This window comes from Neorhizobium petrolearium (assembly GCF_029854435.1).
In the GTDB taxonomy this organism is placed as follows: domain Bacteria; phylum Pseudomonadota; class Alphaproteobacteria; order Rhizobiales; family Rhizobiaceae; genus Neorhizobium; species Neorhizobium petrolearium.
Genome location: NZ_CP123001.1, coordinates 576,572 through 633,645 on the forward strand (window position 1 = coordinate 576,572; position 57,074 = coordinate 633,645).

At 60.9% G+C, this 57,074-nt stretch carries 52 protein-coding genes (2 of these 52 running past the window's edge); 27 read left to right on the forward strand and 25 right to left on the reverse strand.

All coding sequences use genetic code 11. The features are described 5' to 3' along the window. The 10 genes from QEO92_RS29570 to QEO92_RS29615 all read right to left on the reverse strand — a co-directional run. Positions 1–343, reverse strand: the 5' end (the start) of a protein-coding gene (locus tag QEO92_RS29570) for a tetratricopeptide repeat protein (RefSeq protein WP_407722186.1). 1,901 nt of this gene lie to the left of the window's left edge; the window shows 343 of its 2,244 coding nt (coding positions 1–343); its start codon is at positions 341–343; its stop codon lies beyond the left edge, outside the window. Next, a complete protein-coding gene (locus QEO92_RS29575; protein WP_227705662.1) occupies positions 340–1,389 on the reverse strand; it encodes a family 8 glycosyl hydrolase in 1,050 nt (349 codons plus the stop codon). The genes QEO92_RS29570 and QEO92_RS29575 overlap by 4 nt, the downstream gene beginning before the upstream one ends. After that, positions 1,386–3,782 (reverse strand): cellulose biosynthesis cyclic di-GMP-binding regulatory protein BcsB, encoded by a 2,397-nt coding sequence (locus QEO92_RS29580; RefSeq protein WP_227705663.1) that lies wholly within the window; start codon positions 3,780–3,782, stop codon positions 1,386–1,388. The genes QEO92_RS29575 and QEO92_RS29580 overlap by 4 nt, the downstream gene beginning before the upstream one ends. Further along, positions 3,779–5,965: a UDP-forming cellulose synthase catalytic subunit gene (gene bcsA / locus QEO92_RS29585; protein WP_227705664.1), complete on the reverse strand. Its 2,187-nt coding sequence runs from the start codon at positions 5,963–5,965 to the stop codon at positions 3,779–3,781. Before bcsA ends, QEO92_RS29580 begins: the two co-directional genes overlap by 4 nt. Before the next feature lie 49 nt (positions 5,966–6,014). Then, positions 6,015–6,836 carry a cellulose biosynthesis protein BcsN gene (gene bcsN, locus QEO92_RS29590; protein ID WP_227705665.1) on the reverse strand — a complete coding sequence of 274 codons (822 nt, stop codon included), beginning with the start codon at positions 6,834–6,836 and terminating at the stop codon, positions 6,015–6,017. 352 nt (positions 6,837–7,188) lie between these two features. Then, complete coding sequence (locus QEO92_RS29595) at positions 7,189–8,970, reverse strand: diguanylate cyclase (RefSeq protein ID WP_227705666.1); 1,782 nt, start codon at positions 8,968–8,970, stop codon at positions 7,189–7,191. Between the two features lie 549 nt (positions 8,971–9,519). Further along, a complete protein-coding gene (locus tag QEO92_RS29600) occupies positions 9,520–10,347 on the reverse strand; it encodes an ABC transporter ATP-binding protein (RefSeq protein ID WP_227705667.1) in 828 nt (275 codons plus the stop codon). Beyond that, on the reverse strand, positions 10,344–11,384 hold the full coding sequence (locus QEO92_RS29605; RefSeq protein WP_227705668.1) for a FecCD family ABC transporter permease: 1,041 nt from the start codon (positions 11,382–11,384) through the stop codon (positions 10,344–10,346). Before QEO92_RS29605 ends, QEO92_RS29600 begins: the two co-directional genes overlap by 4 nt. Then, positions 11,381–12,421: a FecCD family ABC transporter permease gene (locus QEO92_RS29610; protein WP_227705669.1), complete on the reverse strand. Its 1,041-nt coding sequence runs from the start codon at positions 12,419–12,421 to the stop codon at positions 11,381–11,383. The genes QEO92_RS29605 and QEO92_RS29610 overlap by 4 nt, the downstream gene beginning before the upstream one ends. Then, positions 12,418–13,428: an iron-siderophore ABC transporter substrate-binding protein gene (locus QEO92_RS29615; RefSeq protein ID WP_227705670.1), complete on the reverse strand. Its 1,011-nt coding sequence runs from the start codon at positions 13,426–13,428 to the stop codon at positions 12,418–12,420. The genes QEO92_RS29610 and QEO92_RS29615 overlap by 4 nt, the downstream gene beginning before the upstream one ends. Positions 13,429–13,757: 329 nt before the next feature. On the opposite strand from QEO92_RS29615, the gene QEO92_RS29620 reads away from it, so the two are divergent. Continuing rightward, positions 13,758–15,917, forward strand: coding sequence for a TonB-dependent siderophore receptor (locus tag QEO92_RS29620; RefSeq protein WP_227705671.1), 2,160 nt, complete (start codon positions 13,758–13,760; stop codon positions 15,915–15,917). A 46-nt stretch (positions 15,918–15,963) separates the two neighbouring features. Here the strand turns inward: QEO92_RS29620 and QEO92_RS29625 are convergent, their stop codons facing one another. The 4 genes from QEO92_RS29625 to QEO92_RS29640 form a co-directional block, all read right to left on the reverse strand. Continuing rightward, a complete protein-coding gene (locus QEO92_RS29625) occupies positions 15,964–16,854 on the reverse strand; it encodes a helix-turn-helix domain-containing protein (RefSeq protein WP_227705672.1) in 891 nt (296 codons plus the stop codon). 19 nt (positions 16,855–16,873) lie between these two features. Beyond that, a complete protein-coding gene (locus QEO92_RS29630) occupies positions 16,874–17,200 on the reverse strand; it encodes a hypothetical protein (protein ID WP_227705673.1) in 327 nt (108 codons plus the stop codon). 313 nt (positions 17,201–17,513) lie between these two features. Further along, positions 17,514–17,897 carry a VOC family protein gene (locus QEO92_RS29635; RefSeq protein ID WP_227705674.1) on the reverse strand — a complete coding sequence of 128 codons (384 nt, stop codon included), beginning with the start codon at positions 17,895–17,897 and terminating at the stop codon, positions 17,514–17,516. Positions 17,898–17,992: 95 nt separating this feature from the next. Continuing rightward, positions 17,993–19,501 (reverse strand): S10 family peptidase, encoded by a 1,509-nt coding sequence (locus tag QEO92_RS29640; protein WP_407722196.1) that lies wholly within the window; start codon positions 19,499–19,501, stop codon positions 17,993–17,995. 203 nt (positions 19,502–19,704) lie between these two features. On the opposite strand from QEO92_RS29640, the gene QEO92_RS29645 reads away from it, so the two are divergent. Next, positions 19,705–20,076: an antitoxin Xre/MbcA/ParS toxin-binding domain-containing protein gene (locus QEO92_RS29645; RefSeq protein WP_037145195.1), complete on the forward strand. Its 372-nt coding sequence runs from the start codon at positions 19,705–19,707 to the stop codon at positions 20,074–20,076. Then, positions 20,069–20,584, forward strand: coding sequence for an RES family NAD+ phosphorylase (locus QEO92_RS29650; protein ID WP_037145197.1), 516 nt, complete (start codon positions 20,069–20,071; stop codon positions 20,582–20,584). The genes QEO92_RS29645 and QEO92_RS29650 overlap by 8 nt, the downstream gene beginning before the upstream one ends. Before the next feature lie 224 nt (positions 20,585–20,808). On the opposite strand, the gene QEO92_RS29655 is transcribed toward QEO92_RS29650, so the two are convergent. Both QEO92_RS29655 and QEO92_RS29660 read right to left on the reverse strand, forming a co-directional pair. After that, positions 20,809–21,300 carry a MarR family winged helix-turn-helix transcriptional regulator gene (locus QEO92_RS29655; protein ID WP_227705676.1) on the reverse strand — a complete coding sequence of 164 codons (492 nt, stop codon included), beginning with the start codon at positions 21,298–21,300 and terminating at the stop codon, positions 20,809–20,811. A gap of 89 nt (positions 21,301–21,389) precedes the next feature. Then, a complete protein-coding gene (locus tag QEO92_RS29660; protein WP_227705677.1) occupies positions 21,390–22,181 on the reverse strand; it encodes an IclR family transcriptional regulator in 792 nt (263 codons plus the stop codon). Positions 22,182–22,276: 95 nt separating this feature from the next. On the opposite strand from QEO92_RS29660, the gene QEO92_RS29665 reads away from it, so the two are divergent. Genes QEO92_RS29665 through QEO92_RS29680 form a run of 4 tightly spaced genes read left to right on the forward strand, consistent with a single transcriptional unit; the run spans position 22,277 to position 25,858 of the window. Continuing rightward, complete coding sequence (locus QEO92_RS29665) at positions 22,277–22,639, forward strand: Rieske (2Fe-2S) protein (protein ID WP_037145206.1); 363 nt, start codon at positions 22,277–22,279, stop codon at positions 22,637–22,639. Further along, positions 22,626–22,961 (forward strand): hypothetical protein, encoded by a 336-nt coding sequence (locus tag QEO92_RS29670; protein ID WP_227705678.1) that lies wholly within the window; start codon positions 22,626–22,628, stop codon positions 22,959–22,961. The genes QEO92_RS29665 and QEO92_RS29670 overlap by 14 nt, the downstream gene beginning before the upstream one ends. A gap of 39 nt (positions 22,962–23,000) precedes the next feature. Beyond that, the gene (locus QEO92_RS29675; protein ID WP_037145212.1) at positions 23,001–24,230 is read left to right on the forward strand and encodes an amidohydrolase family protein; all 1,230 of its coding nucleotides are present in this window, start codon (positions 23,001–23,003) and stop codon (positions 24,228–24,230) included. A 29-nt stretch (positions 24,231–24,259) separates the two neighbouring features. Beyond that, positions 24,260–25,858 (forward strand): thiamine pyrophosphate-dependent enzyme, encoded by a 1,599-nt coding sequence (locus QEO92_RS29680; RefSeq protein ID WP_037145214.1) that lies wholly within the window; start codon positions 24,260–24,262, stop codon positions 25,856–25,858. Positions 25,859–26,020: 162 nt separating this feature from the next. Here QEO92_RS29680 and QEO92_RS29685 read toward each other — a convergent pair whose 3' ends face one another. From QEO92_RS29685 to QEO92_RS29705, 5 genes are all read right to left on the reverse strand, one after another. Further along, the gene (locus QEO92_RS29685) at positions 26,021–27,004 is read right to left on the reverse strand and encodes a Bug family tripartite tricarboxylate transporter substrate binding protein (protein ID WP_227705679.1); all 984 of its coding nucleotides are present in this window, start codon (positions 27,002–27,004) and stop codon (positions 26,021–26,023) included. Between the two features lie 83 nt (positions 27,005–27,087). Continuing rightward, positions 27,088–28,068, reverse strand: a complete 981-nt coding sequence (locus tag QEO92_RS29690) for a Bug family tripartite tricarboxylate transporter substrate binding protein (protein ID WP_227705680.1) — start codon at positions 28,066–28,068, stop codon at positions 27,088–27,090. A gap of 85 nt (positions 28,069–28,153) precedes the next feature. Further along, positions 28,154–29,140 (reverse strand): Bug family tripartite tricarboxylate transporter substrate binding protein, encoded by a 987-nt coding sequence (locus tag QEO92_RS29695; RefSeq protein WP_227705681.1) that lies wholly within the window; start codon positions 29,138–29,140, stop codon positions 28,154–28,156. Between the two features lie 32 nt (positions 29,141–29,172). Further along, on the reverse strand, positions 29,173–30,678 hold the full coding sequence (locus tag QEO92_RS29700; RefSeq protein WP_037145226.1) for a tripartite tricarboxylate transporter permease: 1,506 nt from the start codon (positions 30,676–30,678) through the stop codon (positions 29,173–29,175). Positions 30,679–30,681: 3 nt separating this feature from the next. Beyond that, positions 30,682–31,128 carry a tripartite tricarboxylate transporter TctB family protein gene (locus QEO92_RS29705; protein WP_037145228.1) on the reverse strand — a complete coding sequence of 149 codons (447 nt, stop codon included), beginning with the start codon at positions 31,126–31,128 and terminating at the stop codon, positions 30,682–30,684. 456 nt (positions 31,129–31,584) lie between these two features. On the opposite strand from QEO92_RS29705, the gene QEO92_RS29710 reads away from it, so the two are divergent. Both QEO92_RS29710 and QEO92_RS29715 read left to right on the forward strand, forming a co-directional pair. After that, positions 31,585–32,805, forward strand: a complete 1,221-nt coding sequence (locus QEO92_RS29710; RefSeq protein WP_227705682.1) for an FAD-dependent monooxygenase — start codon at positions 31,585–31,587, stop codon at positions 32,803–32,805. Between the two features lie 84 nt (positions 32,806–32,889). Next, entirely contained in the window at positions 32,890–34,068 is a 1,179-nt protein-coding gene (locus QEO92_RS29715) for an alpha/beta hydrolase (RefSeq protein ID WP_227705683.1), read from the forward strand. 372 nt (positions 34,069–34,440) lie between these two features. On the opposite strand, the gene QEO92_RS29720 is transcribed toward QEO92_RS29715, so the two are convergent. Further along, a complete protein-coding gene (locus QEO92_RS29720) occupies positions 34,441–34,974 on the reverse strand; it encodes a VOC family protein (protein ID WP_210054856.1) in 534 nt (177 codons plus the stop codon). 139 nt (positions 34,975–35,113) lie between these two features. Here QEO92_RS29720 and QEO92_RS29725 point away from each other — a divergent pair, with 139 nt between their 5' ends. The 8 genes from QEO92_RS29725 to QEO92_RS29760 all read left to right on the forward strand — a co-directional run bounded on the left by QEO92_RS29725 (position 35,114) and on the right by QEO92_RS29760 (position 44,828). After that, positions 35,114–35,905, forward strand: a complete 792-nt coding sequence (locus QEO92_RS29725) for a helix-turn-helix transcriptional regulator (protein ID WP_227705684.1) — start codon at positions 35,114–35,116, stop codon at positions 35,903–35,905. 29 nt (positions 35,906–35,934) lie between these two features. Beyond that, the gene (locus QEO92_RS29730; RefSeq protein ID WP_227705685.1) at positions 35,935–36,663 is read left to right on the forward strand and encodes an SDR family oxidoreductase; all 729 of its coding nucleotides are present in this window, start codon (positions 35,935–35,937) and stop codon (positions 36,661–36,663) included. 114 nt (positions 36,664–36,777) lie between these two features. Then, positions 36,778–37,641, forward strand: a complete 864-nt coding sequence (locus QEO92_RS29735; RefSeq protein ID WP_081952632.1) for a p-hydroxycinnamoyl CoA hydratase/lyase — start codon at positions 36,778–36,780, stop codon at positions 37,639–37,641. A gap of 10 nt (positions 37,642–37,651) precedes the next feature. Then, positions 37,652–39,772 (forward strand): acetate--CoA ligase family protein, encoded by a 2,121-nt coding sequence (locus QEO92_RS29740; protein WP_227705686.1) that lies wholly within the window; start codon positions 37,652–37,654, stop codon positions 39,770–39,772. A gap of 217 nt (positions 39,773–39,989) precedes the next feature. Beyond that, positions 39,990–41,432, forward strand: a complete 1,443-nt coding sequence (locus QEO92_RS29745) for an NAD-dependent succinate-semialdehyde dehydrogenase (protein WP_227705687.1) — start codon at positions 39,990–39,992, stop codon at positions 41,430–41,432. A gap of 29 nt (positions 41,433–41,461) precedes the next feature. Next, a complete protein-coding gene (locus QEO92_RS29750) occupies positions 41,462–42,304 on the forward strand; it encodes a p-hydroxycinnamoyl CoA hydratase/lyase (RefSeq protein ID WP_227705688.1) in 843 nt (280 codons plus the stop codon). 156 nt (positions 42,305–42,460) lie between these two features. Further along, complete coding sequence (locus QEO92_RS29755) at positions 42,461–43,615, forward strand: acyl-CoA dehydrogenase family protein (protein ID WP_227705689.1); 1,155 nt, start codon at positions 42,461–42,463, stop codon at positions 43,613–43,615. 10 nt (positions 43,616–43,625) lie between these two features. Beyond that, complete coding sequence (locus QEO92_RS29760) at positions 43,626–44,828, forward strand: acyl-CoA dehydrogenase family protein (RefSeq protein ID WP_227705690.1); 1,203 nt, start codon at positions 43,626–43,628, stop codon at positions 44,826–44,828. Here the strand turns inward: QEO92_RS29760 and QEO92_RS29765 are convergent. After that, the gene (locus QEO92_RS29765) at positions 44,821–45,927 is read right to left on the reverse strand and encodes a GlxA family transcriptional regulator (RefSeq protein ID WP_227705691.1); all 1,107 of its coding nucleotides are present in this window, start codon (positions 45,925–45,927) and stop codon (positions 44,821–44,823) included. The genes QEO92_RS29760 and QEO92_RS29765 overlap by 8 nt on opposite strands. On the opposite strand from QEO92_RS29765, the gene bcoG reads away from it, so the two are divergent. Genes bcoG through QEO92_RS29790 form a run of 5 tightly spaced genes read left to right on the forward strand, consistent with a single transcriptional unit; the run spans position 45,896 to position 52,345 of the window. Continuing rightward, positions 45,896–46,798, forward strand: coding sequence for a 3-dehydrocarnitine:acetyl-CoA trimethylamine transferase BcoG (bcoG, locus tag QEO92_RS29770; protein WP_227705692.1), 903 nt, complete (start codon positions 45,896–45,898; stop codon positions 46,796–46,798). The two genes, QEO92_RS29765 and bcoG, sit on opposite strands and share 32 nt — an antisense overlap. A 4-nt stretch (positions 46,799–46,802) precedes the next feature. Further along, the gene (locus tag QEO92_RS29775; RefSeq protein WP_227705693.1) at positions 46,803–48,293 is read left to right on the forward strand and encodes a carnitine 3-dehydrogenase; all 1,491 of its coding nucleotides are present in this window, start codon (positions 46,803–46,805) and stop codon (positions 48,291–48,293) included. Between the two features lie 49 nt (positions 48,294–48,342). Beyond that, positions 48,343–49,503 carry an acyl-CoA dehydrogenase family protein gene (locus QEO92_RS29780; RefSeq protein ID WP_227705694.1) on the forward strand — a complete coding sequence of 387 codons (1,161 nt, stop codon included), beginning with the start codon at positions 48,343–48,345 and terminating at the stop codon, positions 49,501–49,503. Between the two features lie 2 nt (positions 49,504–49,505). Then, the gene (locus QEO92_RS29785) at positions 49,506–51,563 is read left to right on the forward strand and encodes an acetate--CoA ligase family protein (RefSeq protein WP_227705695.1); all 2,058 of its coding nucleotides are present in this window, start codon (positions 49,506–49,508) and stop codon (positions 51,561–51,563) included. Continuing rightward, positions 51,560–52,345 carry a carnitinyl-CoA dehydratase gene (locus tag QEO92_RS29790; protein WP_227705696.1) on the forward strand — a complete coding sequence of 262 codons (786 nt, stop codon included), beginning with the start codon at positions 51,560–51,562 and terminating at the stop codon, positions 52,343–52,345. The genes QEO92_RS29785 and QEO92_RS29790 overlap by 4 nt, the downstream gene beginning before the upstream one ends. 3 nt (positions 52,346–52,348) lie before the next feature. Here QEO92_RS29790 and QEO92_RS29795 read toward each other — a convergent pair whose 3' ends face one another. Next, on the reverse strand, positions 52,349–52,747 hold the full coding sequence (locus tag QEO92_RS29795; protein ID WP_152600999.1) for a GFA family protein: 399 nt from the start codon (positions 52,745–52,747) through the stop codon (positions 52,349–52,351). Positions 52,748–53,087: 340 nt separating this feature from the next. Between QEO92_RS29795 and QEO92_RS29800 the strand changes: the two genes are divergently transcribed. From QEO92_RS29800 to QEO92_RS29815, 4 genes are all read left to right on the forward strand, one after another. Then, complete coding sequence (locus tag QEO92_RS29800) at positions 53,088–53,321, forward strand: hypothetical protein (protein ID WP_407722187.1); 234 nt, start codon at positions 53,088–53,090, stop codon at positions 53,319–53,321. Between the two features lie 102 nt (positions 53,322–53,423). Then, entirely contained in the window at positions 53,424–54,206 is a 783-nt protein-coding gene (locus QEO92_RS29805; RefSeq protein ID WP_037145264.1) for a DUF1194 domain-containing protein, read from the forward strand. A gap of 126 nt (positions 54,207–54,332) precedes the next feature. Beyond that, on the forward strand, positions 54,333–55,244 hold the full coding sequence (locus QEO92_RS29810) for a TIGR02587 family membrane protein (protein ID WP_227705697.1): 912 nt from the start codon (positions 54,333–54,335) through the stop codon (positions 55,242–55,244). 11 nt (positions 55,245–55,255) lie between these two features. After that, positions 55,256–55,666, forward strand: a complete 411-nt coding sequence (locus QEO92_RS29815; protein WP_037145266.1) for a TIGR02588 family protein — start codon at positions 55,256–55,258, stop codon at positions 55,664–55,666. Positions 55,667–55,706: 40 nt separating this feature from the next. Here QEO92_RS29815 and pobA read toward each other — a convergent pair whose 3' ends face one another. Continuing rightward, positions 55,707–56,876, reverse strand: coding sequence for a 4-hydroxybenzoate 3-monooxygenase (gene pobA / locus QEO92_RS29820; protein WP_227705698.1), 1,170 nt, complete (start codon positions 56,874–56,876; stop codon positions 55,707–55,709). A gap of 111 nt (positions 56,877–56,987) precedes the next feature. On the opposite strand from pobA, the gene QEO92_RS29825 reads away from it, so the two are divergent. Then, positions 56,988–57,074: the start of a helix-turn-helix domain-containing protein gene (locus QEO92_RS29825; RefSeq protein WP_227705699.1), read on the forward strand. It continues 813 nt past the right edge of the window; only the first 87 of its 900 coding nucleotides appear in the window; its start codon is at positions 56,988–56,990; the stop codon falls past the right edge of the window.

The window sequence follows — 57,074 nt, forward strand, 5'->3', positions numbered from 1 at the left end:
CGTCGACCTCCGGTTCGATTGGCTGCTCTGGGGCGGACTGGCCAGTTCCGTCTTCTCCGGTCGGGGGCGGCTGAACTTGAGAGACAATCGGGGCAGGGAAGGAATCGGTGCCCTGTTGGCTTGATCGCGGAGGCCGTTGCGTCGCGCGAATCTGCTCTGCAATCGTCCCGGCATCGGGATTTTGCTCGTTTTGGGCCAGGCGGTTTCCCCTGGGCGCTCCGGAAGCGCCAAGCGCGGTCTGAGACTGGGTGAAGATGTCATCAACGGAAGCGTCGCCGGCGATCGACGTCAGGAGGCCCCCCGATATCGCCGCAGTCAAGAAAAGAATCCATGACAGCTTCAAAGACACTCCGGATGCCTTTCCCTGACGAATGCAAGTGCCAACAGCTGCAGCGTGGACGGATAATACAGGATTGGCTCGAACTGTTGGACCGAGGCTGGCAACTTTGTCCCGTTAAGTACACAGCCTATAACATGGTTAATAATTTGATAACCTGGGTCGCTCAGCGGTTCCTTGGTCCGGCCTGTTTCCAGATCGATCGTCGATAAGGTTCCTCCTTCGTTGGTCATGCCTTGAGAGAGGCGAGTGAGCAGGTCCCTGTCATATATGTTCGCCCTCATGAGATAGAGCGGTATCCTCACGGCGTTATAGCCGAATTCCTGCGGAAAACCGGCGGCGGGCTTTGGCTTTTGGGCAAGGCTCTCCCATTCTGCCGGAAGCCTTCGTGGACCAAACTGCGAGACACGCAGCAATGCCAGCCCATCCTCGGACAGCTTGGCCCAATCGTCGGAAGGCGCGAGCAACGCCATCACCGGCAGGGCTTCGAAAATCCAATAGGAAGGATTTATGACCGGAGCATCTTCTCGCTCACCTGCGCCGAACCCTGCTGTGGCCGGTAAGAGAACGGTTTGCCCTTTGACTCCCACGACAGTGTGCGACAGCAGACTGTTTGCGATCCTTACCGCCTGTTCCACATAGTCGAGCCGATGCCATGAAGAGCCCGCGAGCGCCAAGGCATAAGCGATCAGAATGTCACCATCGGTCGCGTTGTTGCTGTCAGTAACATGAGGGGTCGCGGCAGGATCCCATTTCCAGGCCGCCAGACCGTCATCGCGAATAAGAAGCTCGGTGCGGGTGAACGACCAGATCTGCTCGAAATCGGCAGGATTGTCGGCGAGGAAGGAAAGAAGCAGACCGTATCCCTGTCCTTCGCTATGGCTGATGTCGCCATTGGCATTGTCGACAATCCGGCCGCTCCCGTTCAGAAACCTGGCTTTATAAAGAGACCAGAATTCCTTTGAGACATGCGGCTGTTGCGCCGCCGCCGAACTGACCGAAACTGCAAGGGCGAACATGCCTATGATGATCCATCGGGGCCGGTCCTTCATCTGCTCCTCCCAAAGGAGGAAAGCAGAGCCGCCGTCGATAGCCCCAGGAAGACAGCCAGAGCCACGAGCGCCAATGAATAGAAGAGTATATTGTTCGAAAGCCAGTTGGCTGCGATCAGGCGGTAGTTTCCGAGCGATGGGCTGACGGTCTGCACAAAGGTGAAGCGTGAGGCAGACAGAGACGCAACTTTCTGTATTTTGCCTTCATAAGTCGTAATTCGCCCTGTAACCTGTTGCCAGTTCTGCTGACGCGTGAGCGCCTCTGCGCCCTGTCGAAGTTCCTCCGGGGTTCGGGCGCTGATCACGGTCCAGGAGCCGTTTCCGTTGGTGCTTTGGCCCTGCGCGAGAATAAAGGTATCGTTGCTTGAAGGATGAAATATCTGCTCTGGCTGTGGCAAAAGCTGGAACGAACTCAACGATATGTTGAAATTACGATTCAGCCATTCCTGAAATCGAGCAATCTGGTCGCGCCAGATGCTTCCCCGGACTTGCGTGCGCCACTTTTCAAATGTCGCCATCGTGTCCTCGTTCTGGACAGGCGCTCCGGCGGCACGCCACGTGGCAACGCTTTCCGGCGCGATATTGACTTGAGATAGCACCGTCGAGGGTATTTGCGAGATCGATCCTGCAAAAAGAGCATCGCGGTTGCCAATGGCACCCGGGGAGGCAACGGGTTCGACGGTAATCGGGTGTCCCCCTACGAATGCAAGACGTGATAGAAATGTCGAGGTGGCCGTCAGCGTGTTGGCGTCGAAGCGATCCATCCAGAGCATGATTGGGTCCGTCCTGCGGCTGTAGGGAAAAGCCGTCCCTGAAAGCGCCTCCAGGCTGGGATTCCGGCCGATCCGCGCATATTGCGGCATGTTGAATTCGGAACTGTCGAAAAGCGCGAAGCGAGGTTCAGTGGAAGCCGTGCTGCCGGGAATGCAGACATCATCTTCGTCGGTAAGGAGAATGGCCTCAAGCGAGACGGAGTTGAGGCCAGGCTTGAAGTGGCGGAGCGTCATACGGATGGGGAGATGCCGAAAAAGGCCGCCGTTATCGGATGTGATCGGCAAGTTCGTGGCGACGTTTCCGTTCACATATACGTCGAGATGACTGCCGGGCCGGACATTCGCTGCAAACGCTGCATCGATCAGCAAGTTTGCTTCGCCGTAGGCGCTTGCATAGAAATCAGACGGAACCGCTATGTTGAAGCTGGTGCGGAACCGGCGGCCCGAAAATTCCGTGGTCCTTAACCCCAATTGAGAGAAGGAGAGTCTCTCTCCGCCGAAGAGAAGCGGCGCATCGGGTGCTGCCCAGCGCTGCGTGGCCATGACATCGCGCCGAATTTCGGGGGGGCGATCCGTGGGCGCAACTATGGTCTCGACAGCTGCATCGATCGCATTCCAGGAAGGCCCCGTAAGCAGAAGCACCTGTTCATCGCTGTTGGGATCCTTAACCAGGGCTGCTGTCGCCGCGGATCCTGCTGACGGAGGGAGTGCGGGGAAAACGGGCTGCAGCTCAGCGACAGTACCAATGATTACACCGAACTTGCCAGGGCCAAGTGCTCCGAGACGGTCGGAGTTGAAAGAAAAGAGCTGGTTTGGCATTCCGGACAGAAGCGACAAGCCTTGTGCGAGCCGAAGCAATGATTTGGTGCGGCCCGCTTGCCCCGCAGCCGGTACGAGAAACTGGAATTCAGTATTGCCGTTTGCATCACCGCCCACGGCCCGGACTGCCTCGGTCACCGACGGCGCGGGAGCGGGGATACCGGTAAATTCAAGATAGGTTTGCGAAGGGTCGACATTGGTCCAGAGGTCATAGGTAGATCGTATATCGCAATCCGTCCGATGACGTTGAGTCGCGCGAAACTCGACAAGATTTCCGCCGGGATGAAGGACGTTGGGCGGGACGTCAAACGCAAGCCTATTTGGACCGTTTGGTGAGCTGATTCGTTGCCGTACGATCTCGTGTTCGTTGATCGACACCGTCAGCAACGAGGCTTCCGGAGCAACGACGATTGCGTTCTGATATTGGAGATTGAGCTTTGCCGGCGATGCGGCCTGTTCTTCCGTCAGGTAGATCGACCAGGAGCGGCGGTCGTACTCTCCTGCCAGGGCGAGATCGGACGCTGGGACAAGATACCGGCGGCTTCTGTCCTGTTCCCGTGCATCTGCGGCGGGTCGAGGTGCGGCGTCGGAAGGCGCTGGCGCATGTCTCTGAGGAGCGGATGTCCGATCCTGGGGGACGGGAGGGCGGGAAAGATCGGGAAATACCAAGCGGGGTGGGGCAGGCGGCTCTGGCGGTCGTTCGCCCGACATGTCGAAGGGCGCGGGCTGGGCGTCCGAAATCCGCACGACAGCGAGAAGAGCTGTCAGAGCGAGTGTCAGGCATGCAAGGGAGCGGTTCATTGGCTGTTGCTCCCGCCGGGTTTATTATCGCGCCTCCGCGTTATCCCAAGGAGGAAATATAGCAATCCCCGATGGGTCTGGTAGATGGATAACCCAAGAAACCAGATCGTTCCGCGCAGAAGCCCGGGATTGCGACGTCGGCTCTGTTGAAACTCAGCCCATTGGGCGGAGTTGGCAAAAATCAGATCGGCAATCCAACGATGGTCCAGCGGCCCCTTCGGCTGATACTGGCAGCCGAGCATCGTCGCATCCCCTGAAGGCTCGACCCGTCTGATAACGAGGGGAAGCATGACAGGTTCTCCTCCGCCATGGGGTTGAAATCTGATTGCGGCTTCTGCGGAAAGATCTGACTGGGACAGGGCACGGCTAAAGACCTGGAGGCGGGTGCCGCCGACGGAAACATCTTCGATGGACGCGGGATGCCAGGTCCCACCCATGCCGAATTCGCAGCGGCGGCGGACTTTTACTCGCCTGGATGACGAAGGTTCTCCGCGTTCGGAGACCACCCCCAGCGCGCAGCCGGCAAGAATGAGATTGAGCAGATTCCAGCCGCCGACAACCAACGTGACATCCGCCTTGTAAGGCTCGGTGTAGACACGATAGACAGCAATTCCCAGAGCAATGGCCAAGGCGGCAAAGATGACGAAGAAGGGCCGGCTGATTTCCGAGAGCCGGCTGACCGCAACCGACTCGTCCTTGGCGGTGACCTTGAAGGTTGGTTTGCGCGGATTGACCATGACCGAAATAACGGCGGGCAACAGATGCACGGTCTGGACATATTCGTAGAGCTCCGAAATCCACGGCCAGCGGAATGATCCGTAAAGGTAATTCTGCATCATCAGATTCACGAGCATATAGGCGAGCGTATAGGCCAGAAACTCGCCTCCGGAAGCCGTAAATATCTGCAGATCCAACAGAAGGTAGAAAAGCGGCGCGAAGAGAAAGATCGTGCGTGGAAAGGGGAACAGCCAGAACAATGTCGACGACATGTAACAGAGCCGCTGAGGAAAGGATAAGCCGCGCTTCAAAAGCGGGAAGCGGAAGCGCAGAATTTGCATCATTCCCTGCGCCCAGCGGCTTCGCTGGCCGATAAAGCTTGCAAATGTGGCCGGCTGCAGACCGGCAATCAACGGTTTGTCGACATAGACACTATTCCATCCGGCACTGTGAAGCGCCAGCGCTGTCTCGCAGTCTTCCGTGATGCTGATCCCGCTGAACCCTTCTGTGGTTTCCAGCGCACGGCGACTGAGTACAGCGGCCGAACCGCAGAAGAAGGCGGCGTTCCACTTATCAAGCCCCCTCTGGATGATGCCGTAGAACATCTCGTTTTCGCTCGGCATCCGGTCGAATGTGCGGAGATTTCGCTCCAGAGGATCCGGGTTGATGAAAAAGTGCGGCGTCTGAACCAGGAAAAGCTTCGGGTCATCCGCAAAATAACCCACCGTCTCCAGTAGAAAATCGCGCGCGGGAGCGTGATCTGCATCGAAAACGGCAACCAGTTCTCCCTTCGAATGTTTCAGGCCGTTATTGAGATTGCCCGCTTTGGCGTGCTGGTTGTGGGTGCGGGTGAGGTAGTTGACCCCGAGTTCGTCGCAGAGACTGTTCAGGATCTGATTTCGGGCTATTGCCGCTTCGGCTTCGCGCACATCCGGCGAGTTCTGCTTTTGCAGGGTCCCTCCGTCGTCCAATAGCCAGACCGTCAGCTTGTCAGCCGGATAATCCATGGCTTTTGCCGCGGCGAGCGTATTGGTCAACAGTGTGACTTCCTCGTTATAGGATGGAACGAAGACATCGACGGACGGATAGAGTTTCTTTTCCGTGACGCGGGACGGGCGGGACGCCATGGGCATAGCGACGATGAAAAGGCTCAGCCCCAGCATCATGACGCTGTACATCTCGGCGAGGTAGAGAAGCAGGCCGGGGATGAAGTTCTCGGGCTGGTTCACGGGAGGAAGCGTTTCGGTCGTGCGCCAGTAGACATACCGCAGGACGATGGCAGTGCCGAACGCGAGGGCTATCAGACGCCAGACCCCGCCGGCCTTCAGAATCTTGATGATGGCCATGAGCGAAACGACAGTGGTGCTGGCGATGAGCTGGGTCTGAAGATTGACCGGAAGCGTGATCAATCCGATTACGCAAACCGTAATGACTGCCCACAAAATGATGCTTTGCACCTTACGCATTGGCATTCCTCTGGCAGAAAGTCGGCACGAAAACGTGCCGGATGCGCCATTATTTCCGGCACGCCGCTGTCATGGCTGCGGTGCCTATGCAATCAGGTGAAGGAACAGTGGTTCCCGTCGCCTCGGTTGAACTGGAGCTGCCGGATACGCCCGCTCCCGGATCCGGCAGTGGAACACGCGGCCCGGCTGGAGCTGCCGCTTCGGTCTCCGGCTGACAAACCTGCTCCACCGCCTTGGGACGAGCAGGAAGGGGTTGGGGGGCGCCCGTTGACATGCCGTAGCCGAGGGAGACGGATCGCCGGGAAAACGCGCCTTCCGGATAAATCGGTTCTCCGGTGCGGCCTAGTCTTTCGTCCGCCTCGGCTACGTCGCCGTAAGGATTCCACATTCTACCCTTGAACGTTCCGACGATGGTAAAGCCGTACATTGCATTCAGCATCTGCCGCGCAGTTGCCTGATTGTCGCAGAGCCTGAGCCTTACCTGGATCATGCCGAACCCGCGGCCTATGCCAGAGGATGTGCTGGGGGAGCGAATCTGCTGCCAGGCAAACAGGCATGTATCGCCGCCTTGGCCTCGTCCGGACGCATAGCCGAATGGGCCGTAGGTATTCTGGAGAAAGGTCGCCGCACGGACCATTGGGACGCCTGGCGCGGCGCGGGCAATCTCGCGCCGGAGGTCGTTTTCGTTGATGGTCCTGAACGTCGCGCCGGGGACGTCCGGCGCAGATCCTTGAGCACCGAAGAAATGAATTCTGAGATAGTTCTGTCCCGGGATTTTCGAGGAGGTCGAAAGCGCCACGTTCTGCTCGATGCCGTTACCCCGGATGCGCTCCACCACTCCCACGATTGCCGGCCCGCCCGGAGGCGGCATTATGAGGGCTTTCTCACTGGGTACAAGCTGCGGTCCCGACGGGTGTCCGACATTTCCGGTCGTGCTGCATGCTGAAAGTGTAACCGTGGCGCCCAGCCCGGTAACAATCCACAGGATGCGCGCAATTGAAATCGGCAATGTCGTTTTCCCTGGATGACCTCGGCAATTCGGGCGGGGAATTTTGCATTCAACGACGCAGGACTATTAGAATTCAATAAACAACAAATATGCTTAACGGGTTGTTAACATTCCCGAACGGGCCATTTTGGATAAATTCTCCACAGATTGTTGCCGGCTTTTGAGGCCACGGACCGGAAACTCCGTTCGGTTTTCCGCGCCGTGTCGAAGCCCGTTACCGACCACCCCGGCTTGCCGCGACAGTCTGATTGCGACCTTGTGACTTGGCTTTCAGCAACGCGGCATCAGCGCGTGCCACCAGCGTCTCCACCGACCCCTCCATCGGAGAGGCTGCTACTCCCAAGGAGATCGAGACACTCCCGATGATCCGGCCTGAATGCGAGAGCACGCCGCTGCTGACCTTTTCCCGCAACTCCTCGGCCAACTGAAACCCCTCCGCTTCGCTAAGGCCGGGAAGCAGGATGGTGAACTCTTCGCCGCCAAAGCGGAACGCATGGCCGGATTGTCCGACCACGTCGCGCAGCACCCGCCCAACATATCGCATCACCATGTCACCCGCGTCATGGCCGAACTCGTCGTTGAAGCGTTTGAAATGATCGATATCAATCATCAGGCATGCAAGCGGTTGATCCGCCAGATCTCGGCTGTACCTCTCCAATGTCTCGTCCAGGAAACGGCGGTTGAACAGACCCGTAAGCGGGTCACGTGCGGCGAGAGCAGTAAGTTTCTCACGGAGTTGAAGATTGGCGATTGCAAGACCGACATTCTCGGCAATCAGCTCCAGATAAAGACGGCTGCTTTCCAGACGAAGCGCCTTACCCCCACGCTCTTCAAGATAGAGAAGGCCAATCGTATCGCCCTGAGCCGTCAATGGGACACAAAGGGCAGTCACTTCCGCTCCGTCGAGATGGAGACAAGAAACGTCAGCGTCGTCTCCGCCGCTTGCATGGGGACGGCCGCGCCGTAGACCCCAGCACGCTGACGCCGGGAAGGTGACCTCGGAATGATGAGGGTCGAGCCATGCGCTCGCACGTGTCAGGGACACCTGGCTTCCATCGAGAACGTAGAGGCCACCGGCGATGTCGGGGAAAATCTGAGGAGCGAAGCGAGCGACGACATCGGCGAGTTCCGCTCCGTTTGCACATGCCTGCAGGCGATGCATCATCTGCAGGATAAGGTCCTTGGTGCGCTGATCCGCTCTCCTTTCGGCGTCGAGCCGCTCCCGTTCGATGCCATTGGCGCGGAATATCTGGATGGCCTGGTTCATCTCGCCGATTTCATCGCGCCGCGGGTCGGCGGGAACATCGACTGTATAGTCCTGTTTCGCCAGCCTGCCGACGATGCCGGTCATGCGCACAAGCGGTACGGCGACCCGTCGTCTTAAGATGAAGTAGAGAACGCCGAGGAAAAGCAGCCCTGTTATCGCGAGCATGATCTTGGCAACAAGGCCCCACCAGTCGCTGCGTGCCTGTGCCGCCTGGAGCTGCATACCCGTGCGTGTCGCGGTCAAATCCCGGAAATGAGTAACGGTGTCGAGAAGCGCGGCTTGCAGTCTTTCGTGTTCTGGCCCGAAGAGCATACCTTGCGCGCCGCTCCTGTCCCCGCGCTGGAAGGCCTCGATTGCCGTGATCTCGATCTTGTCCAGCTCCTCCGCTTCCGTGTCGATCTCCTGCAGCGCCCCGGCCTCCGTCGGTGACAGATCTTGAGAAGCGAGCTTGGCTGCGGCGGCCTCGTGCCGCCGCTCCCCTTCCTCTTCCGCGCGAAACGCTTGCAGATGCCGCTCTTCACCGTGCATGACATAGAGCCTGGCCTCATCGCTTCTGACTTCGGCTCCGAGCGCAAGCTCCTCCGCCAATGTGTCAAAGGTCAGGTGCTCCTCGACGGCAAGCCGTTCCTGGACGGCGCTCCGCGACGACATGATGAAGGCAGCGCCTGAAAGGGCCGTGAGAACGACTGTGATGGCATAGGCCCAGTTGGTGATCGTGCTTATTCTCATGAACGCAGGATATCGGCCGCTCGTTGAAGGAGCATTAAAGAGAACCCTCACATGCAAGCACCAGAAAAGCCGGCAAGAGCTCTCCCGAAGATTTCTTTCAAAGCACGGCCACTCCACGCAGTAAACGTGAAGCTATTCGATCCGGAAGCGTCACTCGAAGAGCACCGCTTCGTGGTCAGACGTTTCGGCGACGAGATTGCCTTCCTCGCGCGGACCTGCTCTGGGAGGATAGAGGACGCATATGCGACGTAACATCCTCGGCTGAAACGACGGTGACGTGATGAAGGTTCTCGATCATCCGCCGGGGTGCCGGCTCGGATCAGATCGGCACGAAAGGATCCTCACCGACGAAATAGAACAGGTGTTCCGCAATGCTGGTGCGGCTCATCTGGAGCGCCTGCTCCGAGAGGCACCTCAATTCGATCAGGAGCCTCCCGTCCTCAATGCGAATGCGTGCAGAGCCTAGCCTGCTGGTCAGCAAGGCTTGTTCGCATAGTGCCGGCATCAATCGGCAGCGCAATGCCCGAGAAGCTGAATTCCTGGATCGCGTCATGCCAGGTTCTCTTTGAGATCTTGCTGTTTTGCCATGCGATGGCGGCCGATCGGGAGCATGATCGGTCGGCCGGATGTGGGGTCTATGATGATGCGGCTTTCAAGGCCGAAAACCTGCCGCACGTTCTCCTCGGTCAACACGTCTTCTGGCAGGCCGGAAACATGTACGCGGCCTTCCCTCATGGCGACGAGATGGTCCGCATACCGGGCCGCGAGGTTAAGGTCGTGGAGAACCATGACGACGGTGGTGCCGCGTGTGTGATTGAGGTCGGTCAGAAGGTCGAGAACCTCCATCTGATGGCTGATATCGAGAAACGTCGTCGGCTCGTCGAGCAGCAGGACGTTTGTCTCCTGCGCCAGCGCCATGGCGATCCAGACCCGCTGACGCTGCCCGCCGGACAGTTCGTCCACCGGCCGTTCGGCAAGCTCGGCTGTCTTGGTCGCGGTCAGCGCGCTATCCACGGCTTCGTCGTCCTTGCGGGTCCAGCGGGAAAAGAGGTTCTGGTGCGGATGCCTGCCGCGGCTGACGAGATCGGCGACGGTGATGCCTTCCGGCGCGATCGGCGATTGGGGAAGCAGGCCGAGGGTTTGCGCCAGTTCCCGCGGCGGTGTTCGATGGATCGACTTGCCATCCAGCAGGACCTGTCCCCGACGCGGCGAAAGCAGCCGGGACATGGTGCGCAGAAGCGTGGACTTGCCGCAGGCATTGGCGCCGACGATGACGGTGATCTTGCCGGGCGGCACCACAAGGTCGAGATCATGCAGGATATCGGCTTCGCCATAGCCGGCGGAAAGTTCGCTGGCGGTGAGGGTATGAACGGTCATAGCGAGCCTCCGGTCCGGTTGACGCGCACGATCAAAAAAATCAGGTAAGGAGCGCCCAGTGCACCGGTGACGACGCCGACCGGATAACGGCCCGGCAAAAGAAACTGCCCGACATAGTCGCCTCCAAGGACGAGCAATGCGCCCACGAGGGCGGATGGGATCAGGAGCGATCCGCTATTGCCGACGATACGGGCGGCGATTGGCCCGGACAGGAAGGCGACGAAGGCGATCGGCCCGGTCACCGCCGTCGCCGATGCGATGATGCCGACTGCGCAGATGATGATCGTCACGCGTGTCGCAGCAACCCGCACGCCGAGTGCGGCGGCCGTATCGTCTCCAAGCCTCAGTGCCTCCAGATCCCTCGAGCGGCTCAGCAGCAATCCGCCGAAGACTGCGAGCGCAAGCAGAAGCGGCAGCGCCTGGCCGATTTGCGCGCCGTTGACGCTCCCGGTCAGCCAGCGCATCGCCTCCTGCAGGCTCCAGGTGGGGGCTTGCGAGAGTATGTAGGTGATCCCGCTTTCCAGCATTGCAGAGACGCCGATCCCGACCAGGATGAGCCGCGTGCCTGCAACACCGTTCCTGGACGAGAGCCCATAGACCAGAACCGCCACGCCGAGGCCGGCAGCCACGGCGAAAATCGAAACCGCCGACCCCTTGATTCCCAGCACGATGATGACGAACACGGCGGCTGCACTCGCGCCGGAACTGATGCCGACGATATCGGGGCTCGCCAGCGGATTGCGAAGCATGATCTGGAAGGCGACGCCCCCGAGACCGAAGCTGAGGCCCGCAAGAACGGCGAGCACGGCGCGCGGCAGCCGCAACTGCCCGACCGTGAAGGCTGCGCCCGGCACGTCCTCGCCGAGCAGGATACGAAGGACGTCTTTCGGCGGCGTGATCGACTGCCCGATCGACAGGGTCAGCGCAAAGGCTACCGCAACCAGAAGGCCGAGCAGGCCAACGATCAGCAGATGCCTGCGTCCACGCCGCCGGCGGCCGTCAACAATGAGATCAAGCGTCGGCGAGATTGTCATCATAGTTCTCGCACCCGCTGGCGCCGGACGATCCAGATGAAGAAGGGCGCGCCGATCAGGGCGGTGACGATGCCGACATCGAGTTCGGCCGGCCGGGCCAAGACGCGCCCGACGACATCGGCGGCCAGCAGCAGGCATGCTCCGGCTATTGCCGAGAAGGGCAGCAGCCAGCGATGATCGACGCCGACCAGCAGCCGGCAGAGATGCGGCACGACCAGGCCCAGAAAGCCGATCGGCCCGCAAATGGCCGTCGTCGCCCCGCACAGCAAGATTGCGCCGAGTGCAGCCACCGCGCGGGCGACGGCAACCCGTTCGCCAAGTCCGGCTGCCATTTCGTCTCCGAGAGCCAGCGAATTCAACTTCCGTGCCGACAGAAGGCTGATCGCGAAGCCGACCGCCAGGAAGGGCAGTACGGGCAGGATACGTTCGAATGTCGCGCCGCCGACGCCACCGATCTGCCAGGAACGGATGCCGCCGGCGATATCGGCCCGTGGCAGAACGACGGCAATTACCATAGAAGAGAATGCGACCGAGGTTGCGGCGCCGGCAAGTGCCAGTTTCAGCGGCGTTGCGCCACCGCGTCCCAGTGAACCGATCGTGTAGACAAAGACGGCAGAACAGCCCGCACCAAGGACGGCGACCCAGATATAGGCCTCGGCCGACGCGATATCGAACCATGCGACGCCGATCACGACAGCGAGTGACGCGCCCATGTTAACCCCGAGGATGCCCGGATCGGCGAGGGGGTTGCGCGTCACGCCCTGCATGATCGCCCCGGCTAGCCCGAGTGCCGCGCCGGCCAGCAGCGCCAGCACGGTCCTCGGAACACGGACCGCGACCGCGGCCTGGCCGATATCGTCGACTTTTCCGAAAAGAGCGGCGGTGATGTCGGCCCACGCCACCTCTCGCGTGCCAACCGTGACGGACAGCATCAGCAACGAGGCCAGCACGGCGACGAGCCCAGCGAGCCAAAGGCTTCTTGCGCCGTTCGACCGCGCCGTTGTGGACGCCGGGACGGCTGATCTTCTCGATGATCTCATTTCGATTTTCTGGTCGACTTCCCGGCAGCCTCGGCGAGCAGTGCGACATAGTCCTTCAGGACCCAGGAAATCGAAAGCGGCGTCGGATTGGCAGCCGTGCCGACTGAATTCGCGCCCAGGATGACGATCGCTCCCTTTTCGACGGCCGGCATTTTCGACATCAGCAGATTTGCCGTCACCGACGACAGGAGCTTCGTGTTGCCGTAGGCGACGACGATGTCCACGTCGTCGAAGAGGTCGATACGCTCCGCGCTGATGGAACCTGAAAACTTGCCGGGCTCGGACACATCCACGACGCTCTTCGGGCTCTCCAGTCCGAGGTCCTTGAAGAATTTTACCCGGGTGTCGTTGGTCGTGTAGAAGTTGATCGTGCTCAGGTCGAGGGGGTTCAGGTGCGTGACGAACATCGCCTTCTTGCCGCGGATTTCTGGATGTGTCGCAATGGCTTCGGAAATCTCGGCCTCGATTTTCCTGATCAGCGTCTCGCCTTCCACCGCCATGCCCATGCCGGTGCTGTTGAGACGGATCATCTGGCGCCAGTCGGTCGACCACGCGGCCTCGGGATAGGCGACGACCGGGGCGATCTGGCTCAACGTATCATAGTCGGACTGGCTTAGACCGGAATAAGAAGCCAGTATCACGTCCGGTCTTGTCGCCGCCACCGCTTCGAAATCGATTCCGTCACCCTCGTCGAAGAGAACCGGCTTGCCGGCATGCAGTTCCTTCAGCCTCTGGGCAATCCAGGGGAGTACCCCGTCACCGTCATCGTCACCGAAATTGGCTTTGGCGAAACCGACCGGTACCACTCCGAGCGCCAGCGGAACTTCATGATTGGCCCACGCGACGGTCGCGATGCGCTCCGGTTTCTTCGGAATGACCGTGGTTCCCAGCGCATGCTTTATGACGATCGGATAGGTCGTGGCGTCATCCGCAGAGGCGCTGCCGGGCGCGGCTATCCAGATGCAGGTGACCGCTACTGCCAGAGCCGAAAGCAAAAACCGAAACATTGTGCAGACTCCGCCAAACGTTTAAGTGGACTTCCAGTTTCAGGTTAAAAAACAGGCGTCAACTTTTATGTCGGCGGCGACCGGTGAGATCGGTGAGATTCCCGTGGGATCATACAAAACTCGGGAAATCTACAATACTGGATAAATTTACTCAAGTTAATAGCCGGTCGGGGACATCGACGAGAGCATGACGGCAGCCGGATCCGGGACATTTCCCGGGCGTCTCGGGTTGCCGGTCGCTGCCGCTTGGACGTTCCCGCTAACCGGCATGCCTCCGTAATCTCCCGCCCGGCGGCAGCCATGGTGAAATCAGTTTCTGGAACGCGAATATGAAAACTGAAATAAGCCGTCGCTCCTACCAGCCCCGCCTTTTCGGGCGGAGCGCCATCCTTTCGGGTTGCACGGCGCTTTGTGCCCTTTCTCCGGCTGTCTCCCTTGGTCAGGAAGCCGACAATTCGAGTTCCGCCACGACGCTGGCGCCGATCGTGCTGCAGGGCAGCGGTTCGGCGAGTGTCCTCGATACGAGCGACGATTCGAAGTCGATCGTCGCCACGCAAACTATCGGCGTCGGCAAGATGCCGAGCGATGTGTTGACGACGCCGGCTTCCGTCTCTGTCATCACCTCCAAGGAAATCGAGGAGCGCGGCGCAAACAGCGTTGAGCAGGTTTTGCAATACACCGCCGGGGTGGTCACCGACTACTACGGTTCGGACGACCGCTATGACTATTTCAAGATCCGCGGTTTCAGCCCCTTCACCTATCGCGACGGCCTGGCCATTGGCAGGAGTTGGGGCGGGCTTCTGGAAGAGCCCTATGCTTATGAGCGCGTCGAGGTGCTGAAGGGCGCCAATTCCACGGGCTTCGGGGTTTCCGATCCAGGCGGCTCGGTAAATTATGTGACGAAGCTGCCGAAAAAGGAGCGCTTCGGCGAGGTCTATGGTACCGGTGGTTCGTTCGACCACAAGGAGGCGGGTTTCGATTTTGGCGACAACGTCACCGATGACGACACGCTTTCCTATCGCCTGACCGGCAAGTTCCAGCGATCGGACGCTGAGTACGATCACTCGCAGGACGACGAAAACTTCATCATGGGCGGCGTTACCTGGCGCCCCACCGATATGACCAGCCTTTCCTTCGTCTTCGATCACCTGGACAGAGACGGCACGCCGAGCAGCGGCGGTCACCCCCGGTTCACGGATTTCGACAGGGAGAAGTTCTTCGGAGAGCCGGATTATAATTACAATACGGCGAACAGGAACACTTACAGTGTCATTTTCGACCATGATTTCGGAAGCGGCCTGACTTTCAATGCCAGCGCTCGCTACAGCAAGACCGACACCGGATTTGGCTATGCTTACATCTACGACGCGCTGGGTGCCAGCGACCCGGCGGACACGATGATCGACCGGTCTTTCTTCGGGAGTGACAAGTCCACCAAACAGTTCATCGTAGACGCGCACCTACTCTACGAGACGAATTTAGAAGATGTCGAAAGCCGCACGCTTCTTGGCGTCGAATACAACAAGTTTGATGCGGATAATGACACTTTCTACGCCGCTGCACCGGCTATCGACTGGCAGAACCCGGTCTATTCCGGCGGGCCAGGAGCGCTAGCGCCTTACAATACCGTGAAAAGCAATCAGAAGACCCAGGCGATCTATTTTCAGGAGGATCTGGCCTTTTTCGACAGGCTGGCGGTCAGTGTTGGCTTGCGCAACGACTGGTTCGATCTCAAGGAAGTCGGCAACAACGCCTTCACCGGGCCGTTCAGCGGTGAATCCGATATCAGCAAATTCAGCAAGCGCCTGGGCGTGAGCTACAAGATCACGGACGAACTTGCGGCCTTTGCAAGCTACGCCGAATCCGTCGCACCCCCGAGCGCGGGAGTCGAGCCCACGGTCGGCACGCAGTATGAAGTGGGTGTCAAATATCGCCCGGATGCGTTCCCGGCCCTGTTCAGCGCGTCCGTCTATGATCTGACGATGGAGAACATCACGACCTACGAGGCTCCCACCTACCTGCCGGCGACGATCGACAAGGTCCGGCATCGTGGCGTCGATCTCGAGGCAAAGGTCGAGGTGACGAGCAATGTCAGCCTGATCGCTGCCTATGCCTATATCGACTCCAAGATCGAAGAACCCGGTAATATCAATGGTTACAACGGAAAAGCTTTCGCGCAGGTCCCGGAACATATGGCCTCGGTGTGGGGCAGCTATACCCTGGAAGGCGACGGTAACCGCGGCGACATGACCTTCGGGCTTGGCGCTCGCTATATCGGTTCCTACTACTTCGACAACGCCAATAGCCGGAAGTCGGATGGAGCCATCGTCTTCGATGCTGCCTTCACCTACAAGATCCAGGAAAACACCGCATTCCAGGTTAACGCCACCAACCTGTTCGACGAAAAGCATATCGCCAACGATGATGGCGGCGCCTACTACTACAATCCCGGCCGGGCGATCATGGCGACGCTACGCCAGACCTGGTGACGAAACATGTCCTGCCCGCGCCCTGCCGGGCGGGACATCATTGGGATCAGCGGCCCTGCTGCAGCCGCCGCCAGGCGGCTGGCGTCTCGCCGACGATCTGCCGGAAAACCTTGGTGAAATGGGCCTGGTCGGAAAAACCAAGCTGGGCTGCAATCCCGGCAATGGTTACGTCGCTTTCCAACAAGAGCCTCTTCGCAAAGTCGACACGCTTTACATGCTGCCATTGCAGGGGCGTCTGACCGGTGGTCTGTTTGAAGACATTGCCGAACCAGCTTTCCGAGAGGCCGACGATCGCGGCCATATCGGCGACAGACATGCGATAATCGCCCAGCGCTTCGACGCGCGATGTGAGCTTGTTCATCTGGGCCGTGGTCAGGCGGCTGCTGGCTTTTTCGTCTTCCCCGGAAATATCGAGAAGACCGGCGATGATGCTGCCCGCCAGGTTTTCCGCATAGAGGGGGTGTTTTGAAGGACTGGATATTTCGCCAACCAGCAGGTCAGCCAGGGCCTGAACCGCGGCTATATCCTGTATTTCGACCGGCCGTCGTAACGCGGCCTGGGCCGCCGAAGCTCCAACAGATGGGGCCAGGAACCTCAAGAGCCTGTTCTTATGGATGTGTAGATTGAGATGCGAGAACCGATGCATAGACCTGCTGCTCGTCCACATCGGGACGCCCGCAGGAATATAGACAGCGCGGGGCATCGGGCGGGAATCCCCTAAAAAATTGTCTCCCCGGTTCGAGATGCGGACCTGCGAAGACACGTCGTTGAAGAAAATCATTATCCGCGGATCCTCCGCGAGATAATAGCCGTTCGCCCCGGCCTGGCTCTCTGCTTCCCAGAGCACGCTGACGAGACCATCGAGCTGGCGCCACCGGACCGGGGAAACGACGCGAATCCCTTCGGTCCGCCAGATCATTGAATGCCAAAAACTCAATGCAAAAATCCGTCTCTCGTTATGGCAATGATATTCTGGATTGGGCAATCATCGCGAGAAGCAGCCAGCGAGCAACGAATACTTCCAATAAGGCCTCACGCAATCCTGCTGCCCACATCACAATATCATGAGTTTTATAATCATGCTTTTCCTTGATAGCAATATCGCCCAATCCACGGGTCATCGGCGGATCGTGTCTCGGCGCCGACGGGCTGAAGTCTTTCAACATCACTGGTCTCGAAAGTCTGGACGGATCGGGGCGTCGCCGTTCGAGTGATGCACGAACTTTCAATGCGCCGGTGAGTAGCGCCTTCAAAAGTAACAAACCTTCCCGAGTCAATTCCATAGGTATCATCCGCTCTTCAAAATTGGGGGCCGGCAGTTCGGTTCCCTTCAGGGCGCAAGATCAAATCATGCTCCTCACTACGGCGCCGATGTGGATTCACGGATAATGAGCGAATAATCAATCTGATAGTAATTAGGCACCCTGTGTCCATCCAGCCGGGCAAGCAGGTATTCTCCCGCGCCGCGCCATGTCACGTCGGTCGGTACGTGCAGGGTCGTGAGGGCTGGCCTCAAGTGGCGGACGTGATGATGCCGGGCACGCTTTGAGATCGTTCTTGAGGTTCCTCAAACCGCTTTCCCCTCATCGCCTCGATCTAACGCGGGGCAGGCTGAAAGAGCTCGACCAGGTTGCCGGACGGGTCGACCAGCAGGACTTGCGATCCGCCGGGTCCCGTCACGATCTCGTTTCGCAGCTTGACGCCTGCAGCCTGCAGCCGGGTAACTTCCGCCTGCAAGTCACTGACGATCAGGTGGATACGGTTCCAGCCGCCCGGCCGGGGGAGCTCGCCGTCGGACATTGCGCGCCCCGCCGAGCTTTTCGGTCCACTGAGCAACAACCGCAGCGAACCCAGCTTGACGTCGGCGAAGGCGGGGGCGTGCTTGGAAAGCAAGGTGAAGCCCAGGTTTTTCGTGTACCATTCGATTGCCGCTTCAACATTATCCACGATGTAGCGGACATTCACGGTTGTCTCCGGCATTTCCTCCTCCCCAGTCACAGTTCGTGGAGCGTCGATGTTTATAATCATAACCGGGTGTGCTTCGATTGTCAGGACAATCGGCCTCCGATAAGCGTTCAATCGGTCGCGTTCGCCTCGTAGAACGTCCTCACATCCGCAGCAAAGCTCTTCCGGGACTCCGGCTTTGTGTAGAACATGTGTCCGCCGCGATAGGTCTTCAGCTCGGCGCGACCGGCGGCGAGCTCGGGCGGCAGATGGTCGATGACGTAGCGGCTCGCGCCATAGGGTGTCAGCGCGTCGCTGTAGCCATGCGCGATCATCAGCCGGAAGGTCGGGATGACGGAGAGCAGGTCGCGGATGTCGGTGGAAGCGCCGGCAAGGGATCGGCTATCACCGCCGCGGCTGCCATTCCATTCCCAGCGGCGGTTCACATCCTCATTGAGGAGATTGTAGGTCATCTCGGTTGAAAACCTGAGTTCGTTACGGGCATAGGCCGCAAAGGCAGCGCCGTAGGCGCGCGTATAGCCGTCGAGGATGGGATCGTCGTTGCGGTTATTGACGTCTTCCGGATAGGCATCCGGCACCGCATAGGACGCATCATAGGGACTGATTATCCTGCCAGGTCCACCCATCTGCTTGGCGTAGACATCACCCACGAAGCCGCGCGTGCGAGCCACCACATCCTGCGGAATGCCGGTAAGCTCGGCCACACGGCCGTAAAGCGCATCGGCGGCCGGACCGCCGGGGGAGGGGCCTGCCAGCGCGACGAGATAATCGCCCATGGCGAAACGTTCGGCCTCGGCAAGCTTTTCCGGGGTAAACTGATTGCGTTGCTCCAACTTGCCAGCCGCGAGGGAAGGAAGCTGCAAGGCGGCGCTGAGCGGATCATCCGAATTGGCAAGAAAACGCCCCTCGATCAATGGCGAGAGCATGATGATGCCGGAAGTCAGGATGCCTTGGGTATTTCTGAGTGACGCGGCCACTTTGGCGGCACGAAACCCGCCATAACTCTCGCCGAGCAGGTATTTCGGCGCATCGAGCCGGTTGGTCTTCTGAGCGTAGAGAGCGATCGCCTTCGCGAGGCTTTCGGCATCCTGCCGCACACCGTAGAAACTCCGGGCTGCATCATCACTCGCCGCCCGGCTCCAGCCTGTGCCGACCGGATCGATCAGCACCAGATCGGTGAATGCAAGCCAGCTTTCGGGATTGTCCCTGAGCTCCGGCGTCGTGCCGTTGTCGCTGCTCGCGCCGAATTCGAGAATTCTCGGGCCGATCAGCCCCAGATGCAAATAGGCCGAAGCAGCCCCCGGCCCACCGTTGAAGGCGAAGGTGAGCGGCCGGCCGGCGGTACGGTTCTTGGCAACATAGGCGGTATAGAAGATCTTGGCTGTGCGGTTCCCGTCCTGTCCGAAAAGGTCGAGTGTGCCGACAGTCGCTGTATAGGGCAGTTCGCCGGAAGGCGCCTTGAAGACATGCTCGGTCGTGGAATCGGCCGGGATCAGGCTGAAAATGCCGCCGGATGTCGGTTGTTCCGCCTGGCGGGCGCGTTCAGGGCGCTCGTCTCCGCCGTGGTCCTGTTGCGCAAAGACCGGCGCGGAAAGTGCGAGCAGCACGGCGAAAGACATAACGATACGATGGAACTGCAAACTGAAATCCTCCTTGGCCCGGCCAGCCTGATCCAGCCGAAGCTCTATGTAGAGCGGCAAACCGATCCGCAAAACTCAACTCCGATTGATCGAGGCGCCGCGGAACCGGGCAGACTTGAAACTGACACGATTTGAACTCATATTGAGCATGAAATGCTTAAGTCTGTATCAGGATTGGTCCAATGACTGCACATGCATTCGAAATGAGCGCTGCCTCCTTCAGTGAGGCGCACTCCTCTTTCCTCTCTGCGCGGCGTGTTTCCGAATTGCTCGGCGTGACGCAGGTCGAGTTGGCAAAGCTGATCGGCGTCGCCCGCAACACGCTGACCGCCAAAAGCGGCGCACGCAAGGTCGACCTCGCACTCTCTCCCGTCGTCCGCATTCTCGCCATGGCGAGCGAGATGGCCGGCGACGAGAACCGCGCCGCAATCTGGTTCAAGCATCAGCCGATCCCCGGCTGGGCCGGCAAGACGGCTTATGACCTCGTCGGCGAGGGCAAGGCTGACAAGGTGCTTGCCTATCTGGAGGCGGTGCGTTCCGGCGTCTATGCCTGAACCGGAAGAGGAGGCACTGTTCCTCTGGCGGGCTTATGTGCCGCGCTGGGCGCATGCGCCGCTTTCCGGCGATGGTGCAGCACGCTTCGGCGGGCGCTGGAACCCGGTCGGGTCGCCGACCATCTATGCCGCCCGCGAGCTTTCCACCGCCTGGGCCGAATACAATCAGGGCTTCGTGCAGCATCCGGCCCTGATCGCGCAGCTTCGGCTCACAGGAGCACGGCTGGCGAACCTCATCGATCCGGCCGCGCTTGCGGACCACGGCGTCAATGAAGCCATCCATCACTGTGAATGGCGGGCGGACCTTGATGCCGGGCGGTTGCCGGCGACCCATGCCTTGAGAGAGAGGCTCGTCGACCAAGGCTTTGACGGCGTCGTCTACCCGTCCTTCATGTCACCCGGTGGCACATGCGTGGCGCTCTGGCGCTGGAATGGGCAGGGGGAACCGAGCCTGATCGTCATCGATCCGGACGGGCGGCTGCCGAGGAATGCCGCATCCTGGCTATGACGGAAACCGCGACGTTTCCCTGGGGCTAGCCTTTCAAGGCATTGACGAGGCTCGCGGCCCGAATCTCGAGCCAGGAATGCGAGCCTCTGACCGCCGTCATGGCGGCTGGCGGGAAGCTAAGAGCGGAGCATAACCTTACGTCAAATTAACGTTTGGTAAGATATCGGCACTCAAACTTGCGAAGCTGCAGGGCGCTGCAATCGCAAGGCGTAACATGGCCTTTATTACTCTGCCTTCGAAGTCTCGTCGCGCTCACGCAAGTTGCGGGCAATAAGGCGGCAAAGACCGCGGAACTGCTGATAGCTTTCCTGCGGCAGGAAGGAGAAGACATCGCGTTCGATGGTGTCGGCCGCCGCATCGCAGGCTTTGATCATACGCTTGCCTTCGGCCGTCAGACTCATGCGCAGGATGCGGCGATTGGCCGGATCTTCCTTGCGGGTGATGAGGTTACGGCGCTGCAGGCTGCCGATCAATTCGTTCATGGTCTGCGGTGTGACGAAGAAGCGGCGGGAAAGTTCTGCGGAGGACAAGCCGTCGCGGGCACCGATCACGCTCAACACGGTGTACTGAATGCCGGTCATCTGCATGGGGGCAAGTGCTGCTTCAAGCCGGCTGCGGACTGCATGGTTTGCCTGGTTCAGGAAATAGATGGCGCGGGGATGGTCCATCGCCCATTCGCCGGCAGGTGTGTCTTTGGGCTTCACGTCTTCAGCCATCTTGGTGCGGTGATCCCTTATTTCCAAATGGTTATATAAGCGGGTAACCGAGAAAGTGCGGCGGCACAAGCAGGTCCGAGTAGAAACCCTCAACTTACTGAGGCGCCAAGTCGCTGCGAAAGCGATTTCGCAGCGCGAAGCGTAGCGGTTAGCGGCGCGCCGGTGGGTGTGATGTCGAAGCCATCCTGCCGGCCGAGAACGGTGAGGACCGCCTTCAAGTGTCCTCGATGATCGAAGACGGGGACAGCGATGGCGGAAAAATCCGGCACCGTGGCCGGCAAGGTTGCGGCATAGCCTTTCTCGCGTACCCCCGGAAGATCGGCGATAAATCGCTCGATCGAGGTCTCGCTCTCGCCGCCCTGCCGCATCATGGCGTGCAGATGGGGCTCCCATTCGTCCCGCGGAAGGTGCGCCATGAAGGCGCGGCCCGTCGCCGTCGGCCAGAGGCGGACGAGCGAACCGACCTTGATTTCGTAGACACTGTCCGAGCGGCCTTCGATCTTGTCGACCACGACCGGCGCGTCACCGTTCCACACCGCAAGCGTCACCGTCTCGCCAAGTACGGCCGCGAGTTCCGAAATCGTCGAGCGAGCGAGGCTCAGGAAGTCGGTGCGGGAAAGCGCGGCAAGCCCGAGTTGCAGCGCCGCATCGCCGAGGTCGTAGAGGCCGGAAATTCGATCCTGGACCACAAAGCCGGTGCGCACGAGGCTGACGAGATAACCATGCGCCATACTGGGCGTCATCCCTGCCGCAGCGGCAATGTCGTTCAGCCGCATTGCACGGCCCGCATGCTGGATTGTCGTCAGCACACGCAAGCCCTTTTCCAGCGACTGGATGCCCGCACCCCTCGGGGCCGTTTCTTTATCTGCCGATATATCCATATCCCGCTCCGCTTGACGTTCGCGGTCATCTTTATACAATATAAGCGAACTGTTTCAATAATATTGAAGTGCACGCGAAGGAAGGGAGGAGAACCTTGGCGGAATATCTGGTTTGTTCGGAACATGAGATCGTCGATGGCGGCCGCAAGGTCGTTGCTTGCGGCGACAAGGAAATCGGCATCTTCCGGGTGAAGGGCGCGTTGCACGCCTGGCACAATATGTGCCCACACCGGCAGGGGCCGATCTGTCAGGGACGCATCTATCCGGAGGTGGTCGAGCCGGTCGATGAGAACTGCGAGGTGCGTACGCTTCAGTACAATGAGGGAAACATGCACGTTGCCTGCCCCTGGCACGGCTGGGAGTTCAACCTCGAGACCGGCAGGAATCCTGTGGGCCGCTACCGCCTGCACCGTGCTGAACTCGCGATCCGGGAGGGTCAGGTCTATGTCGTCCTCTGATCCGAAACTGCGCAACGACCCTTATGGCTGGATCGAGGACGCGACGGCCGAGATCGAGAAGGCCACGACCGAACTCTTGGAAAACGGCGAGGCATCGCGGATTTCCGACGAGGCGGTCGCGCGGATGATGACGGCGGCGATCCGGCTCTATGTGGCGAAAAGCGACGGCGAGGAGCGGACCTTCAGGCCGCTCACCGGCACCCGCGACGAGACGGTAACCGCAACCGAAGCGCTGTCCGCCGTGTCGGAAATCCTGAGGGCCCTGCATCTCGGCCCGATGGAACTGGCGCTCTGGTACCGGCGCCGGCCTGATGAGCTTTAGGAGCAAAATCCACACTCACTTTCGCTGGAGGAGGCGAACATGGATGTTTTGAACAAGGATCGCGTCCACGAACTGCCGGTGCAGGAGATCGACGTCTTCACCGATACGCGCGACATCCTCGCGCATGCCGAGAAGGCCGCCAAGCGGCGCGGCTTCCAGGACTGGCTGATCTGCGACGTGGATGCGCATCACACCGAGACCATCTCCTGGCACGAACTGGTGCAATATATCGAGGATCCGGTCATCCGCCATCAGGCGATGCTCTTCCACGACGAGAAGATGGGCACTGCATCCTATGGTCTCAACGGCGACATGGGCCTGAAATACCAGGATGTCGGCGGTCGCATTCCGCACCAGGCGGGTATTCGCGAAAAGGTCGATGACGGCATCCATCGGGACGTAACGCTGACCCGGCGAGCGATGAGCGCGCTCGGCGTCGATTACATGGTTCTCTTCCCGACGCCGATGCTGACCCTCGGATTGCATCCGCAGCCGGAAATGGAGGTCTATCTCGGCCGCGCCTATAACCGCTGGCTGATCGACAAGGTGCTGTCCAAGGACGACCGCATCAAGACGCTCGCCTATCTGCCCTTCAACGTGCCCAAGGAGGCGGAGCGCACCATCGAGGAATTTTCGGGCCAGCCCGGCGTCATCGGCTTCTGCGTGCCGTCGACGCGCCACAAGCCGGTCCACCATAACGACTATATGCGTGTCTATTCGATGCTGCAGGAACGCGATCTGCCGATCGCCTTCCACGCCGCCTATCACTGGCAGGATCAGTCGCTTTCGACCATCAACCGTTTCCTTGGCATGCACGCGCTTGGCTTCGTCTGGTGCAACATGGTGCATCTGACAAACTGGATACTCAACGGCATTCCGGAGCGCTTTCCAAAGCTCAAAAGCATCTGGGTGGAGAGCGGGCTAGCCTGGGTCCCCTTCCTGATGCAGCGTCTCGATGACCAGTATCTGATGCGGCCTTCCGAAGCGCCGCAACTGAAAAAATTGCCGAGCGAATACATGCGCGAGAGCTGCTGGTATACGACCCAGCCGATGGAAACGACCAACATGAAGGCGCTGGAACTGACGCTCGACATGATCAACGCGGAAACGCAGTTGCTCTTCGCTTCCGACTGGCCGCACTTCGACTTCGACCTGCCGCAGGAAATCTACGACCTGCCGTTCCTCTCCGAACAGGCCAAGCGCAATATCCTCGGCCTCAATGCGGCAAGGCTGTTCAATCTCGACCCGACACCGCGTAAGACATTGTAATCACGGGGCTTGGGAAGGGGATCTGATCGATGGCAATGACCGGAGGCGATGTGATCGCCGCTTCGCTGCGCGCACATGGCGTCAACACCGTCTTCGGCATTCCGGGCGCCCAACTCTATGGGCTGTTTGATGCGCTTCAACGCGACGGGATGCGGGTGATCACGCCGCGTCACGAGCAGACCTGCGCCTATATGGCTTTCGGCTATGCGCGTGCCTCCGGCCAAGCGGGGGTATATTCCGTCGTGCCCGGCCCCGGCGTGCTGAACACCGCTGCCGCCTTGCTGACAGCCTGGGGATGCAACGAGCCGGTGCTTTGCCTGACCGGCCAGGTGCCGACCGCCTTTCTCGGCAAGGGCCGTGGCCATCTGCACGAAATGCGCGATCAGCGGGCCACTCTTGCCGGCATCGCCAAGTCCGCGGAGCGCGCCGAGAGGGCAGGGGACGTTTCCGCCGCCGTCGCCCATGCCTTCCGCGAGATGCACTCGTTGAAACCAGGCCCGGCGACCGTGGAAATGCCTTGGGAGCAGTTTACTGCAGAAGGTGAGTTCGAGATCGTCCGGCCACTGGAGCGGCATCCTGATCCGGTCGCGGATGTGGCGATCGGCGCGGCGGCAAGAGCTATCGAAAAGGCTCAGCGGCCGATGATTTTCGTCGGGCCGGCCGGTTTCGAGTCGCGCGACGAGGTGCTCCGGCTTGCCGAACTCCTGCATGCGCCGGTGGTTGGCTTCCGTTCCGGCCGAGGTGTCGTTTCCAACCGCCATGAACTCGGCCTCACCATCGCCGAGGCGCGAAGGCTCTGGCCGAGCGTCGATTGCATCATTGGCATCGGCACACGATTGGAGGTGCCGAGCTGGCGCTGGCAGGCGCGGCCCGAAGTCCCGGTTGTGCGGTTGGAGATCGATGCGGAGGAACTGACCCGCATATCCGGCACGCTCGGCGTGCTGGGCCGGGCGAAGACGTCGCTTATTGCACTGCTTGAAGAAATCGGGCCTCGTATTGCCTCACCGGACTGGCAGGCCGCGATTCGCAGCGCCCGAGTGGAAACGGCTGAAGCCATCAAGGAGATCAGCCCGCATCACGGCTACCTTCAGGCGATCCGGCAGGCGCTGCCGGATGACGGCATCCTGGTGGAAGAGGTTTGCCAGGCGGGCTTCGCCTCCTGGTACTGCTATCCGGTCTACGAGCCGCGCACCTTCATCTCGACGGGCTTCGAAGGCACGCTCGGTTTCGGCTTTCCGACGGCGCTCGGCGTCAAGGTCACACGGCCGGACGTGCCGGTCGTGTCGATCGCCGGCGACGGCGGCTTCATGTTCGCGGCGCAAGAGCTGGCGACAGCCGCGCAATACGGCATAGACGTCATCACCGTCGTCTTCAACAATTCGGCCTTCGGCAACGTCAAGCGCGACCAGCAGCAGAATTTCAACGGCCGGCTGATTGGCGCCGAGCTCAGGAATCCCGATTTCGGCAAGCTGGCCGCCGCTTTCCACGTGGACTTCGCCCGCGTGAGCGCCCCGGCCGAATTGCGCAAGGCGATCGAGACGGCGATGACCCGCGGCGGGCCATGGCTGATCGAAGTGCCCCTTTCGATCGAAAATGAAGTAAGCCCGTGGAAATTCATCCACGGATAGCAGCAAGGATATCCAAGGCCTCGCAATGAAAAAGCCGGCGTTTCCGCCGGCTCCTTCTGTCTGGCCTCAGCTGCGCACCAGCCCCTCGCTTTTTAGGTTCGGGGCGTTCGTCGTTGAAATCGATTCACTGGATCGATTTCTCCAGCTTCGCCGGACCACTCCTCACTGCTGCGGAATCTGGGCGATCGCGACGTAGTCCTTCCACTCGGCGACGGTCTTCACCATCAGGGCCTGGGCTTCGGCCGGCGTGGAGATGTAGGGGTCGCCGCCCTGGTCGCCCAGGAACTTCTGGGTTTCCGGTTGCTGCAGAACGGTGTTGAACCAGCCGTTGATCTTGGTGGTGATGTCCTCCGGCGTATCCTTGGCAACCATGGCACCCCACCAGCCGAGCTGGTCGACATCGAAGCCCTGCTCTTTCAGCGTCGGGATGTCCGGGGCGCCCTTCATGCGTTCCGGCGCGGCGACGCCGAGAAGACGGAATCGGCCTTCACGCTGCTGTGCAAGGGCAAAGACCGGGTCGTAGGAACCGAAGTCCATCGCGCCGCTGGTGATGTCGTTGAGAGAGTCGGCGGCGGTCTTGTACTGGACGGCAACCGTGTCGAGACCGGCCTTCTGCTTGTAGACTTCGGCCATGACCTTGCCCGAGGTGGCGTTGACGGCGTAGGAGCCGCCGTCACCCTTTTCCTTCATGGCGGCGGTCAGTTCCTTCAGGTCCTTATACGGCGCGTCCTTGGCGACGGCGATCATGAAGGCCTGCTTGTTGACGGTGGCAATCGTCATCAGGTCCTTGGCGACATCGATCGGCGGCTTCTTCATGATCCACATGTTACCGGCGATCGAATTGCCGGAGTGAACGAAGATCGTGTAGCCGTCCGGCTTGGAGCGGGCAGTATATTCGGCGGCAATGTTGCTCATTGCGCCCGGCTTGTTTTCGACAATGATCGTGGCGCCCGCAACCTTCGAAACCTTGTCCGCGAAATACCGGACGAGAACATCGGCGCCGCTGCCGGCCGGGAAGGCGCAGACGAAGGTGATCGTCTGGTCCGGATAAGCAGCCTGGGCTGGAGTGACATGGGTAATCTGCGCCACCGACAACATCGCCATGGCGGCGGTGGCTTGCGCGATCTTCTTAAGCCATTTTCTCATTTTTTATCTCCTATGGCGGTTAGTAAGGGTACCTGAGAAAGACCCTCCGGCACTATGCGGAGAGGGCCTTTCCAATCGGTTGATTAATTTTGTGGAATCTTGGCTAAAGCCACATAAGTTTTCCACTCGTCGACGGTCTTGGCGAGCAATGCCTGCCCCTCGTCCGGCGTGCCGATATAGACGTCGCCGCCGAACTTGCCGAGGAAGGCTACTGTGTCCGGCTGTTCCAGGATTTCGTTGAACAGCGCGTTGATCCTGGCGACGATCGGCTGCGGCGTCGCCTTCGGAACGAAGGAGCCCCACCAGCCGAGCTGGTCGATATCGTAACCCTGCTCCTTGGCCGTCGGTATGTCCGGAATCGATTTCAGCCGGACCGGCGAACCGGTGGCCAGGATACGCATACGCTTCTCGTTGGCCTGGGAGAGGGCGAAGACCGGATCATGGACGCCGTAATCGATCGCTCCGCTCAGCATGTCGTTGAGCGAGTCCTTGGCGTCCTTGAAGCTCACCTCGACCGGCTCTACGCCGGCGACCTGCTTGTAGACTTCGCCAAGAACCTTGCCGGATGTTGCCGCCGTCGCATAGCTGGCGTTAGCGCCCTTCTGCTTCAGCATCGCCGTCAGGTCCTTCATGTCCTTGATCGGGCTGTCATAGGCAACGACGAACATGAAAGCCTGCTTGTTGATGAAGGACGTCGTCTGCAGTTCCTTCACCACATCGATCGGCGGGTTCTTGAAGAGCGACATGTTGGCGGCCGTCGATGTGCCCGAGTGGACGTAGATCGTATAGCCGTCAGGCCTGGCGCGGGCCGTATACTGCGCGGCGATATTGCCCGCCGCCCCCGGCTTGTTTTCGACGATGACCGTCTGGCCCGAAACCTTGGCGAACTTGTCCGCGAAAAAGCGGACAAGAACATCAGCGCCGCTGCCGGCCGGGAAGGCGCAGATAAAGGTGATCTGGCCATTCGGATAAGCATCCTGTGCGAATGCGCCGGCATGGGTCAACGCGGCGGCGGCCGCCAGAACCATGAGACTTCGGCGTGTGATATCGGTATTGATCGGCATGTAGTCCTCCCTCGATGCCGGATTCATTCCTCAGGTTTGTCCGCAAAGATCGCGAGGCCTGTCTGGCAGGCCGTGCGTCCTCGAGCTAGTTCTGCGGAATCTTCGCCGTCGCCACATAGCCGCGCCACTCCTCGACGGTCTTGGCCAGAAGTTCGTCGACCTCCTTGGGCGTGCCCGTATAGACGTCGCCCCCGAACTTGTTCAGGAACGCTTCCGTTTCCGGCTTGTCGAGCACTTGCCTGAACAGCGCGTTCAGTTTCATGACGATGTCGTCGGGGGTTTGGGCCGGAACGAAGACTCCCCACCAGCCGAGCTGGTCGACATCGAGGCCGTATTCCTTGAGCGCCGGAATATCCGGCGTCGATTTCATCCGCTGCGGGGAACCGACGGCAAGGATGCGAACCCGTCCTTCACGGTGTTGGCTGAGCGCGAAAACCGGATCGAGCGCGGCAAAGTCGAGCTGGCCGCTGACGATGTCGTTCAGCGAGTCCGGACCGGTCTTATAGGAGACTTCCGTCGCTTCGACACCGGCGAGTTGCTTGTAGACCTCGGCGAGCACCTTGCCGGACGTGGCGGTCGAGCCATAGGTAGCGTCGCCACCCTTGGCTTTCAGATGCTGGGTCAGTTCATTGACATCCTTGATCGGCGAATCGGCCGCGACAACGATCATGAACGGCTGCTTGTTGATGAACTGGACGCCACGAAGCGCCTTGGTCACGTCGATAGGCGGCTTCTTGAACAGCGACATGTTCGCAGCAGTCGATGTTCCGGAATGAACGTAGACCGTATAGCCGTCCGGCTTGGCGCGGGCGACGTATTCGGCGGCAATATTGCCGTTGGCGCCCGGCTTGTTCTCGACGATCACTGTCTGTTTCGCAACCGCCGCCACCTTTTCGGAAAAATAGCGGACCAGGACGTCCGCGCCGCTACCGGCCGGAAAGGCGCATACGAAGGTGACCGTATCGCTGGGATAGGTATTGGACTGGGCGAGCGAGACACCTGGCAGAGCGGCGGCCACCATGGCCGCCGCTACGAAGGTGCGTCGCTTCAGTTTCGGATGTTGTGCAGTCATTTGGCTCCTCCTTCCAAAATGGTGCGAAATATTTACTCCTCCTGGAACGCCTCCTCGCGCGTTTTCCGGAATTGCGGGAAGACGATCAGACCGATCATCAGGACCGTCGCGACCAGAAGCGTCGCGGAGATCGGACGATCCAGGAAGATCATCGGATCGCCGCGCGAGATCACCAGCGAACGCCTGAGGTTCTCCTCCATCAGTGGGCCCAGGATGAAGCCGAGCACCATCGGCGCCGGTTCGCAGCCGAGCTTGTAGAGGATGTAGCCGAAGACGGTGAAGATGATCATCAAGACCATCATGAACGGTTCGGTGCTGGTCGAATAAACGCCGATCGCGCAGAACAACAGGATCGCCGGATAGAGCAGGCGGTACGGGACCGATAGCAGCTTCACCCAGATACCAATCATCGGCAGGTTGATGATGACGAGCATCAGGTTGCCGATCCACATGGAGGCAACCATGCCCCAAAAGAGGTCTGGACGCGTGGTCATGACCGCCGCGCCCGGCTGGATGCCCTGGATGATCATCGCCCCCATCATGATCGCCATGATCGGGTTCGACGGAATCCCGAGCGTCAGAAGCGGAATGAACGAGGTCTGTGCGGCAGCGTTGTTGGCCGATTCCGGGCCTGCCACACCTTCGACGGCGCCCGTGCCGAACTTGCGCGGGGTTTTGGAAATCTTTTTCTCCAGCGTATAGCTGGCGAAAGAGGCAAGGACCGCGCCGCCGCCGGGCAAAATGCCGAGGAGCGAGCCAAGGCCGGTGCCGCGCAACGCCGCCGGATAGGCTTCCCTGATTTCCTTCCTGGTCGGCCAGAGATCGCGCAGGCGCGTGCTGATCGTCTCGCGCGGCGGCGGTGGGTTTTCGAGATTTCGGATGATTTCCACGATCCCGAACAGCCCGAGAACCAGCGGCAGGAAGTCGATGCCTTCCCACAGGCCGTTGAGGCCGAACGTATAGCGGGTCAGCCCGGTGTTGATGTCCGTGCCGACGAGACCGAGCAGGAGGCCCATGAGTACCATGGCGACGGCCTTGAGCACGGAGCCGTGCGCGAGAACGATCGCCATGACGAGGCCGAGCAGCATGAGCGCGAAATAGTCCGGCGAATTGAATTGCTGGGCAATCGCGGAAAGCGGCGGGCCGAAGGCGGCAATGAACACCGTCCCGACGCAGCCGGCGAAGAACGAGCCAAGGGCGGCGATCGCAAGCGCTGCACCGGCGCGCCCACGGCGGGCCATCTGGTGTCCCTCGATACAGGTCACGACCGAAGAGGCTTCACCCGGCATGTTGACCAGGATCGAAGTGGTCGAACCGCCGTACTGAGCGCCATAATAGATGCCGGCAAGCATGATCAGCGACGAGAGCGGATCCAGGCCGAAAGTGATCGGCAGCAGGATGGCAAGCGCGGGGATGGGACCGATGCCAGGGAGGACACCGATCAGCGTGCCGAGGATGGTACCGATCAGACAGAAAAGCAGGTTTTCCAGCGTGCCCGCCGCCATGAAGCCGGTTGCGAGGTGATCAAAAACTTCCATGGCTTACCTGCCCCACCATACGGGCATCGGCTGCCCAAGCGCGTATACGAAGATGATGACGACGAATGCGGCAGTGCCAACCGCGAAGACCACCGTCTCGATCAAGTTGACGTTCCGCCGCGCATAGGCGGCAAAAAGGATCAGCAGGATCGACGAAATCACTGCGCCGACTTCCGCGATCAAAAGGCCGAAAGCGGCAATCGCCAGCAGGATGAAGAGGATCGGGCGGAACTGGATACGCTCGATAGGGGGACCTTCGAGCGAGAGCGACTTCGCCGTGACGATCAGGCCGATCAGCACGATCAGGCCGCATATGATCATCGGGAAATACCCCGGCCCCATGTTGCGAGCCGAACCGAAGGTAAGATCCGAACCGACATAAAGGCCAATCGCGCCGAAGAGGATGAACAATATGCCCGCGCCGAAGTCCTGCGGACTTTTGATTACCATGGTTTCCTCCCTGAAAACCTTTCTCTGTCAACCGGTCCCGCTACTCTCTCACAAACCGAACCGTCATTACGCATGCGATTTAAATCTGCGCCTCGAACCCGCGGACTTGAATTCGTCTATGAACAACAAGATTTGACTATATACAAGGACATCCCTCTTGTCAGTCAATCCGGTGCCACTAGCTTTTATCGATCTGATAGCACACCGAGCCGTGTTTTCCGATCTTACCTCAAAGATATCAGGAAGCCATATATCTTAGGTGTAATTTCCAGACATTCTTTCGGGTTTTTGATCCACATGCTGAAACTTTTCGTTGCGCTTTTCCATCTCAAGGTGCTTCGGGCGATCCGATATGGAATTGGTTTTGAACAAAGTCAATTATACTTTATCAAAAATGGTTGACAGGTGGACGCGACGCGGAGAGACTATCCGTCAGCATTTCAGAGGATATAGAGTATGAAGATTTCACTCGTGGGGGGAGGGATTGGCGGCCTGACGGCAGCCTTGTCATTGCTCCGCCAGGGTTTCGATGTCGACATCTATGAACAGGCAGTCGAATTGAAGGAAGTCGGCGCGGGCATCCAGGTCAGCGCCAATGGCACGCGGATTCTCTTCGCGCTCGGGCTCGAAGAAGACATCATGTCCGTTGCCGCCCAGGCGGACGGCAAGGAAATCCGGTTGTGGAACACCGGACAGACCTGGAAGCTGTTCGATCTCGGCCCGCTTTCCATCGAGCGTTATGGCTTCCCTTACATCACCATTCACCGTAACGACCTGCATCAGGTCCTGGCTGCGGGCGTGCGCCGCATCAAACCGGATGCCATCAAGTTGTCGAAGAAATGCGTCGGCGTTAAGCAGGACGAAAAGGGTGTCACGATCACTTTCGCCGATGGCACCAGCGCCACGTCCGATATCGTGGTCGGCGCCGATGGTGTGCATTCGAAGATTCGCGAGACGCTGTTCGGTCGCGACGATCCGAAATTTTCCGGCATCGTCGCCTGGCGCGGCGTCATCCCGGTCGAGCGCCTGCCGAAGCGCATGCTGCGGCCGGTCGCCACCAACTGGATCGGCCCTGGAGGCCACGTCATCCAATACCTGCTGCGCCGCGGCGAGCTGATGAACTACGTATCGGTCGTCGAACGCTCGAACTGGCAGGTGGAATCCTGGTCGGTCGCCGGCACGACGGAAGAATGCCTTGCAGACTATGAAGGCTGGCACGAGGATGTCCATACGCTCATCAAGGCGATCGACGTGCCTTACAAGTGGGCGCTGATGCTGCGCCCGCCGATGGATAAATGGACCAAGGGGCGTGTCACGCTTCTCGGCGACGCCTGTCATCCGACCCTGCCGTTCCTCGCCCAGGGGGCGGTGATGGCGATCGAGGACGGCTTCATCCTCGCCCGCGCGCTCGCCGAGAACAACGGCGATTACGAGACCGCCTTCGCCGGCTACGAAGCTGCCCGCGTCGAGCGGACTGGCAAGATCGTGCGCGGCGCCGAAAGCAATCTCGGCCGCTTCCACAATCCGGCGCTGAAGGACCCCAAGCTCGCCGAAGATTACGTCAATGCCGAGTGGCAGGAAGACAAGATCAAGCAGCGTTACGAATGGCTCTTCACCTACGACGCGACCAAGGTCCCGGTCGCTACAGGCCAGAGGTCGCCGGAAGCTGTCGCCTAGGCGCTCCCGGATCACGGCTCAATCGCACAAAGCCCGTTCGCCGGTCTGCCGGCCGGACGGGCGAAGCATAACGGGTAGGACAGCATGAACACCAGGGCGGAATGGCAGCGGATCCCGCTGATCGTCTCCTTTCCGGAGACGGCGAAATATACCGAGACCTATGGCTTTGCCGGCAATTCAGGGCGCGTGAACCTCGAAGGCCAGTTGCTCAAGCCCGCCGATGCACCATCGAAGACGGTCTATGTCTTCATGCACCCCACCTCGACGCTGCAGCTCCTGCCGATGCCGATGGCGCTCGCCGATGCGGGCCTGCATGTGCTCTGCGCCGCCAGCCGCTACCCGAAGAACGATACCGCCCTCATCATGGAGAAGGTGGCGATCGACCTTGGGAAGTGGTTGGACCATGCGCGCAACGAACTCGGGTATGAAAAGGTCATCCTCGTAGGCTGGTCGGGGGGCGGTTCGCTGTCGCTGTTCTACCAGGCGCAGGCGGAGAACCCGACGATCACCCACACCCCGGCCGGCGACGAAGTGAACCTTGTCGAAGCGGGCCTGAAGCCCGCCGACGGTGTCATCTTCATCGCCGCGCATCTGTCCCGCGCCGAAACGCTGACCGAATGGCTGGACCCTTCGGTCATCGACGAAATGAACCCGGACGTCCGCAATCCCGAATTCGATATCTATTCGCCGGATTGCCCGCACCAGTCGCCCTATACGAAGGAATTCGTTGAGCGTTTCCGCGCCGCCCAGGTCGCCCGCAACCGCAAGATCACCCAATGGGCGCTCGATACGCTCGCGGAACTCAAGCGCCGCGGCGGCCCGGAGCAGGAGCGCGCCTTTGTTGTCCACCGCACGATGTGCGACGTGCGCTGGTTCGATCCGACAATCGACCCGAACGACCGGCCGGTCGGCAAGAGCTACATGGGCGATCCACGCACGGTGAATGTCGGCCCGGTCGGGCTTGCCCGCTTCACCACCCTGCGTTCGTGGCTTTCGCAGTGGAGCTACGACCTCTCGAACGCGAAGGGCCCGATGAACGCTGCGCTGATCAAGCGCTCACCGGTGCTGCAGATCGAGAACAATGCCGACGAGGCGGTCCCCGCGACCCACAATCCGGCGATCCGGGCAGCGCTCGCGACGCCGAACAAGGAATATCTGACGATTCCGCATGCGACCCACTACTATCTCGGCCAGCCGGAACTCTTGAAAACCTGCATCGATCGGGTGGTGGACTGGAGCAAGCGGCAGGGATTGTTGGCATGACAGCCGTCCGGAGTTCGCCGGCGGCGGGCTCCGGACCATCGGGAGGTTTTGACCGTGAGCTTTAGTGAAAAGCACCACCGTCCAGGCTGGATCGGTGGTGCGTGTGCTTTGTCCGCTTCCAGGAATGGGGCAATCGCAGATAAGGATGACGAGTGGTGCCGCATGCTCCCTCTGATCTCCCCCTCTGAGGGGGAGATGTCACCGAAGGTGATAGAGAGGGGTAGCGACAGTGCTGTGGGCGAAAAGGTTACTGAAGCGCCTGGGCGACACCCCCCTCTGCCCCCCCGGGCGTCTCCCCCTCAAGGAGGGAGATCGGCCAGCCCTACCACTTCGCGTCCCATCAGTTGCCCCGTCATCGAACGGGTGGAGGCCTCAAGCCGCGGCCGATTTGTTGGCGATCATGCCGGCCTTCTTCTTCACCCACGCCTTCATGGCGTCATGGGCTTCCGACGCGGCCTGTTCCAGATAGCCGGGCTCTTCCGTGCGGGCGGTGATCTCAAGGCGCAGGCCGTTCGGGTCAAAGAAGTAGATCGAGTTGATGAATTCATGGTCGATGACGTCGGTCGTCTTCACGCCGGCATCCTGCAGCCGCTTCTTGAACTTCAGGACCTCTTCGACCGAGTCAACTTCCATGGCGAAGTGCTGGACCCAGTCCGGAGTGTTCGGCGAGGGAAGCGGCATGACGTTTTCGCCGAGGTCGAAGAAAGCCATGTAGGAGCCGTCGCCGAGTTCGAAGAAGAAATGCGCGTAGGGCTTTTCCTCACCGGTCGAAGGCACGCGGTCCGAGGTCATGCAATTGACCAAAGGCAGGCCAAGCAGGTCCTCGTAGAACTTTCTGGTCTCTTCGCCGTCGCGGCAGGGGTAGGAAAAGTGATAAAGCTTACGAAGCTTCGGTGCGTCAACCATGGTCTTTCCTCCATATCCAGGCTTGTTGCATTGGCCTCGATGGTAGGCCTTTGCCGTTCCTCCGATGTCCACCTTGAGAGGGGACATGCCTCGGAGAGACCAGGACACAACGGATTTATGAAGGCAGCGGGAGGCGTCAATGCTTGCGCTTGATGCGGATAACGTGGCCATGATGGCCGCCCTGATGGACGAGGTTGGCGAGCCGGCCTTCCCCGAAAAACTGCTGGAAATCCTCCGCAAGCTCGCGGGCACCGACTTCTGCTCCGCTTTCCAGGCGGAAGAAGACGGATCGCTCACCTACCTTTTCGCCTGTGGCTATCACTCGACAATCCCCGGTTTTGCGGAGCGTGCCTCGCTCGATTATGCCCGCCGCTATTGGCAGCGTGACCGGGTGACACGTCAGATGCTGTCTGCGGTTTCCACCCCTCGCAAGGTTCAGGTGGTGCGTCAGGCCTGGAACGGTATCCGCGATCCTGAATACCGCCGCGACTGTTATGAGCGAGCCCATGTACTGGAGCGGCTGACCATTTATCATTCCGACATGCCTCGGGTCTTCGCCAGCCTTTACCGGACGCGCGAGAGCGGACCGTTTCCAATCTCCGCCGTCGAACGGATCGAGGTGGCGGCGCCGCTCCTGATGGCGATGCTGGTCAAGCATGTGCGGCTGCAGGGACGGCCGCAGACGGCGCCATTGCATCCGCCGATCCAGGAGATCGCCGGCCGTCTGCTGCAGGCGGGTTATGCCTTGTCCGGACGCGAGGCCGAGGTCTCTGCCGGGCTGTTGCTTGGCCGCACGCACCGGGAGATTTCCGAAAAGGTGGGTCTCGCGCTATCGAGTATCGTCACTTACCGTCAGCGCGCTTACCGAAAGCTCGGCGTCAGCGACCGCCGAGGCCTCGAAGCGCTTTACGAGGGAATTTCACGCGCCTGAGTGCGCAGTTGTTAAGGGGGAGTTTTGAAATGATTTCGATCAAGGACCGCATCGCCATCGTCACCGGCGCCAGCTCGGGGATCGGCTGGGGCATCGCCAAGGCGATCGCCGCCGAAGGCGCCATCACCGTGCTCGCCGCCCGCAGCGCCGACAAGCTGGAAAAGCTTGCCGGCGAGATCGAGGCGGAAGGCGGCCGCGCCTTCGTGGTGCCGGCCGACGTGACCGACGAGGAACAGGTCTCCGAACTCTTCGCCCGCGTGAGGGAGAAATACGGCCGGGTCGACATCCTCATCAACAATGCCGGCATCGCCGACCACACGGCGGTCGAAAAACTCACCAACGAGCGCTGGCATGAGGTGATCGCCGCCAACCTGCATTCGGTCTTCTATTGCAGCCGCGCCGCCTTCACCATGATGATCGAGCAAAAGCGCGGCCGCATCATCAATATGGGCAGCCTGTCGTCAAAGGTGCCGCGCCCGCACACCGCCGCCTATACGGCGAGCAAGTTTGCGCTCGAAGGCCTCACCCGTTCACTCGCCGTCGACGGTCGCGAACACGGCATCGCCGTCTCGATGGTGCATCCAGGCTCCACGGTGAGCTCGCTGGTCCCAGGCATTACCGACCAGGTCCGCCCGGCAACGATGATGCCGCTCGACGTGGCGCGTATCGTCGTGTTGATGGCGACGCTTCCGGACGACGTGAACCTCTATGAAAGCATCATCCTGCCGGTCGAAATGCCGTTTCTGGGGCGCGGTTAATCCTTATTTCAGCAAATCTTCACGCGGATTTCCTTTCGTAAAGGCTAGATCAGAAAGCCGCTTGACCTATATTCGGGTCCCTGATATTCAATCCCGCAGCAGGGAGAAATTGCTATGGAAAATCAGACCGAATCCACCGCCGCCGAGCAGACAATGGGCAAGTGGGGCGAATATGTCACCGTGGAATTCGACGAGGGCATCGCCTGGGTGACCCTCAACCGGCCGAAGCAGCGCAACGCGATCAACCCCGGCATCGTCTGGGAGATGAACGCGATCATGGACGCGCTGGAAGAGGACGAACGCTGCAAGGTGATGGTGGTCACCGGCGCCGGCGAATCCTTCTCTGCCGGCATGGATCTGAAGGAATATTTCCGCGCCACCGACAAGGTGCCGCCGATCCAGCGCGAACGCCTGTTCCGGGCGAATGCCGCCTGGCAGTGGCGCCGGATGATGTATTATCCGAAGCCGACCATCTCCATGGTCAACGGCTGGTGTTTTGGTGGCGCCTTCCAGTTCCTGGTCGGCTGCGACCTCGCCATTGCCTCGGAAGAAGCGATCTTCGGCCTTTCCGAGATCAACTGGGGCATCATCCCGGCCGGCATCGTCACCAAGTCGGTGCTCGAGACGATGAGCTTCCGCGACGCGATGTACTATATCATGACCGGTGAGACCTTTAACGGGCGGCAGGCCGCCGAGATGAAGCTGGTGAACAAGGCCGTCGCCCCGGAAGACCTGAAAGAAGAGACCCGCAAGCTTGCAATGACGCTGACCGGCAAGAATCCGTTCGTGCTGCGCCAGGCCAAGACCGCATGTCGCTTCACCCGCGACATGAGCTGGGAACAGGCCGGCGAATATCTGATGGCGAAGTCCGACCAGACGGAGCTTCGCGATCCGGAAAACGGCCGCAATGTCGGCATGAGCCAGTTCCTGGACGAAAAGTCCTTCCGCCCGGGCCTGGGTGCTTACCGCCGCGACTAAAGAGACGACCATGTCCGATATCACGACCACCTCTCCCAAGACGTTCGACCTCGATCGTCTCTTGCGCCCACGGTCCATCGCGATCGTGGGCGCGTCGCCCGATCCCGCCTCGATCGGCGGCGGCGTGCTGGCGAACCTCGAACTCTTCAAATATTCGGGCGGCCTTTATCTCGTCAGCCGCTCGCGCGACGAGATCGACGGCCGGCCCTGCGTTAAGACGATCGGCGACCTGCCGAAAGGCGTCGACGTGGTCATCCTCATCGTGCCGCAGGCGGCGATCAGGGAATCGGTTCTCGCCTGCATCGAGCGGGAAGTGGCGAGCGTCATCGTCTATTCGTCGGGCTTCGCAGAAGCGGGCGAGGAGGGCCGTAAACAGCAGGATGAGCTTGCCGAGATCTGCCGCAAGGCGGGCATCGCCATGCTCGGGCCTAACTGCATGGGCTATACGAACTATGTCGACGGCATTCCGCTCACCTTCGAGCCGGTCGATCTGCGCGGCGTCGGCGAGCGTTCGCGCATTGCGATCGTCGCCCAGAGCGGCGCCACGGCCGCCAACATCCGTTTCGCCATGCATTCCCGCGAGATCGCGGTCTCCTATGTGATCGCCACAGGCAACGAGGCGGTGCTCGCCGCCGAAGACCTTATTGCATGGCTGATCGAGGACAAGGATAACGCGGCTGTCGCGGTCTATGTCGAGCAGGTGAAGAACCCGCAAAAATTCCTGGCTGTCGCTCGCCGCGCCCGCGAACTCGGCAAGCCGATTGTCATGCTGCATCCGGGCTCCAGCGAGCGCGGCAAGGCGGCGGCTCAATCGCATACCGGCGCTCTTGCCGGCGACCACGCCACCATGCAGACGGCCATCCGCAACGAGGCGGTCGCGCTGGTCGAAACGACCGACGAGCTGTTCGACGTGACCGCGATCCTTGCCCGCTATCCCCTGCCGCCTGCCGGCCAGGCCGGTATCGTGACCAATTCCGGCGCAATCCGCGGCCTCTGCTTCGATTTCTGCGAACGGGTCGGCCTGCCGATCGCGACGCTTTCGGAAGAGGTTCATGCGGAGCTCACTTCGCTCGTGCCGCCCTATGTGCATGTCGATAACCCGTTCGATATCGGCACGACCGGTTTTGCCAATCCCGGCATTTTCGGTACGTCCACCGCGGCCATGCTGAAGGACCCGAATGTCGGCATCGTCTTCCTGTCGCATGCGGGTGGTTCGCCGCCGATGCAGATCAAGAAGTCGGACGCGATCATTCCGGTTGCTGCGACCGCCGAAAAGCCGGTCATCCTCAACATCATAGGCGACGACTACCCGCTCGACCCGTGTTTCATGAAGGCGGTGCGCGACAGCGGCATTCCGTTCTTCCGCTCGCCTGAACGCGCCATGCGGGCGATGGCCGTGGTCATGAACTATGCCGCCGCGCTCGCCGCCACGAAGGACCGTGCACCGGAAGGTAAGCGGCTGAAGGACGTTCCGGCCTCCGGCCTGGTGGTCGAATATGAGGGCAAGCGCGTCCTTTCCGACCTTGGCATCCAGACGCCTAAGGGCGCTCTGGCGAAAAATGCCGATGAGGCGGTGAAGATCGCCGCCGGGATCGGCTATCCGGTCGTCATGAAGGCACAGGCGGCGGAGCTTGCCCACAAGAGCGATGTCGGCGGTGTCGTCGTCAACCTCGCCGACGAGGCGGCGGTGCGTGCCGCGCATGAGAAGATGTATGCCAGTATCGCCAGCCATAAGCCGGGCCTGACGCTTGACGGCGTGCTGATCGAAGGCATGGCGCGGCAGGGCCTCGAAATGGTGGTCGGCGCCAAGCGCGACCAATGGGGTCCGACGGTTCTCGTGGGCTTGGGCGGCGTCTGGATCGAGGCGCTGGCGGATGCCCGTCTTCTGTCGGCCGACATCAGCCGCGAACGGGCGATTGCCGAAATCCACAAGCTGAAGGCGGCAAAACTGCTTGGCCCCTTCCGTGGTCAACCGGCCCGCGATGTGGAGGCGATCGCCGACGTGGTGGTTAAGCTCGGCGCGCTGATGCGTTCGACACCGGAGATCGTCGAAGTCGATATCAACCCGCTGGTTGTCTATGGCGAGGGGGACGGGGTTCTCGCGCTCGACGCGCTATTCGTGATGCGCTGAGAGCCTCAGCTTTCGCTGCGATTTTTTGGAGAGGTGCCGTCGGTTTCTGACGTCATCCTCGGGCTTATCCAGAGGATCTATCCACGTCTGATCTGGGCAGAGGCTCGGGACAGGCCCGGGCATGACGATGGAGAGGTTGCGGACCTCCGGGAAAAAGAGCGAGGGCTCAGGTCCTCGCTTCCGACATTTCAAAGCCGTCACGAGGGAGGAAACCGTGATGCAGATTCAATACTATGGCGAACTGAAGCTCTTCATCGATGGCGAATGGATTGGCGCGGACGGCCGCGTCACCGAGGACGTCATCAATCCCGCGACGGGCGAGCCGATCGCGGCGCTGCCGCATGCGACGGCGGAAGACCTGGATCGCGCCGTCGCAGCGGCCTCCCGCGCCTTCAGGACCTGGCGCACCACGACGGCCTACGACCGCGCCAAGATCATCCGCAAGGCGGCAGATATCCTGCGCGAGCGTGCCGCCGAACTCGGCCGGCGCATGACGCTCGATCAGGGCAAGCCGCTTTCCGAATCCATTCCGGAAATCCACATCTCCGCCGACATTCTCGACTGGACGGCGGACGAGGGCCGCCGCACCTATGGCCGCGTCATTCCTTCCCGCCTGCCGGGCGCCCGCTGGTTCGTCACCAGGGAGCCGGTCGGCCCGGTCGCCGGCTTCACACCCTGGAACTTTCCGGGCGTCATCCCGGCGCGAAAAATTTCCGCAGCACTCGCGACCGGCTGCACCATGGTCATCAAGCCTTCCGAGGAAACGCCCTCGACGGTGCTTGAAATCGCCCGCGCACTCCAGGATGCGGGCCTGCCGAACGGCGTGCTGAATGTCGTGCACGGCAAGCCGGCCGAAGTCTCCGAACACCTGATCGCCTCCGACGGCATCCGCAAGATCACGTTTACCGGCTCCACCAATGTCGGCAAGCAGCTTGCCGTCCTCGCTGCGCAGGCAGGCGTCAAACGCGCCACGATGGAACTCGGCGGCCATGCACCGGTGCTGATCTTCGAGGATGCGGATATCGACCACGCTATCCGCGTCATGGTGCATGCTAAATACCGCAATGCCGGTCAGGTCTGCATCTCGCCGACCCGCTTCTACGTACATGACAGCGTCCACGACAAGTTTGTCGACGGTTTCGCCAAGGCGGCTGCGGCGCTGAAGGTCGGCGACGGCCTCGATCCGGAAAACCAGATGGGGCCACTCGCCAACAACCGCCGCGTGCCGGCCATGGAGCGCATGGTGGCCGATGCTGTCAGCCGCGGCGCAAGGATCGCCACCGGCGGCGAACGCGGCAGCAATCGCGGCTATTTCTTCCAGCCGACGGTGCTTGCCGACGTGCCGCAGGACGCGATCATCATGAATGAAGAGCCGTTCGGCCCGGTCGCGGTCACCGCCCGTTTCTCCACTTTCGAGGAGGCGATCGAACAGGCGAACCGCCTGCCTTACGGGCTTGCCTCCTACGCCTTTACCCAGTCGGCCAAGACCGCGACCATGGTCAGCGACGCAATCGAGGCTGGTATGGTCGGCATCAACAACAATGCGATTTCCATGACCGAAACCCCCTTCGGCGGCGTCAAGCAGAGCGGCTACGGCTCCGAGGGCGGTTCGGAAGGCATGGAAGCCTACCTCGTCACCAAATTCACCAGCCAATCGTAAGGCGAAAGAGCGTTTTAGGAGCACTAATCATGGCCATTGAAGCAAGCGATATCGGCGGCGAAAACGTCAAGGTCGAATTCGAGGACGGCATTGCCTGGGTGAAACTGAACCGCCCGGACAAGCGCAACGCCATGAGCGTCGGCCTGGCGGAAGACATGATCCGCGTGCTCGACGAACTCGAAATCGACGACCGCGCCGGCGTCATCATCCTCACCGGCGAAGGCGAAGCCTTCTCCGCCGGCATGGACCTGAAAGACTTTTTCCGCGCCACCGACGGCGTCTCGGACGTGAAGCGCATGCGCGCCTACCGTTCCACCCGCGCCTGGCAATGGCGCCTCCTGATGCACTACGCCAAGCCGACGATTGCCATGGTCAACGGCTGGTGTTTTGGCGGCGCCTTCACGCCGCTGATCTGCTGCGACCTCGCCATTGCTTCGGAAGATGCGGTTTTCGGCCTTTCGGAAATCAACTGGGGCGTCATCCCCGGCGGCGTCGTGTCCAAGGCGATCTCGACCCTGATGAACGATCGCAAGGCCATGTACTACGTGATGACCGGCGAGAAGTTTGGCGGCAAGATGGCCGAACAGCTCGGCCTGGTGAACGAGGCGGTGCCGGCCGACAAGCTTCGCGAACGCACCGTCGAAATCGCCCGCGTGCTTCTCGAAAAGAACCCGACCGTGCTCCGTCAGGCACGAATGGCCTATAAATATGTGCGTGAGATGACCTGGGAAGAGTCGGCGGAATATTTGACCGCCAAAGCCGACCAGACGACGTTTGTCGATCCGGAGAAGGGACGGGAGAAGGGGCTGTCGCAGTTCCTGGATACGAAGACCTATCGCCCGGGGCATGGAGCTTACAAGCGGGAGGAGTGAAGGTTACTTCCCCTTGAGGGGGGCGGCACGCAGCGCCGGGGGGATGATCGTGTGAGGTGATCTCTTTCACCCCTACCCATCGCTTCGCGATGACCTCCCCTCGAGGGGAGATGGGCGCCTTGGCCAAGCCACCACACTCGAACAAGAGACATCACCATGGACCTGAATTATTCGGACGAGCAGCTCCTCTTGAAGGAAAGCGCCGATCGCTTCCTGAAGGAGCGCTACGACTTCGATAAACGGGCAAAAATCGTCGCCTCCGATGACGGCTTCGACGCCGGTATCTGGGCGGAGATGGCCGATCTCGGCTGGCTGGCGCTGCCCTTTTCCGAGGAAAACGGCGGACTTGGCGGCGGCGCGGTCGAAATCTCGCTGATCATGGAAGCGATCGGCCGGGCGCTAGTCGTCGAGCCCTACCTCGCCTCAGTCATCCTTGCCGGAAGTCTCATTGAAAAACTCGGCACGGAAAGCCAGAAGGCAGAAATCCTCGACGGCCTGATCGCGGGCACGTCGCGTCCGGCGCTCGCACATGCGGAAAAGCAGACCGGTTTCGACCTTGGCAATATTTCCGCGACCGCCGTGAGGACCGGCGACGGCTATGCGCTCTCCGGCGGAAAGCCGCTGGTACTTGGCGGAGCCGCAGCGGACATCTTCCTCGTCTCGGCAAAGCTCGACGGAGATATCCGCCTCTTCCTCGTCCCGGCCGATGCCGCAGGCCTCACACGCAAGACAGCAAAGCTCGTCGATGGCAGCCGCGCCTGCGATCTCTCTTTATATAATGTCCCTCTGCCAGCCTCCGCTCTCCTCGACGGCGACAACACGCTCGTCGAAATCGAAGCGGCTTATGACCGCGCCAATGCCGCGCTCGCTTCCGAAGCGGTCGGCATTATGGATGCGCTGCTCGATGCCACTGTTTCCTACACCAAGGAACGCGTGCAGTTTGGCAAGCCGCTCGCCGCCTTCCAGGCGCTGCAGCACCGCATGGCCGAGATGGCCGTGAAATGCCAGGAAGCCCGTGGTTCGGCATTGCTCGCCACGCTTTCCGTTGATGCGCTGCGTTCAATGCGCATCCGCGGCGTTTCCGGGGCCAGGGCCAAGATCGGCAAAGTTTCCCGCGTCGTTGCCCAGGAGGCGATCCAGTTGCACGGAGCCATGGGCTTTTCGGAGGAAATGCCAATCGGCGCCTGGTTCCGAAGGCTCTATGCGATTGAAAACACGTTCGGCACTACTGCCGACCACCTGAAGCGCTATGGCGAGATCATCCGCGATCCGGCCGTGCTTTCCGGCAGCCTGCTGCGCGAACCGGCCTGAGGAGGACGTCATGGATCTGCTGATGACAGAAGAAGAGGTCCGTTTCCGCGACGAGGTGCGGGCGTTTCTGGATACCCATCTCGACGAAAGCCTGAAGCGCGCCGAGCGGCTGAACCCGAGTTTTCTCGCCGATCCGAATATAGGCCTGCAGTGGCAGGCGAAGCTCAACGAACAGGGCTGGGTCGCCCCCTCGTGGCCGAAGCAATACGGCGGCACCGGCTGGACGCTCGCCGAACGCTATATTTTCGATCAGGAATGCGAGCGGGCCGGCGAGCCGCATTTCCGCGGCGCCTCGATCAAGATGATCGCGCCTGTCCTGATGCGCTACGGCACCGACGAACAGAAAGCCTTCTACCTGCCGCGCATCCTGAACGGCGAAGATGTCTGGGCGCAGGGATATTCCGAACCCGGCTCCGGCTCCGACCTTGCATCGCTGAAGACAAAGGCGATGCTGAACGACGACCACTATGTCGTCAACGGATCGAAGATCTGGTCCACACTGGCGCATCATGCCACCCGCATGTTCGCACTGGTGCGTACTGCCGACACCGGGAAGAAGCAGGAAGGCATCACCTTCATCCTGATCGACCTCAAATCGCCGGGCGTCACCATCCGGCCGATCCGTTCGATCTGCGGCACGCATGAATTCAATCAGGTCTTCTTCGATGACGTGAAAGTGCCGGTTTCCGACCGGATCGGCGAGGAAGGCGAGGGCTGGGACATCGCCAAATACCTGCTGGAATTCGAGCGGGGTGGGGCCTTCGCCGGCGGCGTGCTGCGGGCGATGCTGACACGCCTCCACCGACTCGCTTGCGAACCGCTGCCGGATGGACGAAAAATGATCGACGATCCGCTGTTTGCGGCCCGCTTCATCGAGATCGCCACCGATGTCGACGCCAACGACATGCTGGAGCTGGCCGCCATGTCCAAGGTGCAGGCCGGCGGCAATCCGGGGTCGGTGCCGTCGTCGACAATGAAGATCGAGCGCAGCCGCATCCGCCAGTCGATCGCCGAACTCGCCGCCTCGATCCTCGGCCCGGATGCATTGCGCTGGGAAGAACACCGGCCGCTGCACGAACTGCCGGAAGAGAGCGAGATTGACGAAGGGCGCAAAGTCGCCTCTGCCGTCTATTTCAACTCCCGCTCCCAGAGCATCTTCGGCGGTAGCAATGAAATCCAGCTGGAGATCATCGCGAAGACGCTGCTCAGGTAGCCTTCAACCGCCTTCGCGTGTCGCTCGGGCTTTCTCGATAATGCGCGCGGTAGCTGCGCGAGAAGGCGGAGGCAGAGTTGAAGCCCGTGGCTGCGGCGATATCCGCGAAGGTCGCCCGCGTCTCGATCACCTTCCGTCGGGCTGCGTTGAGGCGAAGCGCGAGATAGTGCTCGCGTGGCGCAACGCCCATGATGTCGCGAAAAAGGTCCTGCAGGTGCCGGGCACTGATGCCCGCGCGTTTGGCCAGCCGAGCCAGTGATAACGGTGCCTCCACCGTTTCCTCCATCAGCTTCACTGCCGTCTGAACGCGGGTGTCGACGATCCGCATATTGCCGATCGCCGGCACCTGCAACAGGTCGCCACGGATGCGCTCCTGCTCGTAGATGAAGAGCCGCGAGACTTCCAGCGCCAGTGAATAGCCATGTGCGCGGCGGATTAGTTCCAGCATCAGATCAAGCGTCGGCAGCGAACCGCCGGTGGTGATGCGCTTGCCGTCAATGACGAAGCGTTCGCGGATCATGTTCACCTGCGGATAGGCGGTCGAAAAATCCTCGAAATCCTCCCAATGGGTGGTGGCGGAGAAACCATCGAGAAGGCTGGTCTCGGCGAGGATGAACGACCCGGCCTCGATGCCGGCGATCAGCGTGCGGTGTCGCGCCGTCTGGGAAAGCTGAAATTTCAGATCACGGGTGGCATGCTGCTTCCAGTTATAGCTGGCGAGCACGAAAAGCGGATCGCTTTCCCGTCCGGGCCGGAAGGCTCCGCTGACGGGAATGGGAATGCCCGCCTTCGTATCGATCGGCTGTCCCTCTGGTGAAAAGAGCGTCCACCGATATAGCTCCCTGCCGGCGATGCGGTTTGCGGCGCGCAGGGGCTCGATCACGGATGCCGCGAGAATAAGGTTGATCTCCGGCAGCACCAGAATGTCGAAATGCTGCTCCTGCGAGAAAACGTCAGCCACGCAATCATCGCCCTCCGCTTCCGCTAATGTATAGAATGGCGCCGAAAATGAAAAGCATTCTCCTCTCTTCCGGTTCGTAATGGTGAAAACGAACAAGGAGAGGAACATGCCGCTCGAGATGAATCGCGAGGTCTTCATCACCTGTGCCGTCACCGGCGCGGGCGATACCGTGGGGAAGTCCAGCCACGTGCCGGTCACGCCGAAACAGATCGCCGAGTCGGCAATCGATGCCGCCAAGGCCGGCGCCGCCGTGGTCCATTGCCACGTCCGCAACCCGGAGACGGGGGCCGCCGCCCGCAACAGGGCGCTCTACAAGGAAGTCACCGACCGCATCCGTTCGGCGGATGTCGATGTCGTGCTCAACCTTACGGCCGGCATGGGCGGCGACCTCGTGTTCGGCAATGTCGAGGCACCGTTCCCGGTCAATCCGAATGGCACGGACATGGCCGGCGCCACCGAGCGCGTCGCGCACGTCGCCGAATGCCTGCCGGAAATCTGCACGCTCGATTGCGGCACGATGAACTTTTCGCTCGGCGACTACGTGATGACCAATACCCCTTCCATGCTGCGCGAGATGGCACGGCAGATGACGGCACTCGGCGTGCGCCCCGAAATCGAGGCTTTCGATACTGGGCATCTCTGGTTCGCCAAGCAGCTTGTCGAGGAAGGCCTGATCGAGGACCCTGTGCTGATCCAACTCTGCATGGGCATTCCCTGGGGCGCGCCGGATGATCTCAATACCTTCATGGCCATGGTCAACAACGTGCCGAAGAGCTGGACCTTCTCCGCCTTCTCGATCGGCCGCAGCGCGCTCGCCTATCCGGCCGCGGCGGTGCTTGCCGGCGGCAATGTCCGCGTCGGGCTGGAGGACAATCTCTATGTCGGTAAGGGGCAGTTGGCGACCAATGCCCAGCTCGTCGAAAAGGCCGCCTGCGTGATCGAGGGCATGGGCGCGAAGGTGATCGGGCCGGCGCAGGTGCGTGAGAAGTTGAAGCTGATGAAGCGGTGATCCCATGAGCAGCATCCAAAAAGCAGCCTGCATCGGCGGCGGTGTCATCGGCGGGGCCTGGGCGGCCCGTTTCGTCCTCGCCGGCATTGATGTCGACATGTACGACCCGCATCCGGAAGCGGAACGCATCGTCGGCGAAGTGCTGGGCAATGCAGAGCGCGCCTATGCCATGCTCACCATGGCGCCGCTTCCGCCCAGGGGAAAAATCACCTTCTGCAAGTCCATCAAGGAGGCAGTTGAGGGCGCCGACTGGATTCAGGAAAGCGTGCCCGAGCGGCTGGAGTTGAAACGCAACGTCATCACCCAGATTGATGCGGCCACCGACCCGCAAGCGCTGATCGGCTCGTCCACCTCCGGCCTGATGCCGACCGACCTGCAGCGGGACATGAAACATCCCGAGCGCTTCTTCGTCGCCCATCCCTATAATCCCGTTTATCTCCTGCCTCTTGCCGAACTGGTCGGCGGCCAGAAGACCTCCCCGGAAACGCTGAAGGCGGCGCAGGAAAAGCTCGCGCCGATCGGCATGAAAGGCGTCATCCTCAAAAAGGAGATCGAGGCCTTCGTCGGCGACCGCCTGCTGGAGGCCGTCTGGCGCGAAGGCCTGTGGCTGATCCATGACGACATCTGCGACACGGAAACGCTGGACGACGTGATCCGCTATTCCTTCGGCATGCGCTGGGCGCAGATGGGCCTGTTCGAGACCTATCGCATCGCCGGCGGCGAGGCCGGCATGCGGCATTTCCTGGCGCAGTTCGGCCCCTGCCTTTCCTGGCCCTGGACGAAGCTCACAGATGTCGTTGATCTCGACGATGCGCTCATCGACAAGATCGCTGCCCAGTCGGATGCGCAGTCCGGCGCTCGCGGCATCCGGGAACTGGAACGCATCCGCGACGAAAACCTCGTCGGCATCATGCAGGCGCTGAAAGCCGGCGACGGCGGACAGGGCTGGGGGGCGGGCAAGATCCTTGCCGAGTTCGAAAAACATCTCTGGGTGCAGGGGGGTGGAGCGAAGAAGGAACCGGATTTTTCCGCTCCGCTCCGGCTGCTCGACACCAAGGTCGGCGCCGCCTGGGTGGACTACAACGGCCATATGACCGAGTACCGCTATCTGCAGGTCTTCGCCGATACGGCGGATATGCTACTCCGGCTGATCGGGGTCGATTTCGCCTATGTCGAGGCCGGGCACAGCTATTATACGGTCGAGACGCATATCCGACATCTTGGTGAGGCAAAACTCGGCCAGAAGCTTTACTCGACGCTGCAGGTGCTCTCCAGCGACGACAAGCGCCTCCGGTTCTTCACGACCATCTACAATGCCGAGACCAACGAGGCGCTCGCCACTGCCGAGCAACTGATGCTGCACGTGGATTCGAAGGCCGGGAAATCGGTTGCCGCGCCCTTCGACGTGTTGGCGAAGTTGAAGCCGATCGCCGAGGCGCATGCGAAATTACCTATTCCGGAAGGCGTCGGGCGTTCGGTGGGGCAGAAGAGGTAGATCATGGGCAGAAGGGGGGCGGCTACGCTCCAATAAAGGGAGAAACCCCATGCATTTCGGACTGACCGGCGAACAGGAGATGATCGTCAAGACCGTCCGCGATTTCGTCGAGACGGAAATCTATCCGCATGAGAACGAGGTGGAGCGCACCGGCTTCGTGCCGCCCGAACTCGGCCGGGAGATCGCCCGCAAATGCCGGGAGATCGGTTTCTTCGGCTGCAATTTCCCCGAAGAAGTGGGCGGCGCCGGGCTTGACCATATGTCCTTCACCCTGGTGGAGCGCGAACTCGGCCGCGGTTCCATGGCGCTTACCGTCTTCTTCGGCCGGCCTTCCGGCATCCTCATGGCCTGCGAGGGAGACCAGCGCGAAAAATATCTTCTGCCCTCCGTGCGCGGCGACAAGTTCGATGCACTTGCCATCACGGAGCCGGATGCCGGTTCGGACATGCGCGGCATGAAATGTTTCGCCCGACGGGACGGCGACGACTGGATCGTCAACGGTACGAAACACTTCATTTCGCATGCGGATATCGCTGATTTCGTCATTGTCTTCGTCGCGACCGGTGAAGAGGAAACCCCGCATGGACCGAAGAAGCTCATCACCTGTTTCCTCGTCGATCGCGACACGCCGGGTTTCGAAATCCGCGAAGGTTACAGTTCCGTCTCGCATCGCGGCTACCGGAACTGCATCCTCACCTTCGACGAATGCCGATTGCCGCCGACCCAGGTCCTCGGCGACGTGCACAAAGGCTTCGACATCGCCAACCAATGGCTCTACGGCACGCGGTTGACGGTCGCCGCCACCTGCGTCGGCCGGGCGCGGCGAGCCTTCGACTATGCGCTTAACCAGGCTGCCGGGCGCAAACAGTTCGGCAGGCCGATCGGCGCCAACCAGGGCGTCTCCTTCAAGCTCGCCGACATGATTACCGAGATCGACGCCGCTGACCTCCTGACACTCTCGGCCGCCTGGCGGCTCGACCAAGGCCTGCCGTCAAATCGCGAAATTGCCTCGGCAAAATTGTTTGCCACGGAAATGCTGGCACGGGTCACCGACGAGGCGGTCCAAATCTTTGGCGGCATGGGGCTGATGGACGATCTGCCGCTTGCCCGCTTCTGGCGTGACGCCCGTGTCGAACGCATCTGGGACGGCACGTCGGAAATCCAGCGGCACATCATCAGCCGCGAGCTTCTGCGGCCGCTAGGGGCTTGAGAATGACCCGCTCCCTCGACCGCCTAATCCGACCGAAAACCATTGCCGTGTTCGGAGGCAAGGAGGCCCGGCGGGTCATCGAGCAATGCCACAAGATGGGTTTTGCGGGCGAAATCTGGCCCGTCCACCCGAGGAGTGACGAAATCCTCGGTCGCAGATGCTATCGATCGGTGGCCGATCTGCCCGCCGCCCCGGATGCGGCCTTTGTCGGCGTCAACAGGCAACTCACCATAGAGATCGTCCGCGACCTTTCCGCCCGCGGCGCAGGCGGCGCAATCTGTTACGCGTCCGGCTTCCGCGAGGCGGCAAGCGAGCTTGCCGATGGCGATGACCTGCAGAAGGCGCTGGTCGAGGCGGCCGGCGACATGCCGATCCTTGGGCCGAACTGCTACGGTTTCATCAACATGCTGGACGGGGCGCTCCTCTGGCCGGATCAGCACGGCATGCTCAGGGTCGAGCAAGGGGTGGCGGTGCTCACCCAGTCGTCCAACATCGCCTGCAACATTTCCATGCAACAGCGGGGATTGCCGCTTGCCTATCTGATGACTGCCGGCAACCAGGCGCAAACAGGGCTTGCCGAACTCGCCTGCACTGTCATCAAGGACCCGCGCGTCACCGCCATCGGCCTGCATGTGGAAGGCTTCGACAGTCTCGAAACGCTGGAGCGGCTGGCCGGCCTGTCGCGGGAGCTGAAGAAGCCGATCGCCATGCTGAAGGTCGGCAGATCGGAGGCTGCGCGCCTCGCCGCCGTCTCCCACACCGCTTCACTCGCCGGCAATGACCGCGTCTCCTCTGCGCTGCTGCAACGGCTCGGTATCGGCCGGGTTCAGACACTGCCGGAACTCCTGGAGACGCTGAAGCTCCTGCATCTTTACGGAGCACTCGAAAGCGTCGACATCTCCTCGATGAGCTGTTCGGGCGGCGAGGCCTCACTGATGGCCGATGCCGGCATGAAGCGAAGGATTTCCTATCGGCCACTCCGAAATGAGCAACTCGAACCGCTCCGCGAGACGCTCGGGCTGATGGTGGCGCTCGCCAATCCGCTCGACTACCACACCTTCGTCTGGGGCAATCAGGAGAAGCAGACGGCCGCCTTTACCGCGATGATGCAGGGTGGCTATGCGATGAACCTCGTGGTGCTGGACATCCCGCGGCTTGATCGCTGCGATGCGACCGACTGGTTGACAACCGTCAACGCGGTGGTGGCGGCGCGGACCGCAACCGGGGCGAATGCCGGCGTCGTCGCCAGCATGGGCGAGAACCTTCCGGAAGCCGTGGCCGAACGGCTGATGCATGACCGCGTCGTACCGTTCTTCGGCATCGAGGAGGCGCTGGCCGCGGCGGAGACCGCTGCGTTTATCGGTGCGGCGTGGAGGCAGCCCGCGCCTGTGCCCCTGCTCAAGGTTCCCGCCGGAGCGGGCGAGACGGTCACGCTCAACGAGGACGAGGCGAAGCGTGAGCTTTCCGCCTTCGGCTTGACCGTTCCGCACGGGCTCGTGGTCATGGATCCGCAAGAGGCGGGGCATGCGGCCGAAAGGCTCGGTTTTCCGGTGGCGCTCAAGGGTCGTGGCGTTGCCCACAAGACAGAGGCCGGCGCGGTGAGGCTTACCCTCGGAAACCGCGAAGAGGTGGTCGCTGCTGCCCACGCCATGGCGGGTGTCGCGGACGGCTATCTGGTCGAGAAGATGGCCGCCAAGCCGGTGGCGGAGATCATCATCGGCGCGATGCGCGATCCCATTGCGGGCCTGGTCCTGACTGTCGGGGCGGGTGGTATTCTGGTCGAACTGCTGGATGATTCCGCGCTTATCACCTTGCCCACGTCACCGGAGGCCATTTCCGCGGCCATATCCGGCCTCAAGATAAAGACGTTGCTTGACGGCTATCGCGGCGGGCCGAAGGGCGATATCGCCGCGCTGGAGCAGGCGGTCGCCGCCGTCGCGGCCTATCTGGCTGCCAATGCGGCGGACGTCGAAGAGTTGGACATCAATCCGGTCATGGTGCTGTCGGAAGGCGAGGGCGTCGTTGCCGTGGATGCGCTGGTGCGGAGGAGAATAGCATGACCGACCAACCCATCAGGACCCATCGCGAGGGCGGCATTCTCGAAGTCACCATCAACCGGCCGAAGGCGAATGCCATCGACTTGAAGACTTCGCGGATCATGGGCGAAATCTTCCGCGATTTTCGCGATGACGAGGCGTTGCGCGTTGCGATCATTACCGGCGCCGGCGAAAAGTTCTTCTGCCCAGGCTGGGACCTGAAAGCTGCGGCCGCTGGTGACGCGGTGGATGGCGACTATGGCGTCGGCGGGTTCGGCGGCATGCAGGAACTGCGGGACCTCAACAAGCCGATCATCTGCGCTGTCAACGGTATCTGCTGCGGCGGAGGGCTGGAGATCGCGCTTGCGACAGACCTCATCCTCGCCGCCGAACATGCCACCTTCGCGCTGCCGGAAATCCGTTCCGGCACGGTGGCCGATGCCGCCTCGATCAAGCTGCCGAAGCGCATTCCCTATCATGTCGCCATGGACATGTTGCTCACCGGCCGCTGGCTCGATGTTGAGGAGGCGCATCGCTGGGGCTTCGTCAATGAAATCCTGCCGGCCGACAAGCTGATGGCGCGCGCCTGGGAGCTGGCGCGGCTGCTGGAAAGCGGCCCTCCGCTCGTCTACGCGGCGATCAAGGAAGTGGTGCGCGAGGCGGAAGGCGAGAAGTTCCAGACAACGATGAACCGCATCACCCGTCGTCAGCTGAGGACTGTCGATGTCCTCTATTCCAGCGAGGACCAGCTGGAAGGCGCCCGGGCCTTCGCCGAAAAGCGCGACCCGGTCTGGAAGGGAAAGTAGCCGCTAAAGTTTGTGCCCTTCATATTGCGGCAGATCGTCGGTGATTTCGTGCCAGGGCGCCTTCGAACCGACGAAGATATGGTGTGTCGGGCGGATGGCGGGGGCATCGACAAGCGTGCCCATCGCGACATGCACCCATCTGGCCTCACGCACCAGCGAATAGAGCAGCGAGCCGCAGGTGCCGCAATGGGCATCGTGGTTTTCGGCGTTGCCATAAATCAACAGACCATCAGAGCCTTTCACCAGGGTGAGTTTTTCCCGCGGAATGCCCGCGAATGGCTTGAAGGCCGAGCCGGTGGTGCGGCGGCAATCCGAACAGTGGCAGTTGGCCGCGTAAACGAAAGCGTCCTCCACCGCATATTCCACCACGCCGCAAAAACACTTGCCCGATAGTCTTTTCATAAGAGAGGACCTCATACATGGCTGATCTCGTCCAGATACCAGCCGATATAGCACAGTTCGTTATGTTCCATAGGGTCGATCCGACCCGGCACGAAGAAGCGCGAAGCCACCTCCGCGGGCGGTGTGTTGGAGGATTGCCTCGTCTTCGTCGGTCGTCACCTTCCGGCCCGCTCGGCAATTGTAATCCCAAAAAATCATAGGGATCGAAGCGGCTCGATAAATTCTTCTCTTCTACTCAAGAAATTAAGAAGGACAGGATTCACGAATGTGGACTGCTGCGTTAACCTTTCAATTGTGAATTGATTCGCGGCAATACTGCTAACCTTCCGGCGAGGCTGCTTTGAGCGAACAAAGTCATGCCATTGAAGAGAGTCACTCGATCGAGCACTGGGCGATGAACCGCGCCCATCAGATCGTTGTCCACCAGGGAATGAGCCTGGTGGAGGCGGCTCAGTGCCTGGACTATAAACGGACCAACGCCAATACCTATGCGCTGCGCCAGGCAATCATGGATTGCCTCGTCGAAGCGTTGACGCGAGGGGGCGAAGGCACCGGTGACGCGAGCGGGGAATAATCCAATCACTGAAAGTTGAAGGGCGGCCTGCGGCCGGGAGTCGCCCTCGAACCAACCTGTGTTACAGTTTCATCACGACGAGACGCAGTGATTGGATCGCCTATGCTTACAACACTCGCGATGCTGATGGGCCTCTCTGCCGCAGCCGGCCCGATGATCGCGCAGGCGGGAGGCGGCGAGGTGGATGTCGAGCTGGTTCTCGCAGTCGATACGTCCCGTTCCATGGACTACGAGGAGGTCCGCATCCAGCGCGAGGGTTATGTCGCGGCGCTCAAGCACAGGGAATTCATCGACGCGGTGAAGACCGGGCTCATCGGGAAGATCGCCATCAGCTATTTCGAATGGGCAGGCGACGTGGTGCCCGATTCCGTCATTGACTGGCAGGTGATCGAGAACGAGCAGGACGCGATCGATTTCGCCAACAAGCTGGAGGCGCGGCCGATCAATTCCCAGCGCCGAACTTCGATTTCCGCGGCGATCGTACAAGGTGCCACGATGCTCGTCGCCAACTCCTATAGCGGCACGCGGCAGGTCATCGATGTTTCCGGCGACGGTCCGAACAATGCCGGCAATCCCGTTGTGCCGGCCCGCGACAAGGCGGTGGAGGCCGGCCTCATCGTCAATGGCTTGGCGATCATGCTGCGCCCTTCGGGAGCGCAGGGCGGGCTCGACAAATACTACGCCGATTGCGTGATCGGTGGTCCCGGCTCTTTCGTGCTGCCGGTTCACAAGATCGAAGATTTCGCGGTCGCCGTGCGCCGCAAACTGGTCATGGAGATCAGCAGCCTTACGCCGCCTGCAACCGTGCAGAAGACCGCCGGCACCCAACCGGCGACTGACTGCCTGGTGGGGGAAAGGCAGTGGCAGGATCTCTTCGACCGCTGAGTCATTCCGCAAGCTCTCACATTACCCTGATCAGATCGGACTTGCCCTCCCGGTTCGATGGCCGAGCGGGAACATTTCGGCAGGCCTGCGAGTTTCTGTCCGCTTGTCGGATGGAGGAAAGCGGAGTTGAGTGGCGTGGCAGCGGCGCCTGGCGGCGGCACAGGCGAATTCCACCATTTCCTGGTCGGTCTCGGCCGCGGCGCCGCTGGCGCCATGCTGTTCGGCATACCCATGCTGATGACCATGGAACTCTGGCACCTCGGCTTCTATATCGAGCGATATCGTCTGCTGTTGCTTCTGATCGTCAATATCCCGCTTCTCGTGATACTGGCCGATCGCATCGGCTTCGAGCGAACCTCCACATGGAGGGAGGCTTTCCGCGATGCAGCAATCGCTTATGGGCTCGGCATCGTCATGAGCGCCACAATCCTCGTTCTGCTCGGCGACATCAAGCTGCATATGCCGTTCTCGGAAATGCTCGGCAAGACCGCCATCCAGTCAGTACCCGCGAGTATCGGCGCTCTGCTCGGTCGCTCCCAGCTCGGCGGCCAGGCAGGCGAGAACGGCGACAGCGATAAGGATGATCCGAAAGGAGAAGAAGCAGATCAGGGAAAAGAGGGCAATGCGGTGCCGAATGAGCTCTCCATCAGCTACAGTCGGGAGCTTTTCCTCATGGCGGTCGGTGCGCTCTTCCTCAGCCTCAATGTCGCGCCGACGGAGGAAATCATCCTGATCGCCTACAAGATGACGCCCTGGCATGCGCTTGCGACGATCGTCGTATCGATCGCCATCATGCACGGCTTCGTCTACGCGGTTGCCTTCAAGGGCACACACGAAATGCCGGGTGAAACGCCCCGATGGCACGCCTTCTTCCGCTTCACCCTGCCGGGTTACTTGGTCGCGATGCTGATCAGCCTCTACGTTCTGTGGACATTCGGGCGGCTGGATGACAGCGCGCCGACGCAGATGCTCATATCCGCGATCGTGCTCTCCTTCCCGGGCGCTATCGGGGCGGCCGCTGCCCGCCTCATCTTGTGACGAGTGAACCGATGACGATCACCGCTCATGGACGCCACACCGAAACGCAGGAACCCCATTGGATCGAATGGGCGACCGGCATGATCTCCGCACTGGTTGTGCTTGCGATGATCACATGGGTGGGTTGGGAAGCACTGAGGAAGGACGGTCTGCCGCCGGAATTCTCGATTGCAGTGACCCGACGAACGCCGGTCGAAGGGGGGTATCGGGTCGAATTCGAGATCACCAACAAGGCAACCGCGACGGCTGCCGCGGTTGTGGTACGCGGCGAAATCCTCGATGGCGGCGACATGATCGAGGATGCGGATGTGACCTTCGATTACGTACCGGCGGAATCGAATGCCTCCGGCGCAATCCTGTTCTCGCAGGATCCGGGCGCACGGGAGGTCAGGGTCCGGGCGATAGGCTATACGGATCCGTAGGAGGAGCAGGATACTTCCCTTCAACAAAGGCCGGAACGACTTAGTACGGCAAGCCGACATAGTTCTCGGCGAGCGCAGTGGAAGCAGCCTTGGAACTGACGAGATAATCGAGCTCCGTCTCCTGTATCTTCTGGCCGAATTCGCCGGTATCGGGGAAACGGTGCAGCATCGTGGTCATAGACCAGGAGAAGCGCACGGCGCGCCAGACCCGCTTCAGCGCCCGCTCCGAATAGGCGTCGATTCCGGCTAAGGATTTATCCGCGTAGTAGCCCAGCAGGCCGTCGAAGAGGTAGTAGACGTCGCTCGCCGCGAGGTTCAGGCCCTTGGCGCCGGTCGGTGGCACGATATGAGCCGCGTCACCGACAAGGAACAGCTTGCCGAAGCGCATCGGTTCGGCGACGAAGGATCTGAGCGGCGCGATGGACTTTTCGAAGGAGGGGCCGGTCACCATGTTTTCGGCATGCTCGGCAGGCAGCCGGCGGCGCAATTCGTCATAGAAGCGGTCGTCGGACCAGTCTTCGATCTTCTCGTCCAGCGCACACTGGATATAGTAGCGGCTGCGGGTATGGGAGCGCATTGAACAGAGCGCGAAGCCGCGGGGATGGTTGGCATAGATCAGCTCGTGGCTGACCGGCGGCACCTCGGCGAGAATGCCGAGCCACCCGAAGGGATAGATCCGCTCGTAGGTCCTCAGCGCGCTCTCCGGTACCGATTTCCGGCTCACGCCGTGATACCCGTCGCACCCGGCGATGAAGTCGCAGTCGATCCGGTGGGTGACGCCGTCCTTCTCGTAGGTGACGTAGGGGCCGGCCCCGTCGAAATCGTGCGGCATGACGTTGGTTGCCTCATAGACCGAACTGCCGCCGGAAGCCTCGCGTTTGTCCATCAGGTCATGGGTAAGCTCCGTCTGACCATAGACCATGACACGTCTTCCGGTCAGCCCGAAAAGGTCGATGCGGTGGTCGCGGCCGTCGAAAGCGAGCGAGAAGCCGTCATGCGGCAAACCTTCCCTGTGCATGCGTTCGCCAGCCCCGGCGCGATCGAGCATGTCGACCATGCCTTCTTCCAGCACACCGGCACGCACGCGGCCGAGAATGTAATCCTTGCTGACGCGATCGAGGATAATGTTGTCGATGCCGGCATTTGTAAGCAGTTGACCGAGCAGCAGGCCGGCCGGACCGGAACCGATAATGGCGACTTGGGTGCGCATGAAATCCTCCCGAATTCTTGTTCCTTGATAAGCGCACGATCAGGGTCCCGGACAATGGACATTTCACGCAATCTATAGGACAAAACGAACATTGCCCTATTGGAGGCCACGATGCTTGCGCCGGTCCCGACTTACGATCTCTATGGCGAGAACCGCACAAGGCGGCCCGATTTCTGGCTGCATTGCGAAACGATCGCT

Excerpts from the sequence above, each read along its gene's own strand:
- QEO92_RS29575 (WP_227705662.1), bottom strand. The coding sequence starts at position 1,389 with ATGAAGGACCGGCCCCGATGGATCATCATAGGCATGTTCGCCCTTGCA.
- QEO92_RS29580 (WP_227705663.1), bottom strand. The coding sequence starts at position 3,782 with ATGAACCGCTCCCTTGCATGCCTGACACTCGCTCTGACAGCTCTTCTC.
- bcsA (WP_227705664.1), bottom strand. The coding sequence starts at position 5,965 with ATGCGTAAGGTGCAAAGCATCATTTTGTGGGCAGTCATTACGGTTTGC.
- bcsN (WP_227705665.1), bottom strand. The coding sequence starts at position 6,836 with ATGCCGCCTCCGGGCGGGCCGGCAATCGTGGGAGTGGTGGAGCGCATC.
- QEO92_RS29595 (WP_227705666.1), bottom strand. The coding sequence starts at position 8,970 with ATGAGAATAAGCACGATCACCAACTGGGCCTATGCCATCACAGTCGTT.
- QEO92_RS29600 (WP_227705667.1), bottom strand. The coding sequence starts at position 10,347 with ATGACCGTTCATACCCTCACCGCCAGCGAACTTTCCGCCGGCTATGGC.
- QEO92_RS29605 (WP_227705668.1), bottom strand. The coding sequence starts at position 11,384 with ATGATGACAATCTCGCCGACGCTTGATCTCATTGTTGACGGCCGCCGG.
- QEO92_RS29610 (WP_227705669.1), bottom strand. The coding sequence starts at position 12,421 with ATGAGATCATCGAGAAGATCAGCCGTCCCGGCGTCCACAACGGCGCGG.
- QEO92_RS29615 (WP_227705670.1), bottom strand. The coding sequence starts at position 13,428 with ATGTTTCGGTTTTTGCTTTCGGCTCTGGCAGTAGCGGTCACCTGCATC.
- QEO92_RS29620 (WP_227705671.1), top strand. The coding sequence starts at position 13,758 with ATGAAAACTGAAATAAGCCGTCGCTCCTACCAGCCCCGCCTTTTCGGG.
- QEO92_RS29630 (WP_227705673.1), bottom strand. The coding sequence starts at position 17,200 with ATGGAATTGACTCGGGAAGGTTTGTTACTTTTGAAGGCGCTACTCACC.
- QEO92_RS29635 (WP_227705674.1), bottom strand. The coding sequence starts at position 17,897 with ATGCCGGAGACAACCGTGAATGTCCGCTACATCGTGGATAATGTTGAA.
- QEO92_RS29640 (WP_407722196.1), bottom strand. The coding sequence starts at position 19,501 with ATGTCTTTCGCCGTGCTGCTCGCACTTTCCGCGCCGGTCTTTGCGCAA.
- QEO92_RS29645 (WP_037145195.1), top strand. The coding sequence starts at position 19,705 with ATGACTGCACATGCATTCGAAATGAGCGCTGCCTCCTTCAGTGAGGCG.
- QEO92_RS29650 (WP_037145197.1), top strand. The coding sequence starts at position 20,069 with ATGCCTGAACCGGAAGAGGAGGCACTGTTCCTCTGGCGGGCTTATGTG.
- QEO92_RS29655 (WP_227705676.1), bottom strand. The coding sequence starts at position 21,300 with ATGGCTGAAGACGTGAAGCCCAAAGACACACCTGCCGGCGAATGGGCG.
- QEO92_RS29660 (WP_227705677.1), bottom strand. The coding sequence starts at position 22,181 with ATGGATATATCGGCAGATAAAGAAACGGCCCCGAGGGGTGCGGGCATC.
- QEO92_RS29670 (WP_227705678.1), top strand. The coding sequence starts at position 22,626 with ATGTCGTCCTCTGATCCGAAACTGCGCAACGACCCTTATGGCTGGATC.
- QEO92_RS29675 (WP_037145212.1), top strand. The coding sequence starts at position 23,001 with ATGGATGTTTTGAACAAGGATCGCGTCCACGAACTGCCGGTGCAGGAG.
- QEO92_RS29680 (WP_037145214.1), top strand. The coding sequence starts at position 24,260 with ATGGCAATGACCGGAGGCGATGTGATCGCCGCTTCGCTGCGCGCACAT.
- QEO92_RS29685 (WP_227705679.1), bottom strand. The coding sequence starts at position 27,004 with ATGAGAAAATGGCTTAAGAAGATCGCGCAAGCCACCGCCGCCATGGCG.
- QEO92_RS29690 (WP_227705680.1), bottom strand. The coding sequence starts at position 28,068 with ATGCCGATCAATACCGATATCACACGCCGAAGTCTCATGGTTCTGGCG.
- QEO92_RS29695 (WP_227705681.1), bottom strand. The coding sequence starts at position 29,140 with ATGACTGCACAACATCCGAAACTGAAGCGACGCACCTTCGTAGCGGCG.
- QEO92_RS29700 (WP_037145226.1), bottom strand. The coding sequence starts at position 30,678 with ATGGAAGTTTTTGATCACCTCGCAACCGGCTTCATGGCGGCGGGCACG.
- QEO92_RS29705 (WP_037145228.1), bottom strand. The coding sequence starts at position 31,128 with ATGGTAATCAAAAGTCCGCAGGACTTCGGCGCGGGCATATTGTTCATC.
- QEO92_RS29710 (WP_227705682.1), top strand. The coding sequence starts at position 31,585 with ATGAAGATTTCACTCGTGGGGGGAGGGATTGGCGGCCTGACGGCAGCC.
- QEO92_RS29715 (WP_227705683.1), top strand. The coding sequence starts at position 32,890 with ATGAACACCAGGGCGGAATGGCAGCGGATCCCGCTGATCGTCTCCTTT.
- QEO92_RS29720 (WP_210054856.1), bottom strand. The coding sequence starts at position 34,974 with ATGGTTGACGCACCGAAGCTTCGTAAGCTTTATCACTTTTCCTACCCC.
- QEO92_RS29725 (WP_227705684.1), top strand. The coding sequence starts at position 35,114 with ATGCTTGCGCTTGATGCGGATAACGTGGCCATGATGGCCGCCCTGATG.
- QEO92_RS29730 (WP_227705685.1), top strand. The coding sequence starts at position 35,935 with ATGATTTCGATCAAGGACCGCATCGCCATCGTCACCGGCGCCAGCTCG.
- QEO92_RS29735 (WP_081952632.1), top strand. The coding sequence starts at position 36,778 with ATGGAAAATCAGACCGAATCCACCGCCGCCGAGCAGACAATGGGCAAG.
- QEO92_RS29740 (WP_227705686.1), top strand. The coding sequence starts at position 37,652 with ATGTCCGATATCACGACCACCTCTCCCAAGACGTTCGACCTCGATCGT.
- QEO92_RS29745 (WP_227705687.1), top strand. The coding sequence starts at position 39,990 with ATGCAGATTCAATACTATGGCGAACTGAAGCTCTTCATCGATGGCGAA.
- QEO92_RS29750 (WP_227705688.1), top strand. The coding sequence starts at position 41,462 with ATGGCCATTGAAGCAAGCGATATCGGCGGCGAAAACGTCAAGGTCGAA.
- QEO92_RS29755 (WP_227705689.1), top strand. The coding sequence starts at position 42,461 with ATGGACCTGAATTATTCGGACGAGCAGCTCCTCTTGAAGGAAAGCGCC.
- QEO92_RS29760 (WP_227705690.1), top strand. The coding sequence starts at position 43,626 with ATGGATCTGCTGATGACAGAAGAAGAGGTCCGTTTCCGCGACGAGGTG.
- bcoG (WP_227705692.1), top strand. The coding sequence starts at position 45,896 with ATGCCGCTCGAGATGAATCGCGAGGTCTTCATCACCTGTGCCGTCACC.
- QEO92_RS29765 (WP_227705691.1), bottom strand. The coding sequence starts at position 45,927 with ATGAAGACCTCGCGATTCATCTCGAGCGGCATGTTCCTCTCCTTGTTC.
- QEO92_RS29775 (WP_227705693.1), top strand. The coding sequence starts at position 46,803 with ATGAGCAGCATCCAAAAAGCAGCCTGCATCGGCGGCGGTGTCATCGGC.
- QEO92_RS29780 (WP_227705694.1), top strand. The coding sequence starts at position 48,343 with ATGCATTTCGGACTGACCGGCGAACAGGAGATGATCGTCAAGACCGTC.
- QEO92_RS29785 (WP_227705695.1), top strand. The coding sequence starts at position 49,506 with ATGACCCGCTCCCTCGACCGCCTAATCCGACCGAAAACCATTGCCGTG.
- QEO92_RS29790 (WP_227705696.1), top strand. The coding sequence starts at position 51,560 with ATGACCGACCAACCCATCAGGACCCATCGCGAGGGCGGCATTCTCGAA.
- QEO92_RS29795 (WP_152600999.1), bottom strand. The coding sequence starts at position 52,747 with ATGAAAAGACTATCGGGCAAGTGTTTTTGCGGCGTGGTGGAATATGCG.
- QEO92_RS29805 (WP_037145264.1), top strand. The coding sequence starts at position 53,424 with ATGCTTACAACACTCGCGATGCTGATGGGCCTCTCTGCCGCAGCCGGC.
- QEO92_RS29815 (WP_037145266.1), top strand. The coding sequence starts at position 55,256 with ATGACGATCACCGCTCATGGACGCCACACCGAAACGCAGGAACCCCAT.
- pobA (WP_227705698.1), bottom strand. The coding sequence starts at position 56,876 with ATGCGCACCCAAGTCGCCATTATCGGTTCCGGTCCGGCCGGCCTGCTG.